The sequence below is a fragment of the Brucella sp. NBRC 12953 genome (assembly GCF_040369775.1).
GTDB classification, from domain to species: Bacteria; Pseudomonadota; Alphaproteobacteria; order Rhizobiales; family Rhizobiaceae; genus Brucella; species Brucella pseudogrignonensis.
In genome coordinates this window covers 57,672-115,342 of record NZ_BAABSV010000011.1, presented here as the reverse complement: position 1 = coordinate 115,342, position 57,671 = coordinate 57,672, and the positions used below count along the sequence as shown (strand labels likewise).

Sequence of the window (57,671 nt, the reverse complement as noted above, 5' to 3'; positions counted from 1 at the left end):
TCCGGTTCCGGGAAGTCGACAGTGCTTCGAATTTTGATGACGCTCGAGCCATTTCAGGAAGGCAGTTTAGAGCTTTCTGGGGAGCCCTATCATGAACCCAGCGGTAAAGGACATTTTAAGGCAAGTGAAACGCATTTGCGCAAGATCAGATCCCATGTTGGGATGGTCTTCCAAAGCTTCAATCTTTTCCCGCATATGTCTGTTCTCAGAAACATCATAGAAGCCCCTATACATGTACTGGGCATGAAACGTGGAGAAGCTGAGGCCCGTGCCCTTGAGCTCTTATCGCTTGTTGGCCTCACCGATAAAAAGGACCATTATCCGTCTCAGCTCTCTGGCGGTCAGCAGCAACGTGTGGCAATTGCCCGTTCACTTGCAATGCGACCACGCGTTCTTCTCTTCGATGAACCGACCTCCGCGCTTGATCCTCAGCTTGTGGGCGAAGTGTTATCCGTTATTCGCAGCCTCGCAAAAGAACATGATCTGACTATGCTTCTAGTCACCCACGAGATGCGATTTGCACGCGAAGTATCAGATCGAGTGTGTTTCTTCGATAAAGGGCGAATTTGCGAGGAAGGCACGCCCGAAAAGATTTTCCAGTCGCCAAGTGAAGCACGAACCAAAGAGTTTTTGCAATCAGTACTCTGATCTCAGGCGATTGAACTCACGTCATAAACCGGCGGCAACTGTGCGAATGTCTCGCGAATTGTCTCAAGCGCCATCTGCAAGGCGGACTGTGAAAGCCTTCCGCCAAGGCAGATACGGATACCACCATTGCCCCGTTCTGCACCGGCAACAAATGGATCGGACGGTGTCACTGCGACACCTTTGCTGGCCAAGGCCCGGACTAAACCATCCTCAGACCAGTTACGTGGAATCTGCAACCAGGCACAAAGCGACAGCGGATTGCTTCCAATGACATGCGTTCCGAGAATGTCGCTTACCAGAGACTGTCTCAGGCGTAGTTCATTCCGCTGGATTTCTAGTAGTTGTGTTGCGGTGCCATCTTCAATCCAACGACTGGCCATTTCTGCAACCAGATTAACGCCGCTCCAGCTCGTCACACGCAGGATTGACGTTACTCGGATAGAGTAATTTGCTGGAACAACCAGATAACCTGTACGCAATCCCGTCATCACTGTCTTGGTGAAACTGGTGACGAAAAAGCCAAGCTCTGGCAATAATTCCGGCATTGATGGCAATCGCTCTTCAAGGATAGGTTTATAGACTTCATCCTCGATGACAAAAACACCGTATCGGCGAGCGATATCAGCCACTGTGATACGTCTTTCTGCGCTCATCAGATGACTGGTCGGATTCCCAAGTGTTGGAATGATTACCAGCGCTTTCACATCGCCCGCTTTACATGCGTTTTCTAGGGCTTCAGGTAATATACCCTCTCGATCAGTTGGCAGACCGCGCAGCGTAAAACCCAGCACATTGGCCATACCGATAATACCGTGATCAGTTAGGTTTTCTGTCAGAACTACTTCGCCGGGCTGCACCACAGCAGCGACGGCGAGGAAAAGCCCATGTGCTGCGCCATTCGTGATAATCACTCGACCGGGATCAACGTCGACCGATAAGCCACGCAGCCATTCACAAGCCACATTGCGATGGTGATCGAGACCAGCAATTGGACGACAGGGCCGCATGAAGCTCGCATTATCTGTCTGGCTCATCTCTTCAAACAGTTTTCGAGAAGCGCGCTCATGAGCGCCCATATAGACAGCGCGTATGATAGAAAGATCAGCTGTACCGCTTGGATCGCGATCAAGCATGAAGCGATCAGCCCGTTCTGTCACACGATTACAAACATAGGTGCCGCGTCCAACTTCGCCGCGCAAGTAACCACGTCGCTCAGCCTCTTTATAGCTGATACTTACTGTCTGAACGGACAACCCGAGCCTATGTGCCAAATCGCGATGCGTTGGCATCTGCGTCTCGGATTTAAGCACACCTTTTTCAATATCTTCCACGATCTTGTCTGTTAGGAGGCGATGCTTGGTCGAACCTTTGCGCAATTCCAGAACAGGTTGCCATACATCGAAGGTCACAGGATCATTACAAGACATTGATTGTCCTATTTATAGGAACTCCACCCATGACAATTTATCCTTCAATCAATGCAATTTGAAGGGGATAATTCATCAGGACAGAGATTAATCGATACTCTTTTCAGACAATACAAATGAAGTCGGCTGGACTTCAGCTTCAATCAAACTCTTTCTTAATTTTATCATGTGCGGTCACAGCATTGCGGAATCGTTCGATACTGAAGTCTCCTACGGGGGTATTTGAACCGCCTTGTAAAATCATCTCCGACAAAACGACACCAACTCCCGGTGCTATCTGAAAGCCGTGGCCGCAACAACCGAAGGCATGAAATAGGCCTGGTGTTGTAGCACTTGGGCCAATTATAGGGATCATGTCTGGTAAGTAGCCCTCCATGCCAGACCACACCCGAATGATCTGCGCATTTCTCAGAATAGGCGCTACTTCGGCAAGGCTCTGCATCCCAGCTAAAGTTTTATGTGGTGGCACCACTGTACGCTGATTTTTGAGATCACTCGCCGTGCGCGGATACCCCGCAGCAATGACATTGCCACGCGATATTTGTCGGAAAATCACATTGCCAGCCACAGCTTGCACAGATGGCCGAATGAAGTATGGAAGCGGCTCTGTTACGAATTGCGGTGGCCCCGCAGAAAAGAGCGGCGTTTCCTCGCCAAATTGCAGTGCAACGGCCCCTCCCCACGCTCCAGCAGCATTCACCAACTGCTCTGAACGAAACATGCCATGTTCACGCGTTTCTATTACAAAGCCGCCAGGTGCAGGCTTTGCATCAAGTACCTCGCAGTTCTCAATCAACTCGGCACCATAAGCTTTTGCAGCACGCATAACTGCTGGCGTTGCTAGACGTGGATTGGCCGTTGCATCGCGAGCTGAATAAGTACCCGCAACGATATTCTTGCTCAGATAGGGAAAACGCTTGCGTATCTCCGCCCCGTCAACATCCTCGATATTGAGCCCAAAATTGCGAGAATTTATCGCATAAGCTTCAAGTTTACTGACCTCCTCGTCATTATATGCGAGGTAGATGTGGCCTGAGCGGTCATACTCACATGTATCACCAATCAGGTGATCAAGCTGCTCCCACAGCTCCTGTGAACGCATCGATAATGGGTATTGCCGAACATCGCGGCCCTGAAGGCGGAGATTGCCGAAGTTTGCGCCGCTGGACTGAGCGCCCACAAATCCTTTTTCCAGTACCGTAACGCGATGGCCAGCACGCGCTAAAAAGAAAGCTGTAAATGCACCGTTTAAGCCGCCGCCAATGATAAGCGTTTGCGTTTCTTTGGGTGACGTCATGTTGAGCTAACCAGAGTGGCAGCAGCAACATTCAATGGTTTGACGGGCGCTTGCGCACGTAACCGACCAACTTCTTCGATCTTAAGACCAGTCGCCTGAGACGTAATTTCAGCAAGAGCCAAACCACAGAATCGTCCTTGGCAGCGACCCATCCCGCAACGGGTGATAGCCTTCACGCGGTTTACCTCGACAGGACCAACTTGTTGGGTGATGCTTTTGCGGATTTCACCAGCTGAAACACCTTCGCAACGGCAGACAACAGTATCGTCACCAATTACCGATACCTTATCACTCGGCCAGCGGAAAATTTTGGCAAGGTTACGCTGAAATGAACGATATCGGGCCACGGCACACGCTGCTTGAAGCTTCTTTTGGCGCAAAGCCATTCGTTGTTCATGCCGCAATTCTATGTTTGCCTGTGCCGCGATATCCTCGAGCATTGCAAAGGCAGCAAGCCTTCCACTTTGAATGGCGCAGTCGGCGCCCCCAATTGAAGCGCCATCACCTGCCAGATAGACACCTTTGCCTCCGCGACCATCGTTATCTGTCACAGGTAACCACTGACGAAAATCCGGATCAAACTCAAATTGGCAGCCTGCTAATTCTGCAAGCTGTGTTTCGGCACGCAGTCCATAACCAAGGGCAACTGCATCGCAGGAAAGACTAAAGCGTTTGCCTTTCCGATCACGAAAACTTAGGCCTTCAACATTTGTGGTACCTTTAATCTCATCGAGAGAGACGCCGCTGTAAACCGGAATACACGCACGTTTCAGCTCAGCCATATAGCGCGCGCCCTGAAATGCGGTCTTGAAGCTGTGCCGAAGCCCGTTCAGCCCCTTAAGCTTGCTACAGAGCGGTGTCGTATCCAGCACGACAATATTCTTTGCACCCAGACGATGATATTGCAGTGCCGCGAGAAGTAGCAAAGGCGAACTTCCTGCAAAAATTACTTGTCGACCAATAAAACTGCCCTGATCTTTCAACGCAACCTGAGAGCCTCCGAGAGAATAAACGCCGGGTAAGGTCCAACCTTTTGTCGGAATGATCTTGTCTGTTGCACCGGTGGCAATGATGACGTGCGAATAGGCCAGTTCATCCACTTGACCAGCACTCTCCACAAAAGCTGTGCCTTCATATAGAGACCACACTGTGGTCAGCGGTCGATAGTCTATATGTCCTATCAGCCTATTGGCCTGAATATGGAAATTCAGGTATTTTTCCTCTTCATTGCGAAAGAGTTTCTGCGGATCAAATTGCATTTGGGCATTGAGCCTGCGTAACCCCTGCCCGCCGGGAAACGGTGCCTCGCTCAATAAAGTTGGTTCGATTGGTTGACCGATAAGCGCAGCGTTCTCAATCAGTGTTTGTGCAGCACTAATACCCGCCGGTCCCGATCCGATAATAAGAGGACGTATCATTGCTGTCCCCACGCTTCAAAAGCACTCAGCAACTCCATACCTTGGCGCAGCACGGTTGAGCACGAACGCAAACGCTTGCCTTCAACTGTCCAAACCCAGCAATCCTGACAAGCGGCCATTAAACAGAACCCTGCACGCGGCATTCCGTCGAACTCAGAATATCGCAAAACCTTACCACTTTGCAGAAGTGCCGCGAGAACTGACTGCCCCTCAAATCCCTGAAATTCAACTCCGTCAAAAGTAAACGTCAGTGGGCTCCCTAGTGACGCGACTGCGGCAACAAGCTGCCCTTTTCCAAGAGTGGCATTCATCGGATTTCCCACTTACTATTGCAATGCAATATTCATTATTTTTATGCAAACATTCCGTACCGTGGTAATTCTGTCAACAGTGTTTTTGGGGACTGCGACAGAGTGGGATAGTGTTTAGACTTTTGATAAAAGTCGTAGCCTTGTCTCAGGCTTTGGAAATTGTCCTTGAAGCTGCAATTACATAAGGGCTGAAACGCGACACGATATCTTCACGCGAGTATCGAGCCAAAGATGCTGCAATGTTGATCGCCGCAATAGGTCGTCCATCCGGTCCGGTGATCGCCGAGGCAATTGATCCATCGCCGTGATAGACCTGTTCGAAGGCCGTCGCATAACCATCCTCGCGGAACCGACGAATATCATTCATGATCGATTTTGGATCAGTGATCGTATTGGCATTATAACTACGAAAGTGTGTCTGATCGAGAATCGCCTGCGCTTCGCTTTCCGGCAAACGCGAAAGAATAGCCAAACCGGGTGCTGTGCAATAAGCAGGCATACGCGTCCCGATAATGACGTCTGTATTCAGCACATGGCGGCTCAGAAAACGCGAAACGAACACAATTTCGGTGCCATCGGGCACGGTTAAATTAATCGTCTCTTCGGTTTCTTTACTCAGATGCTGCAGATAAGGCATCGCACGATCTATCAGCTTGTTCGCTCGAACGTAATGAAAACCCAAATCCAGCGTCTTCGCAGTCAACTCGAACTGACGCGTGATTGGGTCTTTAGCGAGAAAACCAAGCTTCATCAGCGTATGCGTAAAGCGCTGCGCAGCGCTCATATCTAGATCGGTCAAGCTGACAATCTGAGAAAGACTCAGTGTGGACTGGTCAGAATTAAAAGCCCTCAATACACGGAATGCTTTTTCAACCGAACGCACCATGAGCGCATCGCCGCGACCTGAAGCTTCACCGCCAGTATCTGCCAAATCTTCCGACGATCTCAACTGTTTTTCTTTTGTCAAATTCAATGGTTCTTTCATTATCGCGCCTTGAATTAAGGAGAGCTTTGCCCTCTGAACCGTTGCCCGCGTAGGCGGCCCATCTCCAAATTTTTACCTGTTTATACATCATCAGATCAGCCTTGAAACGGTCGAGCAATTCTCCCGTCTGGTCACGGGTTTTCCATAAATTAGTAAAACGGCCTTGACAAACTGCAATTGCGATATTCTAAATACAATAACAATTATTGCATTACAATAGTAAATGGGAACACATTGATGTCTGAGTTCATCCTCACCTCTCTCAAAAATTCGGTTCTAACGATCACTTTGAACCGACCGGAAGTGATGAATGCCTGGAACACTGCGATGCGCGATCAGCTGATCAAGGCATTTCAGGCCGCGGAAGATAACGCTGAAGTTAAGGCCGTCATTCTGACCGGCGCTGGCAATCGCGCATTCGGAGCGGGTCAGGACCTAAATGAAACCAAGACATTCGATGCAGATCGTGCAGAAATCTGGATGGGGGAATGGGAACGCCTCTACACACGGATCAGAACCCTATCCAAGCCTATCATTGCTGCACTTAACGGTGTCGCAGCGGGATCGGCTTTTCAGGTGGCTCTTCTCTGCGATATTCGTATCGCACATGCTGATGTCCGTATCGGCCAGCCGGAAATCAATTCCGGTATTCCAACCACGACCGGCTCTTGGATTATGCGGGAAATGATCGGCTTTTCCCGCACTGTCGATCTGGTTTTAACGGGACGTCTGCTTGATTCCCACGAGGCGCACCGCATCGGCCTCATCAACACCATAGTTCCACAGGATCAGGTTCACGCTGCAGCTCAATCACTTGGTGAAGAATTGGCTGCCAAGCCACCAGTGGCCATGCGCCTCAATCGCCAGCGTTTCTATGAAATGACCGAAGCGGGCCTACAGGATGCACTTTCCTCTGGTGTTCGCATTCAGCGCGAAGCCTATGCGACAGGGGAACCTGCTCGCATGATGGAAGCCTTCTTTGCTGCACGTAAGGCGCGAAAAGCTTCATAACTTAACGCCGTCAAACATTGCGGGATGGGTACGCCTGTCCCGCATCATAAGATCGGCAAACCGATCATAATCAAAACTGCTCAGGCAGGGGAACCCACTCAAAACATCAGAACGGTTTTGAAACAATAATAAAGGGAGCACCATGACTACGAAATCGTCTTTCACGCTAACCCGCCGCACGCTGCTTGCAGGTGCGAGTGCGGTACTCGCAACACCCGCTATTCTGCGCCCCGCACTGGCTCAGACAACACTCACCCTGGCTGATCCAGGCGGCCCTTTCAATAGTGCGTTTCGCAAAGCGTTTTACGATCCATTTGAAAAAGAAACTGGCATCAAGATCGTCAATGTCGCCCGTGAAGCGGAGCCGACAGCGCAGTTCAAGTCGATTGTTGAAACAAAAAGCTACATATGGGATTTGAGTACCCTAACGCTTTCAGCACGTAAGATTCTTTCGGAATCCGGACTTCTGGAACCAACCGGCATAACCAAAGATCAAGTACCTGATATTATGCCGGAGGCAGTTTTTGATGACTTCCTCGGCATCACAATCTATTGCCATATTTTTGCAACCCGCACTGACCTGCTAAAAGACAATATTCCGCAAAATTGGGAGGACTACTGGAATGTCGAGAAATTCCCTGGTCGTCGTTCCTTGCGCAAAAATCCAATCGACACATTGGAACAGGCTCTTCTTGCCGACGGTGTGCCGCTCGCTGAGCTTTATCCGCTGGACGTAGACCGCGCTTTTGCGAGCCTTGATAAGATTAAGGACCACATCTCGGTCTGGTGGACTGGCGGCGCGCAATCAACACAACTGCTCCAGAGCGGTGAAGTTTCGATGATCAGCGGCTGGAATGCTCGATTGCAATCAGCCATCGATGGCAATGTGCCCGCAGAGATTCACTGGGACCAGGGACTTTACTCCATTGAAGGTTGGGCCATTCCTAAAGGTAACCCGCGCGCGGATCAGGCACGCGAATTCATTAAGTTCTGCTCGCGCGCCGAACAGCAGGCCTTGTTCACCGAAGAACTCGCCTATGGCCCTACGAACAAGAAAGCCTACGACTTTATTCCAGCTGAGCGCGCTAAAATTCTGCCAACTGCGCCACAGAACATTAGCAAGATGCGTCTTGCCGATGAGGATTGGTGGAGCGCAAATCGTGCAGAGATGACCGAGCGGTTCAACAGCTGGCTGCTGTTTTAAAGCCCGTCAGCTTATGCGGCCAGATAGGCACATCGATTTGCTTTTGCACCATACGTAAAAGTAGCGAGCCAGTGCCTGTCTGATCCCTTCCCTTACTTCCATATACTAAATTGCGCTGTTTGCAGCGCATCAGGGCTTCAACATGAATGCAGTGACATCACAACAAACTCCAAAGATGCTGATAAAAGGGTTGGGCAAAGAGTATGGCAGCGTTACCGCGCTTGAACCTAGCAATCTGACTGTTAACACTGGTGAGTTCGTCACCCTTCTCGGCCCCTCCGGTTCTGGAAAAACAACGCTTTTACAGATGATCTCTGGTTTGGTAGACCCCACGCATGGTGAGCTTTGGGTCGACGGAAAAAACTACACACATACCGCTGTAAACAAGCGTGACATGGGATTGGTTTTCCAACATTACGCGCTGTTTCCTCATATGACAGTCAGCGAAAACATCGCCTTTCCATTGAAAATGCGCGGCACCTCAAGCACGGAAGTAAGCGCGCGCGTTACCGAAACACTGGCGAAGGTGCAGCTCGAAAAATTCGCATCACGCTTTCCGCGCGAGCTTTCAGGTGGGCAGCAACAACGTGTTGCGCTTGCCCGATGCTTTGTTTATCGCCCGCAAATCATTTTGATGGATGAGCCGCTCGGCGCGTTGGACAAAAACCTGCGCGAGCATATGCAGTTTGAAATCAAACGCCTGCATCGTGAATTCGGTACCACAGTCATTTACGTGACGCATGATCAGGAAGAGGCGCTTGTTCTCTCTGATCGCATCTGCCTTATGAACCACGCCAAAATCGAACAGCTTGGAACACCACGCGAGATCTATAGCGAACCAACAAGTGTGTTTGCTGCAAAGTTCATCGGTATGTCCAATATCCTTGACGGCAAAATCGTTGAGCAGTCTGGTGATTCCGCGCTTGTCGAAACGCAACACGGACGGTTCCCGGTTCTGAACAGGAACAACTTGCCGGTCGGTCGCGTGGCGCATATTGTTTTGCGTCCCGAACAGATGCAACAGGGAAGCAGTGAAAGTGCCGATGTCAGCAATATCAATGGCACCGTTTCCGAAGTGGTTTATGTTGGTTCGGATACGCGTTTCCTCGTGACACTGAGGGATGGGGCGACTCTGATCGTTCTCCACGATGGTACAAGTACCATGCCTGCCGCCGGTGATCCGATTACCTATCATTGGTCAAACCAACAGGCGGTGTTGGTGGCATGAATATAGCAACAAATACTTCACGCACTCTGTTCCTGAGATCAGGCCCATTCAGGTTTGGTCCTTTGTGGCTCGCGCTACCTGCGATTGCCTTTCTTTGCATTTTTTTTCTTGTGCCGGTGTTTCGGCTCTTGGCATTGAGCGTACAAGATGCAGACGGCAGTCTGACGACCCTGCATTATGCCAAACTGGTCGATAGAGAAGTTTACTGGCGCATTCTGAGTATTACATTCCGTATAGCGGCGCTGACTGCTTTATTCTCTCTCCTGTTGGGATATCCTCTCGCTTATTGGTTGTCTGGCCTCAAAGAAAGCCGCCGCAATCAGATGCTCCTTCTGGTCCTTGTCCCATTCTGGACCAGCTACCTCGTCAAGACATTTTCTTGGATGCTACTTCTTGGCAATGATGGCATTCTAAACCGTCTACTCAATGGTGCAGGTCTCATAAGCGGACCGCTACCGCTGATGTATAATGAGTTTGGCGTCATTGTCGGCATGGTTCATGCCATGATGCCGCTCGCCGTTCTCACAATGATGCCTGTTATGGCGGGCATTGATCGCAGGCTTGGCCAAGCAGCAGGAACTCTTGGAGCAGGTAATTCACATCGCTTTTGGATGGTCTATTTCCCCTTGTCCATTCCGGGTATGGCCGCAGGTGGTTTGCTCACCTTCATTACATCACTCGGCTTCTTTATCGTTCCGGCATTCCTGGGTGGTCGTCAACAGACAATGTTGGCACAGTTGATCATCGTACAAGTGCAGGAGTTGGTAAATTGGGCTTTTGCAGGTGTGCTTGCCACCATGTTGCTTGTTACAGCCATGCTTGCATGCTGGATTTATAACCATCTCTTTGGTTTGTCTTCGCTTTCATCAGGTGCAGGAACCCGTGATGCATCGTCGGATGGAATTTTGCGTCGCTGGGGACTTTTTTTTCTCGAAAAGCTTGCAAGTGTAACGGCGATCTTCAGCGATCATCTACCATCACGTCTGCGCGTTCTGCCGGCTTATGTGACCGCTGTTTTGCTGTTCTTGATTGCTCCGACACTGCTGGTTATCCCGATTGCCTTTACTAGTTCTAACTTTCTAGAGTTCCCACCACCCGGCTATAGTCTTCGATGGTTCGAGACCTACTTCAATTCTCCAATCTGGACTTCCGCCACTATACGATCATTTGGCGTCGCCTTCGTTACGGCTATCCTTGCAACGCTCATTGGTGGATTTGCGGCACTTGCTGTTGCGCGCTCGCGGTCACGCTGGAGTGGATTGATCTTCGCCTTCATGCTTGCACCGATGATTGTTCCGCGGATCGTTATCGCTGTCGGCCTCTTCTATCTTTTCGCCCAAATCGGGCTAGTGGCAACTAATACAGGATTGGTAATCGGCCACACTGTCCTCTCTATTCCTTTCACCTTTGTCGCAATTGCAGCGGTTTTAAAGAGTTATGACTGGCGACTTGACCAAGCAGCTCAGTCGCTGGGTGCCGGTCGCTTCCAGACCTTACGTCTCATCACAGTTCCACTGATCAGTGGTGGCATTGTTTCAGCGTTTCTGTTTGCTTTTGTCACGTCCTTTGACGAACTCACAATCGCGATCTTCGTAAGTGGTGGACTGAAATCGACGCTGCCAAAACAGATGTGGGACGACATGATCCTCCAGCTCAACCCAACATTGGCTGCAGTATCAGTTGTGGTTCTGACTATCGTCACGGTGATACTGCTGCTCGCTGATAAGCTGAAGCGGAGTTGAGCTTTCTAAATTTCGAAACATTCTCCCAAATTCTTTCTCGGCTGTTGGCCTTCTTTATGAGGCCGACAGCCTGGGACGAGATAATCCAGATTTACAGGTTTAGAGACCATGCTGACCTCCCATACTTATATCGACCTTCTGCTTGAGAAAGCGGCAAAAACACCTGAACAACTTTTTGCGCGACACCCGACCGGCGACATCAGCTTTGCAAAGCTCGAAAACGCCTCAGCAATCTTCGCTCAAAAACTGCGTGACAGCGGCATCAAGCCAAAGGACCGTGTGGCAGTGATGATGCGCAACAGCCCCGCTGCTTTAGCTATCATCTATGCGATAACCCGCTCGGGCGCATCCTGGGTACCGGTCAACACGGCACTTAAAGGGGCTGGGCTCGAGTACATTATTAGCCATAGTCAGCCTGCACTGATTGTTGCCGACAGCGAATATTACCCAATTATCACCGATTGCGGTGTTTCGAATTTACCGAACGTCGTAGAAATTGATAATCAAGCAATGCCAGATTTAGATGCTGCAGTAGAGTTTGTGGCAAAACTGCCTACTGCCGACGATGTCGCTGCAATCATGTACACGTCGGGCACAACTGGCCCTGCAAAGGGCGTGTTGGTGACACACAGAATGTTGCGGTTGGCAGCAGAAGCTGTAGCAGTTTGTTCAGACGCTAAGGATCACGACAATTTTTACATGTGGGAGCCATTCTTCCACATTGGTGGTGCTCAGGTTTTACTTCTGCCATTGGTGCGCAATGTCACCCTCACCATCTCCGATCGTTTTAGTGCAAGCCGCTTTTGGGATGAACTGCGACAGGCGGGATCGACGCATATCCACCATCTCGGCGGCATAGTTCAAATCCTTTTGAAACAACCAGTATCGGAGAAAGATCGCGATCATAACGTGCGGATTGCATGGGGTGGTGGTTGTGCCATCGAAGTGTGGCGCGCATTCGAAGAACGCTTCGGTGTGCAAATCCGTGAGTGCTACGGCATGACCGAAGCCTCGAGCCTTACCACATTCAATGACAGGGGTGTTGTTGGTTCAGTCGGGCGCACAGTTCCATGGTTTACAGTCAAACTCATTGACGAGCATGGTGCGATCGTCAGACAGGGGAAAGGCGAAATTGTCGTCAACGCTTCCATCGATGGCGCTATTTTTCCCGGCTATTACCGCAACCCCGAAGCAACTGCCAAGGCATTGCGCGCCGAAGGCTTTTTTACCGGTGATCTTGGATCATGGGATGAAGATGGCAACCTTTTCTTCCACGGGCGCATGACCGATAGCGTGCGTTGCAAAGGCGAAAATGTTTCCGCTTGGGAAGTCGAGCATGTGGTCGCTGATCATCCAGATGTAGAAGACTGCGCGATGATCGGCGTTGCAGCCGAGATCGGTGAGCAGGATATCAAGCTTTTTGTCCAGCTTAAGAGCGGAAGCATCCCTGATGCTCATGGGTTAAACGACTGGCTGAGAAGCCGTCTCGCACATTATCAGCTGCCCCGTTACATCGCATTCGTCAGTTCGTTCGAACGAACACCCAGCCAACGCATCATGAAACACAAGTTGCCAAACGACGGCGTCAAGGTCTGGGATAGACTCAATCAATAAAAGGGAGGAACAACACCATGGCTTCACCAGTCGAGAAACCGAAGACCGACATTCTGATTTCCGGCACGGGTGCTTTTTCGGGTCGCATTGCGTTAGACCTTGCCGCTACATCTCAGGAACCCCTGCATGTAGTGATCGCCGGCCGCAACCGTGATCGTCTCATGTGGCTTAAGACAGCGTGCAATGCACGCGCCTCCATGTTCAGCAAACCTATCACTTTCGATACTTATGAGATCGATCTGGTGAAGGAAGGGGCAACAGAGCAGCTGATCGCAGATACGCGACCGACCATAGCTGTGCAAGGTGCCTCTATTCAGACTTCCAGCGTTATTTCCGATACTGGCAACCAATGGACAGCGCTTGTCGCTGAAGGTGGACTTTCAGCGACAGCAGTATTTCAGGCGCTCATTTCAAGCCGCATGGCACGCTCTATCAGTAAGTTTTCACCTGAAACTGCGTTGATTAATTGTGGCTTTCCCGACGTCGTGAACGGCATCATCTCAGCACTTGGTTTCAACGTTTTGAGCGGCACAGGCAATGTCGCCATTCTCTCAAATGTTTTTGCGGGCGCAAAAGGAATCACAGACCAGGCCCGCATTCAAGTGATAGCACATTATCAGAATCTCGCAGCATGGCGCAGGCCGTCGTCGGAGCGAGTGGGAACTCGCCCTTGTCGCGTCTTCATCGATGGCAACGAAGTAGCAGACGTCTTCAAAGAATTTGAAGGTGTCAAGCTTACAACTGAACCGGCAATTGAAATATCAGGCGCAAGCGGTGTCACACTCATTGCCGCCTATGCAGCAAACAAACCATGGACTGGCCATGTGCCTGGTCCGAATGGCTTGCCGGGCGGCTACCCCGTAAAACTCCAAGACAGAGTTTTACACTTGAACCTGCCACACAGTGTTACCGAACAAGAAGCCATTGCTTGGAATGCCTCTTTCGAAGAAGAAAAAGGGCTTATCATTAGAAATGGTCGTGTTGAATATACCGGCGACTTAAAGACCGCTCTTACTCGTCATGGTTTCAGCTATGCAGACGGCTTCGAAGTCGCTGATCTGGAGGAAGTTTGTACAGATATGTTGGAATTGCGCGACACACTCAGCCAGCAAAAGTACTAAGCTGCCCCGATAAATTAGGCATTTGGCGCTGTTGTGATCAGCTCCAAATGCTCTTTATCTGACTATGAGCCCGCGTAGAATCGTCTCGGTTATTGTCTTGGCAGCTTTCGCATAATCACCTTCTTCCAGCTGACTGACATCGAGTGCATCACAGGCGAGAGCTTCAAACTCGACATAAAATTGCGTCGCAGACCAAAGCAAAATGAAAAGATGACGCGCATCAACAGGCACAATTTTACCCGCAGCAGCCCATGCATCGATCACGCCCGCTTTTTCTGAGGTGACCCTACGCATGTGTTCTCGGGCATCTGTAGAGAGATGTTCTGCACCCTGCAGAATCTCATTGGCAAAAAGTCGCGTTTCCGCTGCATTTTCCCACGCATGATTAAGCTTCGCACGAACATAAGCTTCGATCGCCTCAGCCGGTTCACGTTCGGCTGATATGTGTCTGAAAGCATCATCCCAGCTGTGGATCAGCCGGTCTATAGCAGCATTATAAATCTCTTCTTTGGACGAGAAATAATAATAGACATTTCCCTTTGGCAGTCCCGAAGCCTTTGCAATCTCAACGATACGTGCACCATCAAGGCCCTTGCGAGAAAAAATCTCAACAGCGGCAGTGAGAATTTTAAGAACGTTTCGCGCTCTGATCGGCTCATCCGAAGCCACTTGGTTTTCTGGCTCCATCTCAATCGATCTGCTTTGGTCTACCATTGGTTATCCCATTATTTCCAAATATCTTTTCCCGGTTCATTCGCCCCGGTCATTAACGTTCGTTCAATCAAAGGCTCGACACAAGTCTGACTAAACAACTCTACGGGACCTTTGGAATCGAAGCACCAATAAAAAAGAAGTTGACAAAATGGTCAACTTCTTTTCATAAAAAGCTGACAAAACGGTCAGGTTCTTGAAATTTCCTGACCACGCAACCTTGGGGAGGGTGCGAATGACTGTGCGGTTAAAAGCTGCAATGGAGGAATTTCTGGCGGAATGGCCTGCCGATCTGAGCGAACCCTGGCGTTCGTTCCTCGGTAATGTCACCCTTGATTTCGATGGCATTTCGCCTGAGCTCGAACTGGAAATCTGGGAGCCGATTTTTCCCGTTCGTCGTGGAAAGCATTTTCCGGGAATGCCTCAAGGCACACATTGCCTTCGCGCATTTGATGGCATTTTGCCTGACAGCGTTCGTTGCGTCGTTCTGGGACAGGATCCTTATCCTGAACCGGGCTTTGCCACCGGACGGGCGTTTGAGGCGGGTAACCTCGCGGGCTGGAACGAGCTAGACAAGATGTTTTCCAAAAGTATCCGCGCACACACCCAGCAGATAATCGCAGCTCGCACAGGCGACTTGTCCTATGCACGAAGCTTCGCCGATTGGCCAAAGACTTTGGAGGCAATAGAAAATGGTGCGGTGGAGCTGGAACAGCCTTCCGAGATTGCAGATCGGTGGGTTAACGAAGGCGCACTGCTTCTTAACGCGTCGCTAACGCTTACGCGTTTCAAGGTGGATATCGACCCACATCAATCTCAGGGACATCTCGTGCTTTGGCGTCCGCTGATCGTTAAAACGCTCCGTTTACTTGCTGCGCGCGGAAAACCATTGGTGTTTCTATGTTTTGGTGATGCCGCGGCACAGGCACTCAAACTGGCAGGCATTGACGAAACCATTGGCGGCAATGTGCGCTGTGTTCTGCGTGAGCACCCGGCGCGGGCCGATGAAGTTCTGGCGCTCCCCAACCCATTCATTCTTTGCAACAATTTTCTAGAGGAAATGGGTTCCAAACCCATTGCTTGGTAATATGGCCGCAACCAAGACATTCGATTACATAATCATTGGTGCCGGTTCGGCAGGCTGCGTGCTTGCAAACCGTCTTTCGGCCGATCCTGCCAATAAAGTATTATTGCTCGAAGCAGGCGGCCGCGACCTGAACCCCTTGTTTCGCCTTCCAATGCTGATGGGAAAACTCTTTCACTCAGGCATCTATAATTGGCATTACCATACCGAACCCGAACCTCATCTTAATGGGCGCTCGCTCTATTGGCCGCGTGGCAAAGTGCTTGGTGGGACCTCCACCATCAATGGCATGATCTATGTGCGCGGTAATCGCCATGATTATGATCGCTGGGCGCAAATGGGCGCTAACGGCTGGTCTTATGACGAAGTGTTACCAGCATTTCTTCGTTCCGAAACCCATGTGCAACGCAAGGATGCCTTTCATAGTACCGAAGGCGAACTTACCGTCTGCCGCGCGCGGGGCTGGAACGGACTGCTGAATGTTTTCAACGAAGCAGGCGAGCAAGCAGGCTACCCACTCAATGATGACTTCAACGGTGCAGAACAGGAGGGTTTTGGTCGCTATGATTTCACCATCACCAAAGGCAAGCGCTGTTCAACTGCCTATGCTTTCCTGCGCCCTGCAAAGTCGCGGCCCAATCTCACCATCGTTACGCGGGCGCATACAAGGCGCATTCTTATTGAGAATGGCCGCGCGATCGGCGTCGAATACGCGCGCAAAGGCAATGTCATCAGGACTCATGCAAACCGGGAGGTGATCCTCTCGGCCGGCGTCGTCAACTCACCGCAAATCCTTATGCTTTCCGGCATTGGCGCTGCAGACGAACTAACGCAACACAATATTCATGTTGTTCAGGATCTGCCGGGCGTTGGCAAAAACCTTCAGGATCATGTCGATTGCGTCATGGCCTATGAATGCCGCGAACCGGTCACGCTTTATTCTGATCTGCGAGCCGACAAGCTCACATGGTCCGTCATTCAGGGTATGTTGTTTGGGGAAGGTATCACCACAACCTTCCCTTACGAAGCAGGCGCATTCGTCAAATCGCGCACCGATCTGGCGGCACCTGATATCCAGCTTCACTTTATGCCCGCACTGGAAAAGACTGCAAATCTGCACTTTCCCAACCCGTTCAAGAAGGAGCGTGTTGAAGCCAATCACGGCTTCTCATTGCGTGTCGGTCCGGTAAATCCGGAAAGCCGCGGCGAAATCCGTTTGCGTTCTGCCGATCCGGCAGATCGTCCACGCATTAACGCAAACTACCTTCAGACCGAGTTCGACATTCGCACGATGATCAACGCGATACGTATGACACGCGACATTATCCAGCAGAAAGCATTCGACAAATATCGCGGCAAGGAACTCGCACCAGGGCCAGCCGTCGAAAGCGATGCCGAACTCATCAAATGGCTACGTGCCAATGCAATGACAACGTTCCATCCCGTTGGCACCTGCAAGATGGGTAACGACCCGATGTCTGTGGTCGATGCTCGATTAAAAGTCCACGGCATTGAAGGGCTGCGCGTCGCAGACGCATCAATCATGCCGATTATATCCAGCGGCAACACCAATGCTCCGGCGATCATGATCGGCGAGCGCGCTGCCGAATTCATTCTCAAGGAGGCCTCCCTGTGATTGTCGAACATCGCACATATACATTCAAGCCAGGCACTGTCGATGGCTGGCTCAAAAAGTATGAAACCGAAGGCTTGCCGATCCAGAAGCGGCACCTCAACACGTTTCTCGGCCTTTACGTCAGCGAGATCGGTCATCTGCACCGCACTGTTTTAATGTGGCGCTATGACAGCCTCGCCGATCGTGAAGCGCGACGTGCGGCCATGTATGCGGACCCGGAATGGCAAAGCTTCATTGCAGGTGTCTGGGCGCTCGATGCAATTCAGACGCAGGATGTGATGATTATGAACCCGGCATCGTTTTCGCCCGGCGCATAAATCATTCGGCTGCGATTGGGCAGCTGCAAAACCAAGGGCGGCATAAAAGCCGCCCCAATAAAAAACTGATACCGAACTTCCAGAGCAAGGAAATGGGAACATGACAAACAGAAATTCAACAGAACTCAATCTTCTGCGTCGATCAATCGACCGCAGAAATTTCCTCAAGACCACTGCGGGCCTGGCAGCGTTCAGCATGACCAGCGGCCTTTTAACGGCAGCTGCACACGCCGCTGGTGGCCTCGTCGCACTCGTGCACACGCAAGCCGCAGGTGACGCAAGCGCCGTAGATTCGATGATCGCTAAGCTCAAGCAACTTGCGGACGAACATGGCTTTCAGTCGCGCGCCGTCTATGCGCAGGATCCCGCAACCTATGAAACCATTTTCCGCACACTTGGTGATGCTGGCGCTTCAGTGATCGTTTCGACATTCAATGAAGTTGCGGAACCTTTCAAAGCGCTCGCACCGTCTTATCCGAACACCAAATGGGTTCAGCTTTTCGCCGATCCGTTTGAACCTGCAATCCCAAATGTCGTAACCGTCTCTTACGACTATTATCTTGGCTGCTATCTGTCGGGTATTTTTGCAGCACGTATGAGCAAATCCGGCAAACTTGGCTTTATTGGCGGTGTATCTATTCCGCCGATCAATGCTGACTATAATGCGTTCAAGGCAGGTGCACTGTCGGTCCGGCCCGATGCATCGGTTGCGGTTGCCTTTGCAGGCTCGTTTCAGGACCCGGCGAAGGGGCAGGAAATCGCAACGCAAATGTATTCAAGCGGCATTGATTTCATCCAAACCGACGCTGCCGCAACCGATTTCGGTATCATTGCCGCCGCGAAGGAAGGAGAAGGCCGCCTCGTGAGCGTGCTTGATCCGGCGCAGTTCCCGCAAGGCCCGAAGAACGTTGTTTCCATCGTCGGGCTGGACTTCGGCAACTCGCTTTACAACGAGGTGACCAAAGCTGTTGGCGATAATTTTGCTGGTGGCACACATGAACACACCGGGCTGGGAACAGGCGTGATCGACTTTATACCTTCACCACTGTTTGCAGAACAGGGACCCGCGGATCTCGTCGCCAAGGTAAAGGAAATCGAACCGGAAATCGCCGCAGCGCGTGCAGCGATCCTCGATGGATCTCTCAAAGTCCCGTTCAACACAACGCTCTGATCTGTGACGAGAACATGCTGCTATGAACAAGGCCAGCCCTCCAATATTTGAATGCAATGATGTAACCGTTCGATATGGTTCCATCATTGCGCTCTCCGATGTCGGCGTCGTCTTCGAGCGTGGAAAAATCCACGCCGTTGTCGGCCAGAACGGCGCCGGAAAGACGACCTTCGCCAGAGTGCTGGCTGGCCTTGTCCGCCCCAGTTCCGGAGAACTTAAGATCGGCGGCCGCCCACTCCTGGGAGGCAATGTTAAAGATGCACGACGCTCCGGTGTCGAACTGGTTCATCAAAGCTTTGCACTACCACCCTCTTTCACTGTGGCAGAAGCCATGCAGTTCGGTGCAGAAGGTGGAATCCTGTTTTCCAAAGCCCAACTGGAAAAACGCTGGCAACCACATCTCGACGCGCTCGATGTAAAGGTTAAAGCCCGACAACGGATCCGCGATCTTCCGGTCGAGACGCAGCAAGGCGTTGAAATCGCTCGCGCCCTTGTTTCCGACGCAAAACTTCTCATCCTCGATGAACCCACAGCAGTTCTTTCACCTGAAGGCGCAGACAAATTATTCGAGCGTGTACGCCGTCTGAAAGAACGCGGTGTGACCGTTATCCTTATTTTGCACAAAATCAGAGAAGTTCTGGCAATTGCAGATACGGTCACGGTGTTACGCGGCGGTAAGCTCGTCGATGGACCGCTACCATGCGACGGCATTGATGCCGATAAGCTGGCCGAACTGATTATCGGATCAGCTGCTGCAAAAAAGCTTAATGCTGACGACAAGGCTGCCCTCACAGGCACAAACATAACGCCCCATATGCATCAACCAGCTGTGGATCAGGGCAGCGCGCCGATACTGCGCATGACCAAGGTTTCAACGCGACCAGATTCAGAAGGCCCCGCGCTCGATCAGGTCAGTCTCGACATTCGTTCTGGCGAAATTATCGGCGTGGCAGGCGTGGAAGGCAATGGACAACGCACACTTGTTCGCGCAATTGCCGCGATGGCCGACGTGGTTGACGGCAATATCATCATCGACAACCAGGATTTGACCGCCGCGCCGCTTGCTGCAAGACGCAGTGCGGGTCTGCGTATTATTCCTTTTGAACGCAATGTCGAAGGCTTAAGCCTGACCAGTTCACTCTGGGAAAACTGGGCAGCACGTAGCCTCCTTCAGAAGTCACTGTTGTCAACGATCAGCCCGTCAGCTATCCGCAAACAATGCGACACGGCGCTCAAAGAATGGGACGTACGTTATTCCGAAGTAGGTCAGCGGGCAGGTTCGCTCTCTGGCGGCAATGCGCAAAAAGTAATCCTTTCTCGTGAAATGGATCAGGATGCGCGGCTCATACTTGCTGCGCAGCCAACACGCGGCCTTGATATCGGCGCTACCTCCTTCGTTTGGGATTCAATGCGCAAAGCACGGATTCGCGGTTGCGGTCTTTTGTTCATCTCATCTGACTTAGATGAAATATTCGATATCTCCGACCGCGTCATCGTCATGCTTTCGGGACGCATTGTTGCCGAATTCCGTCCGCCCTATGACCTTGCTGCGGTGGGAGCCGCTATGACAGGAGTCCATCAATGATTGACCGGCTCGTCTCCGTTTTCCGCGCGCTGATCTTCATTCTGATCGGCCTCATATTGTGTGGTATCATCTTTCAAACTGCGGGCTACTCGACAAGCTTGATGTTCCAGTCAATTGCTGAGGGCGCCTTCCTTCGGCCCGGGGCGTTGCAGCAGGCTTTGCGATGGGGTTTACCACTCTTCATTACTGCGGTTGGCGTTGCGGTGTCATTCCGCGCCGGCTATTTCAACATTGGCGCGCAGGGACAGTTTTACATGGGTGCCATCGCGGCCGCATTCATGGCCGAATGGCTTAACGGTGCCCCAGCACCTATCCTCATTGCCATGTGTTTTCTTGCGGGTATGACGGGTGGTGCACTCTGGGCGCTGTGGCCGGGGCTGCTACGTCTGAAATCAGGAACGGATGAAGTCATTACCACGCTGATGGGAAACTTCATCGCCGGACTTTTCCTGCTCTATGTCACAGCCGGACCTCTCAAAGATCCATCTGGCACTGGTCAGCAATCGTCAAGCCGCCCATTGGCAAGCGCCTATCGTATCAGCGACTCTTTGGGGCTATCACCAACAATCATCACAATCGCTGTAATCGTTGGTCTGGCCATGTGGTTACTTGTCAACCGTACAGCCTTTGGCGTGCTTTCGGGCCTGGCTGGTCGCAATCCTACCATGGTACAATGGCAAGGAGCACGAACATGGCGCATCGGCCTTGCAAGCTTTCTGCTAAGCGGCGCGCTTGCTGGCCTCGCCGGAACGATTGAGTTCATGGGCCCCAACGGCCGCCTGACAGGCGGCTTCCTGCCCGGACATGGATTTACCGCCATTTTGATTGCGCTTGTTGCGAATTTCTCAGTCGTAGGAACAGCTTTTGTCTCGCTGTTCTTTGGCGGACTGGCATCCGCAGCGCTTTATCTACCAATCATGGCTGGCTTGCCCTCATCGGCAATCGACATCATCAACGCATCCATTGCTCTCTTCATCACCGCAAAATCCAGTGTCGTCGACCGGATCGCAAAACTCGGAGGACGGATATGGAAGACTTCGTAATCGCTATCCTGCGTTCAGGCACGCCGCTCATTTACGTCACGCTAGCAGGTGTTATTGCACAGCGTACCGGCATCTGGCATCTCGGCCTTGAAGGACTGATGATTGTGGGCGCCTGTGCAACTATTCTTGGTATTGTGCTCACACAATCAATCTGGCTTGCGCTTTTAAGTGCTGTAATCGTCTGCGTGATCGGTTCAATCCTGTTTTGGTTTGTTGTCGAGAAGCTCAAAGCCAACCAGATCATTGCCGGACTAGGACTCACCGGCTTGGGGCTCGGCGGCACTGCACTCGCGGTTCAATCGATTTTCGGGACACAGGCAGCAATCAGTGCCCCCTTTGGGCTTCCGCGTATCGGTGTGGCCTTCGGTGCTTTTGGCTCCCTTTCAATCCTTGTTCTTCTCATGCCTTTTGTTGTGTTGGCGATGTGGGTCACTTTGCGGCGTACTCGCTTTGGATTGCGATTGGCTGCCGCTGGTGAACATCCCTTCGCCGCACGAAGCGTCGGTGTAAACCCAGCTATTATGCGTCTGGTAGCCCTGATGATTGGCGGCGTATTGTGTGCGTTAGCTGGTGCGGAACTTGCAGCCGGAAGTCTTCAGATCTTTGCCCAGAACATGACTGCCGGACGTGGCTTCATGGGCTTCGCAGCAGTCATTTTTGGTGCGGGACATCCAATCGGTGCAAGTCTGGCTGCGGCCTTCTTCGCAATTGCCGGCGCACTTGGCATCAGGGCGCAGCTTACCTTTGGTAATCGTGTTCCACACGACCTGCTGCTTGCACTACCCTATATCGCCACAGTTGTCGGTGTCTGGCTAAGCACGCAATTGCGCGGTGGCACAAAAGCAGCCAGCGGTTTCAGTGAACTGCGGGATCAGTAAAAGTACCAGGATAAGCCCATGACTTTTAAACAGAAGCAGACGCTAATCAGGAACGCGACCATTCTTACAATGTGCGCGCACCAAGGAAGCCGCCCGTTCGAGGGCGACATTCTGATAGAAGGCAGCAAAATTTCAGCTATCGGTCAGAACTTGCCTTCTGCTCCGGATGCTTCCGTCATCGAAGGCAAAAACCGTCTGGTGATGCCAGGGCTGATTAATGCCCATACGCATTCCAGCGAGACCTTTTTCCGAGGGCGATATGAAGGCATGCCACTCGAAATCTGGTTGCTATACGCATATCCGATGCTGATGGGCCCCGTAATTGGCGAAAGATTGCTTTATCTGCGCAGCCTGCTTCTAGCTATCGAGTCATTACGCAACGGCGTCACTACAATTTGCGACGACTTTTTCGACCCTCCAACTCACGATCTCTCACGGCTTACGACTGTTTTCAAAGCATATGAAGATGCGGGTATTCGCGCTAATGTTTCGAGCGCCGCTATGAATATCCATACGCTTGACGCCCTGCCCTATGCGCGTGAGGTTATGCCGCCTGCTCTGCAAGAACAGCTCGATTTCGGGCCGCCCATGTCCGCCGATGCCTATATTGATTATTGCCAATCCGCATTTTCAACGCTGCACGGCAAGGCGGGACGTCTCAATTTTATGCTGGCACCATCTGCACCACAGCGCTGCACAGCAGATTTGCTGCAGGCTTGTCATGAGCTCGCGATCAAGATGCGCGTGCCTTTGCATACTCATGTGCTTGAAACCAAAACTCAAGCCGTCACCGGCCATGAACTCTATGGCAAGAGCCTAATCGCCTATATGGATGACCTTGGCGTTCTTTCGCGCAATACAACCGTCGCACATTCCGTATGGGTAAGCCCTCACGACATCGAACTGATGGGCGCTGCAAAATGCTCTGTCGCTCATAACGCAATATCCAACCAGAAGCTTGGTGCCGGCATTGCTCCTATTCGCCAGTTGATGGACGCGGGTGTCACCATTGCCCTGGGAACAGATGGTGTTTCTTCCAATGATACCGCACGTATTTTTGACGTCATGCGAGTTGCAGGACTGATACACAGTGTATCCGGCCCGGATTACAAGCAGTGGATCTATGCTGATGAGATTCTCAAAATGGCCACGATTAATGGTGCACGCAGCGCTCTTCTTGAAGACATCACAGGATCGCTTGAAGTCGGTAAAGCTGCCGACTTACTGATACTCGACCTGACAACGTTAAGCTTTATGCCACTCAATGATGTAGCCAAACACCTTGTTTATGCCGAAAACGGTTCATCAATCGAGACCGTCATGGTGGCGGGCGACATTGTCGTTAATCGGGGGCGCATGTGTTCCATTGATGAAGCCGCAATCCTTGCGGAAATCCGTGAACTCGTACCAGCTCATCTGGCAGAACATGCAAGGCTTGAACAGCGCAACGCAGCGTTTCATTCAACCATGGCTGAAATTCATCGCCGCGCCACATCAAAGAACATTGGCATGAACCGTTATGTCAGCACGCCTGACGCGAGATAGATTTAAAAAGCCAGTTGAACTTTCATGGACTGGTTCCTGTCACCCGCAATTTCGAATGCCGCAAGAACATCTTCCAACGGATAGACTGAACTCAAAAGCGGCTTCACATCGACAGCCTTCCGATTAATCATATCAACCGCGAGGCCGAACTCTTCGTGAAAGCGGAAAGAACCACGCATATCAATTTCTTTAGAGACGACGATATTTTGTGGGATGGATACATCGCCGCCAAGCCCGACTTGTACCAAAATGCCAAGAGGTTTTAGCACTTCAAGTCCTGCCCGCATGGCACGTTCATTGCCCGATGCCTCAAACATAATGTCGAAATAGCCTTTATTCGCCGCATAGTTTGCTAACTGCTCTGGATCTTCCGCTACATTGATGGTGCGATCGGCCCCAATTTCGCGTGCCTTTTTCAGAACTGGCTCCATGACATCTGTTACAATCACTTCGCGAGCGCCGTGAGCACGAGCGGCAATGATGATTAATGCACCAATTGGCCCACATCCCGTCACAAGAACACGCTTGTTCAGCAGTGAACCGGCGCGTGTCACAGCATGAAGTGTAACGGCTAATGGTTCGGCGAATGCCGCCTCATGGATAGAGATGCCGTTATCAACCTTGTGACACTGCCAGCTCTCAGCAACCAGCTTCTGGCGAAACGCCCCCTGAATGTGGGGCATCGGCATAGCACTACCATAAAAGCGCATATTCAGGCAGTGGTTCTGCATACCTTTCAGGCAATATTGGCAAGCATTGCAGGGCCTGCTTGGCGATACAGCCACCTGATCGCCAACCGCCAAACCAACCACACCACTGCCCAGCGCGGTAATTACTCCCGCTACTTCATGCCCCAATATCATCGGTTCGCGCAGTCGAATGGCACCGATACCGCCATGATTGTAATAATGGAGATCGGAGCCACAAATACCACCCGCTTGAATGGCAACCTCAACCTGGCCCGACCCAACGGCCTCGACTTCACGCTCTTCAAGCCGAAGGTCTTTGGCGGCGTGAATGACAACAGTTTTCATGCGCTCCTCCCTGTAGAAGCTTGCATATGTTATCGATAACATTTATGCAAGGCTAATCACATGAAACACCATTCGTGCGTCATATTACCCGGGAGGAACTCATGACATTTCCGCTGTTCGATTTGTCGGGCAAACTGGCTTTGATAACCGGTTCGAGCCAGGGCATTGGATTGGCCCTTGCAAAAGGATTGGCCGAACACGGCGCGGAGTTGATTATAAACGGCCGAGATCAGACCAAAGTTGATGCAGCGGTAAAAGACCTTCGCAATGCAGGTCATAAAGCACATGTATCCAAATTCGATGTCACCGACATCGAGGCTGTAAAAGCGGGTGTGAACGCAATCGAGCGCGAGATAGGTGCTATAGAAATTCTCATCAACAATGCCGGAATGCAGTTTCGTGCGCCACTCGAGGATTTCCCGGAAGATAAGTGGCAGCAACTGCTTCAAACCAATATTTCCAGTGTCTTCTATGTTGGACAGGCTGTGGCGCGTCATATGATCGGACGCAAACACGGCAAGATAATAAACATTGCGTCAGTACAAAGCGAATTGGCTCGCCCGTCGATCGCACCTTATACCGCAACAAAGGGGGCCGTTCGCAATCTGACACGCGGCATGGCGACAGATTGGGCAAAGCACGGTCTACAGATCAATGCCATTGCGCCAGGCTACTTCAAGACACCACTCAATCAAGCGCTCGTAGACAATCCCGAGTTTACCGGCTGGTTGGAAAAGCGCACACCGGCAGGTCGTTGGGGCAATGTTGAAGAGTTGGTTGGGGCGGCAGTTTATCTGAGCAGCAACGCCTCGTCTTTTGTCAATGGTCAAGTGCTTCATGTCGATGGCGGTATGACCGCTAGCGTTTGAGCAAAGAATTCACGTCAATCATGGGAGAAGATTGATGAATAAGACATCAGATGTCGCAGTTATTGGTGCGGGTATTATGGGTACGGCCATCGCCACGCGACTGCTGGAAACCAATAATCGGGTGAGAGTTTTTGACCTTGATACAGAAAAAATAACGAAACTTGTCGAAAGAGGAGCAGCAGCCTCGAAATCTCCGGGTGAAGCCACCAAAGACAGCGACTTCGTTATCCTGAGCCTCAACCATGCTGATATTGTACGTAATGTTGTTTTCGGCCAGAACGGAGTAGCTACCTCTGCGACGGCTGGAAAAACACTCATCGACATGTCTTCTATCGATCCAGCTGAGACTGCGAAAATGGCAAACCAACTCGCGTCTGAAACCGGCATGAAATGGGTTGATTGCCCACTTTCAGGTGGCGCACCACGCGCACTCACCGGTGAATTGACTATTATGGCTGGTGGTGAGAAAGCGGATTTCGATAACGCCTTTGCCGTCATGCAACATCTTAGTGCAAACTACACATTGATGGGACCAAGTGGCGCTGGACAGACAACCAAGCTCATCAACCAGCTCTTCTGCGCGGTAGCATTTCAGGCCGTCGCGGAGGCCGTAAAGCTTGCAGAAGCTGGGGGGGTGAACCCCATCATTATTCCAGAAGCACTCGCAGGTGGACGCGCCGACAACCACATTATGCAGGAGTTCATGGGCAAATTCGCCGCGCGCGATTACAGCCCCACAGGCCGCATAGACAACATGCTGAAAGACCTGGACTCTCTTCAGGCATTTGCTATGAAAACCAAAACTCCGTTGCCAATGACCGGTCAGGTCGTGGAAATCCATCGACTGCTGTGTGCAGCAGGATTAGGAGACAAGGATTCAACCGAAATGATGCGCCTGCTTGACGGTAAGCTGTCATAAAAAAGCGGCCAATGGCCGCTTTTCCGTCAGTGTTTTGTTAAACGACCGGTGTCACCAGTTCCTTACCGCTAAAATGCGCACTTAAATTCGCCAGCACCAGATCAGCCATTGCTTTACGGGTCTGATGCGTACCACTGCCGATATGTGGTGTCAGCACAACATTCGACATCTCATAGAGCTCTAGCGGTACGTTGGGCTCATCTTCAAAAACATCCAACCCCGCCCCGCCAAGCTGACCTAGTTGCAAAGCCTTGACCAGTGCCCCTTCATCAACGAGCGAACCGCGTGCAATATTGATCACAACACCATCCGGACCAAGCGCCGCAAGCACTGCAGCGTCGATCGAATGGCGCGTTTCTGCACTGGCCGCAGCCGCGATCACCAGCACATCACAATTTTTAGCAAGCTCAGTCAGACTTGGATAATAGTCATAGCCGACAACCTGTTTTGCGCGACCCGTATAGCTGATCTTACCCTCAAACCCTTCCAATCGTTTGGCAATCGCTTTCCCGATGCGACCGAGACCAAATATGCCATAGCGCCGCCCACTTACGCGCGTACCCAGGCCGATTTCCGACTTCGACCAGCCTCCCTTGCGCACATGCGCGTCAGCCGCCGCTATATGGCGAGCCTGTGCGATGATGAGACCAATCGCAGTGTCAGCTACATCAGTCGTGAGAACATCTGGTGTGTTAGAAACGCGATAGCCACGTTGTCGAGCTTTCGACAGATCAACCTTGTCAAAACCAACACCGTTAACGGCCACAATTTCAAGTGCGGGCAAGCGATCTGCCAGCTCATTTGGAATACCTATATGACCGCCAGTGACGACGCCTCTAATCCGATTACCATTGGCATTCAAAAATTCGCTTTGATCCGCAATCTCAAACCAGCGGTGGACTTCGTATTGTTCATTCAGGCTTTGCTCCATTGCAGGGATCAAAGGGCAAAGCTGTAGTATTTCGACTGACATAATGTGGCTCTTTATTTCATGTTGGGGAGTTACTTGACGTCTGACTTCACGAACTGGCGCAGCTCAGCAGTCTTGGGATTAGCAAACAGCTCTGCTGAAGGTCCTTCTTCCCAAATCTTACCTTGATGCATGAAGATCGTCTGTGTCGCCACGCGCCGGGCAAAGGCCATTTCGTGAGTGACGAGGATCATCGTCATACCACCGCGCGCCAGCTCCTCCATTACGTTCAGCACTTCCTCGGTCAGCTCAGGATCAAGCGCAGAAGTCACTTCATCAAACAACATCACCTTAGGCTGCATAGCCAAAGAACGAGCAATGGCGACACGCTGTTGCTGACCACCCGACAACTGATCTGGATAGGCATCAAACTTTTCAGACAGACCAACAAGCTTCAGGACCTCTTCCGCCTTCTTGCGGGCTTCAGCCTTCGAAACATCCTTCACAATCTTTGGCGCGAGCGTGATATTTTCACCCACCGTAAGATGCGGAAAAAGATTGTAGCTTTGGAAGACAATGCCGACATCCTTGCGTAGTTTGCGCAACTGTGCCGCATCACTTGTTACCTTGTGACCAGCAATTTCGATCTTGCCTGAATTGATCTTCTCAAGCCCGTTTATACAGCGCAGCAGTGTGCTTTTCCCCGAGCCGGAACGCCCGATGAGAGCAAAGACCTCACCGCGCTCGACTGTCAGTGAAACACCCTTGAGGACTTCCACATTACCGAAGCTTTTATGAACATTGTTGATGACGACTTCAGACATTTAGCCTCCTTTCCAGCCAACGCGACAGCAATGAAAGCGGGTAGCAAACGGCAAAATAGAGCGCTGCAACCACGATAAAGACGCGGAACGGCTGGAATGTTGCGTTATTAATAAGCGTGCCTGCACGGGCAAGTTCGACAAAGCCGATAATCGACGCGATCGAAGTGTTCTTGACCACCTGAACGGCGAAACCAACTGTCGACGGCAGCGATATACGCACGGCTTGCGGTAGGATCACATAGCGATATTGCTGCAGCCTCGTCATGGCGAGAGACTCAGATGCTTCCCACTGCTGCTTAGGTACCGACTGAATACAACCACGCCAGATTTCTGCCAAATAGCCCGATGCATATATTGACATCGATGCCCCTGCAGCCAGCAGCGGGTGCAGATCAAATCCTGCAAGGCTCAACCCATAATAGGATAGAAACAGGATCATCAACACAGGAATACCCTGAATGATCTGGATATAGGTGCCAGCGAACACACGCAGCCATTTGAACGTTGAGACACGCGCGAGCGCAATCAGAAAGCCAGCAAGACCACCACCTATCAGGGCTATGGCTGTCAGCAGAACGGTCCATTGTAAGCCCGTCAATAGAAAGAGAAATTCGTCTGGTCCGAAACTTCTGAAATTCATGCCGAAGCCTCCGGAATGGCAACCACCGAGCGGCGAGCGACACGACGGCCAAAGAGCCAGAGACCTACCAATGCAAGTACTGCGCGCAAGCACAAAGCCAGCAGAAGATAGATCAGCGTAACGACAATATAGACCTCGAATGAGCGGTAGGTCTGCGACTCAACAAACGCTGCAGATGCCGCAAGCTCTTGGGTCGAAATAACCGAGCAAACACTGGATGCGAGCATCATAAGAACGAACTGACTGCAAAGAGCCGGATAGACCTTTGCCAAGGCCGGTAAAATAATGACATGGCGATAAATCTGCAGCCGTGTAAAGCCGAGCGCTTCGCCAGCTTCGATCTGTGATCTGTGTACCGCCTCGATACCGGAGCGAATGATTTCGGTCGAATAGGCTGTCAAATTAATGGTCATACCAATGAGCGCTGCAACTTCCGCACCCACGCGAAAGCCCACCGCCGGTAAACCGAAATAGATGATAAACAACTGCACCAGAAATGGTGTATTACGGATAATTTCGACATAGGCATCAATCAAGAAGCGGATTATCCCGCTGTTCATCGAGCGCAAAGAGGCAAAGAGAACACCACCCGCGCAGCCAAGAATGATCGACATGATCGACAGTTTAATAGTCAGCCAAATGCCAGCAAGAAGGGCATCCTGATATTGGGCGATGACTCCAAACTGAAATGTATAGGACATGGTCCGGCCTCCCGCTGAATGTCAGCGCTTGTGCGGATATCTCTATGCAAGAGCGTGAAAAATCCCGTCAGAACGGCTAGAGCATTTTTCCAGATGCACTCTAACCGCCGACGGAGCCATCAATTAGAAAGATGGCAGATCTGGCATAGGGCGACCTGTCCACTTGACGGCAATCTTGTCCAAATCTCCGGAAATCTTCATAAGATAGATTGCTGTATTGAGCCATTGACGTAGCTCAAAATCTTCAAGCTTGGTCGCCATGGAGTTGCCCTGCTGGAAGAATGTAAAGCCAACCTTCAAACCCGCTTCTGGGCGCTGCTTAATAATAGCCTCACCCACAGTGGAAGGTAGTGCTACAGCATCCACCTGCCCCGCGATCAATGCCTGCGCGCTTGTGGAATCATCCTCGTAAACCACGATTTCAAGGCCCTGAATTGCCGCTTTGCGAAGCGCTGTTTCCTGCGTGGAACCACGGTTCACAGATACACGCTTCCCAGCAAGATCTTCGAGCTTTGCAAAGTTCTGATCAGGACCGGAAATGATATCCATATTGAATGCATTATATGGCTGAGTGAACATCACTGTCTTTGCTCGTTCACCAGTAGGAGATAGCGTTGCTACAAGAAAGTCGACCTTGCCTGTTTGCAGTGCGGGGATACGTGCTGGTGGGGTCAGCGGAACAACTTCAACAGGCAAATTGAGATAGGTACCAAGCAGATTGGCCACGTCCACATCATAGCCGGTTGGATTGCCCTTTTCATCAACCATGCCCATCGGAGGAGCACCGGTCAACACACCGATCTTGACGGTGCCTCGTGCCGTAATGTCACTGATCGTCACGGCGTGAGCATCTACCACACCTGCCATGCCCACCATGGTCAAACCCATGGCAATGTTACGAATTGCTTTCAGAATATGCATGATCGCTCCTCCAGTTTCTCGCTTTCAATCAATCCTCCTTGAGTGAAAGCAAGACATCATCGCTATATGGTGAAATTCGCTTTTTTGACTTATCGTTTGATGTTTTCGATAACACTGAGAACTCGAGAAAGGGCAGCTAGTAAAACGCTACTTGATTCTCAATTTCTCTCCAGAAAAGCACCGTCTAACCGGCAAAAATCATCCTCTAGACGGCATTTTCTAATACATCTCCCCCAGTATTTAAATCTGCTGAGAATGAACAAGTCCTCATTCTTACTGCTTGCAATAGTGCATGTTATCGATATCATTGCAACATAAAATGGGTAACGGGAAATTTCCATGCATACACGTTCAGCAATTTTCGAAGGTACAATTCACCCAGGCCGAGAAGAGGAATTCTTTCGCATTGTGAAAGAGCAACTACTTCCCGTTTGGAAACGAATGCCAAACGCACAGGCAGTGCGTGTTATGCGTATGATGAATGTCGACCCCGGTTCACCGCCTATCGCCATGGTTCAGGAAATAGACTATCCGTCCATGAAAGCGGTTGAGGAAGCTTTGGCATCTCCGGTACGACTAGAAGGGCGCGTTATTACAGACCGAATGATGGAAATGTTCGACGGACGTTTCTACCACGTTGTCTATGAGAGCATTCCCACGGGCGACCTGAGGCAAACCGCCTGATGAAACAACAGACCGGACAGGACTTTGAATGATCGCCTCGGCCCCTAGAAAAGCAACTATGCGAGATGTTTCACGTCTTGCAGGCGTATCGCAAATGACTGTCTCGCGCGTTCTTGCAGATCCGGAACTGGTATCTGAAGCTACCCGCAAGCGAGTGATGGAAGCTATCGAGCAGCTAAGCTATGTACCAGACCGAGTTGCTGGCAGTCTCTCATCACGGCGTACGAATTTCATCACCGCCATTCTACCGACGCTGACCAACTCCAATTTTGCGGATACCGCCCAGGGACTTGCAGAGTCGTTGCGTCCAAAAGGTTATCAGCTGCTTATCGGCTTTACGATGTATAAGCTTGAGGAAGAAGAGCGTATTATTCGAGCGATGCTTGAACGACGTCCTGATGCAATTGTAGTAGCAGGTACGGTCCATACAAAAGCTGCCACAGAAATGCTGCTGCGTGCCGATATTCCGATCGTCGAAATATGGGGGAAACCCGACAAGCCAATCGATCATTCTGTAGGCTTTTCTAACTATGAAGTTGGGCGCGCCGCCGCACGCCATCTTTTATCACTTGGCCATCGTCGCATAGGGGCACTTGGCTCTCGTACAGACGCGGACGCTATAGATCTTCGCGGCGAAAGTCGATTGATGGGGTTTGCCTCCGTGTTGCGTGAGGCGGGAGTGAGCGATGAACTAATAGTGCGTGAAGGAACAGCACCTGTTTCGCATGATCACGGCGCGCGGACCATATCAACTCTGCTAGAGCGCGCACCAGATGTGGAAGCTGTATTCGCAGTTTCGGATATTTCGGCTTTTGGTGCACTTATGGAATGCCATCGTCGCGGTATTAAGGTGCCCGATCAACTATCATTGATGGGGTTCGGCGACTTCGATATTGCGCGTCAGTGCGTTCCGGCAATGACAACGATACGTGTCGATGCTGTTGGGATTGGTGTGAAAACGGGTGAATTGTTACTTAATCTTTTTGAAAAAAGCGATACCGAAGAAATATCGGCAGCCGCATCGTCACTAATTGATGTTGGGTTCAAACTGATCGAGCGCCAGACAGTGGCGAGACGAAAGGTGTAAAATCAAAATTGATCGCAAACTTAAAATGCGACCAAGCTTCAACGTGCTGAAAGCTCGGTCGCGTTTTGAATTCAATAAATAAAATTAGCCGCTATGGAAGCCGCCATCAACCGGCAGTGTAACGCCAGTGATGAAGTTTGCCGCAGGCGAAGCAAGAAAGAGTGCCGCACCAACCAGATCGTCGGTCTCACCCCAACGCTTTAAGGCTGAACGTTGTGCAATTGGCTGTTCTGTTGCCGGATTTTCCCAAAGAGCGCGGGTCATATCCGTGCGATGATAGCCCGGCCCGATTGCGTTGACGCGCACGCCATCTGGACCAAATTTATGTGCCAGAACGCGCGTAAGGCCAAGAATGCCTGTCTTACTCGCGGTATAAGATGGCACACCAGCGTCGGCTAGGTAGCTCAGCATCGAAGCAATCGCGATAACCGAGCCTTTGCTTTCTTTCAGCTTTGGATATGCCGCCATAGATAGGCGGAAAACACTGTTCAGATTGACGTCCATGACGTCATTGAAAACGTCATTCTCCCATTCGATCTGGTCACGCGCGATGCCCTGTGCATTGACCAGCACGTCGATGCGCGGCTGCTTTGCCATGAATGCAATTGCGTCGTCATTGCTACGCACATCGAGTTCATAGAACTCAATGCCCTTATTGGCTTCGTCCTTCTCCGCCTTTTCAATCTTCGCGACCGAGCTGCCGCTTGCGGCAACCGAAGCGCCCAGCGCCGCAAAGCCGCGTGCGATTTCAAGGCCAATACCGCTCGTCGCACCCGAAACCAGCACGCGCTTGCCAGCGAACAGATCCTTGGCAAAAGACGAAATAACTTCCTGCATGATAACCTCCCTAAGAGCATTTCCAGCAAAAGTGCGTAGCGGTTTTGCGAAGGATAATGCGTAAAAACAGTGAGATAGAGCGGTACTACAACCGCTCTAAATACTAAATGAGCTGCTTTAGTGCGGCGACTACCATATCGGGCGTTACCTTGATCGGCTCATTATGAATGATTTCGCCTGCACGACAGGCGCGCTTGGCAACGATTTCAAGCTTCTCGTCCGTCGCGTCTTCAATACCAATATCGGCGAGACGGGTTGGCAGACGCACGGAAAGACAGAATTCACGGACTTTCTGAAATTCTTCTTCTGCGCCGTGCAGCTTGAGGCCAGCGAGAACACCAATGGCAACTTTCTCCCCATGCAGATGATGATGAACATCATCGAGTTCGCAAAGCCCGTGATGGATAGCATGGGCTGCTGCAACACCGCCGGATTCGAAACCGACGCCGGAAAGCAGGATATTAGCTTCGATCACGCGCTCCATCGCAGATCCAGCTTGTTTGGAATCGCATTCCTTGAGTGACGTTGCGCCGAATTCAAAGATCGTATCGCGGCAGAAGCGTGCAACTTCATAGGCGAGGCTAACACCCTGCATTTTCATGCAGTTGAAAGCGCCCGACTGGCGGCAAGAATCTGCTTCATAGAAAGTTGCAAGTGCATCACCGATACCAGCAGCGAGGAAACGTGCAGGTGACTGTGCAATCAGCGCCGTATCAACCAGAACCAGATTAGGGTTGCTTGGCAGGAAGGTGTCGTAAGCCACCGATCCATCGTCATTATAAACGACGGCAAGCGCACTGCATGGTGCATCGGATGCTGCAATTGTTGGGAAGATGATCGACGGAAGGCCAAGATCGCGTGCAGCAGCTTTTGCAGTATCAAGCGCCTTACCGCCACCAACACCGATAACGACTTTTGCACCCGCTTCGCGAGCTTCTGCCACAAGTGCTGCAATTTGGCTTTCCGAGCATTCGCCGCCATGGCGCACGATACGCGCCTCTGGACCAGAAGCAAATGCTGCATCGACCTTTGGTTTCAGAATGTCGAAAATGCCATTATCGAGAAGAACAACAGCCTTGTCACCAAAGCTAGCGGCCTCTTCGCCAAGACGCGCAATAACGCCAGCACCCTGAATATAGCGACCGGGAAAACGTGCACCGCGCACGGTTGAAGCTGCATTTACCAGCATACATAGCCTCCATCGGCCAAAACAATCGAGCCGGTCATGAGGCTTGATGCTTCGCTTGCAAGGAAAAGAATGACGGATGCAACTTCATCCGTGCGACCAAGACGGTTCATTGGAGTGCCCCCTACCCAATGACGGTACATTTCAGGATCGTCATAAACGTATTTGTTCATTTCGGTGTCGATGTAGGTCGGTGCGACCGAGTTGACGCGAACACCACGCGCACCCCATTCAGCAGCCAGCGAGCGCGTAAGATGATGCACTGCGGCCTTGGATGCATTGTAATTGGCCTGTTCCTGCGGGCGGTTCACAATGAAACCGGACATGGAACCAACATTCACAATGTTGCCCGAACCATTTTCGAGCATCGTCTTACCGAACGCGCGGCAGCACCAGAACACACCATTGAGATTGACGTCGATAACCTTGTTCCAGACATTATCGGCCATGGTTTCGGCTGGATGATTGCTGATCGCGATACCGGCATTATTGACGAGAATATCGACGCGGCCATGACGCGCAATAACCGCATCATGTACACGCTGAACGCCTTCAACATCCGTCACGTCCAGCAGCTCACCCTCAACGTTGTAGCCCTTGGCGGATAACTCAGCCAGAGCCTTGTCCAGCAGTTCCTGGCTCATGTCGGTGAGCACAACCTTCGCGCCAGCTTCTGCCAGCGCCTCAGAGGCAGAAAGGCCGATGCCGCGCGCAGCACCCGTGACGACTGCAATCTTGCCGTCAATTCTGAACTTTTCGAGAAACATGGAAATGCTATCCTTGTCTGACTTGCTATTGGACAACCGCGCTTAAAAGCGGCTGTAAACTGGAAAGAAGGTTTTCAGGATCGGCGATTAGAACACCATTCGGAAACATGAGATCGGTGCGGTGCGGCTCTGGCCATCCGATAACGGTCATGCCTGCCGAAAGGCCTGCACGTGCGCCCGGCACGCTGTCTTCGATGACGACGCAGCGTAACGGCTCGACGCCTAGCAGATAAGCCCCACGCAAATAGGGTTCTGCCGAAGGTTTGCCCTCGCGCACATCATTGCGTGATACACTTATGAAATCAGGGCGCTGCAACCCGACTGCACGCAGATTTGCATCCATGAGCATACGGTCCGAATTGGAAACGATGGCGTAAGGAATGCCGGCCTTATCGAGATAGGCCAGAACTTCCGTCGCACCGGGACGCAATTTCAACCGGATCGCCCCACTGACATAAGCTGCATATTTCGCTTTGACGAATGTATCGAGATCAGCCGTAAAACCGGTCTCGTCCCGCAACATGGCGTGGCAATCGGCGATCGTTGTGCCCGTTATGCGCTTTTCGAAATTATCCGGAACCACACCCGAAAAGGCCGCAATAGCTTCTAAAAGCGTTTCATAATGAAATGGCTCGCTATCAACGAGCGTGCCATCCATATCGAAAAGAACTGCACACGCACTCATTGCGGCAACCTATCGAGATCGTCATAGAGCGACTGGCTATGCGTATAGAGCTTCTCGAAGAAGGCCTGCATCGGCGCATAGATTTCTGACCATTGCGGGTCGGGCTTTATCTCAGTCGAATATTGCACAAGTGCATCGGCGGCATCTTCAACGCTTGAATAGCGTCCGGTTGCTGCCGCCGTCATGATCGCGCAACCAACTAGACCGCATTCCGCTTCCTTTGGCACAAGGATCGGAATGCCATAGACGCTGGCTTTGATTTTCAGCCACAACTCCGTCTTCGCACCACCGCCGGAGGCAATCACGCGCTCAAGCTTGGAACCGGAAATGCTGTCGAGAATATTGATATGCCGTTTGACGGCGAAGGCTACGCCTTCCAGCACCGAACGATGCAAATGCTCAATGCCATGTGCAGCGCCGATACCAAAATACTGTGCCCGCACATTACGATGTTCGCCAAGGCGTTCGCCGGAAAGATATGGCATGAAGAATAGACGCTCGGAACCGGCAGGCGCTTCTGCAGCTTTCGCGACGATTTCCTCATAGGAAACCTGCTTGTCATGAAAAGCGCGGCGCGCCCAGCGCATAGCATCGCCGCCGGATTCCAGCAGCATGAAAGCCCCCCAGTTACCTTCCACCGTGCCAACATTGCAGACGGATGGATCAAGCAAAGGCTTTTGGGTAATCGCGGTGATGATGGCAGAAGTGCCCATTACTTCGGAGCCGACACCCGGTCGGCAAACGCCAGAGCCGAGCAAAGCAACCGGATAATCTGCGCCGCCGACCAAAACTGGCGTACCCTCGCGAAGACCTGTCTCGCGTGCGGCTTCTGCCGTGATAGTACCAAGGATTTCCGTGGGATTGCGCAATGGTGCCAGTTGCTTGCGCTCAAGCCCAAGCAGATCAACCATATGCTGCGACCAGTCGCCGATACGCGGGTCCATCAGGAAGCTTGCGCCACCATCATTACGATCCATCGCGATTTCGCCGGTCAGCTTGAGATTGATATAATCCTTCGGCATCAAAACGGCGGCGGTACGCGCGAAGGCCTGTGCATCGTGATCGCGCAGCCATTGCAGCTTGAAACCTGGCCATGAAGGTGCCGCTGGATTGGCGCTGTGCGCAAGATAGTCGGCCGGGCGATGCTTTGCTTCAAAGGCGGTTACATAATCAACGGTGCGTTTATCGTTCCACAAAGGCGCGGTATCGCGCACCAATTCGCCCTTGTCACCAACCAGAACCGTTCCATGCATTTGCCCGCAAGCAGCAACGGCTATGATCCGATCACGAGCGTCTGGAACCTTGTCCAACACATCGCGGATAGACGCAGCTACACCCTGCCACCAATCCGCCGGACGCTGTTCCGACCAGCCAAATTGTGGCACGATCTGTTCGTGCTCACGAGCGGCAACGACTACGATATTGCCCCGGCCATCCATGAGGGCAGCGCGCACGCTGCCCGTTCCGACGTCGATTGCAAGTGAGAGTTCATTTGGCATGGAACACGTCATCGGGTTTGGAGGAGGATATAATCGGCTTAGTTCTTACGCAGCCAGGTTGATGCATATTGCAGAAGCATCGCGCCGATGATGATGCAGCCCATGAAGACCTGCTGATGATAGCCCGGGACGCGAGCAAGGTTCATCATATTGGCGATAATGCCAAGAATGATAACGCCGATGAAGGTGTTAAACGCACCGCCGCGACCACCCATCAGGCTCGCACCACCGATAACAACCGCCGCGATTGCATCAAGCTCTGCGCCAACACTGATATTGGCCGAACCGATACCAGTACGGCTGGTCGAGATGATACCGGCAGCAGCAGCAAGCACGCCCGAAATCACGTAAACCGCCAGGGTATAATAGGAGACTGAGATTCCCGACAGGCGGACAGCTTCAGAATTCGAACCAATAGCCTTAACCAGACGACCAAAACGCGTGAAGGTCAAAACCGCACCGGCAATCAGAAAGACAACGATCATGAGAATGACCGGATATGGGACACTGCCAAGCGTACCCGAACCAAATGCGGTTACGGCAGAACCGGCGTCGCCCATCATGATCGGCTGACCCGATGAGAAAATAAACGCAAGACCGCGCGCGATGGTCATGACAGCAAGCGTCGTCACAAAAGGCGGTAGCTTGAGATAAGCAACCAGAATGCCGGAAACCAGACCGCACGCAGCACCGGCCAGCAGTACACCGCCAATGGCCATGCCGGTTCCATATTGCTGAATGAGGATAGCGGATAAAACACTGCCAAGTGCGGCCACAGAACCAACCGACAGATCAATGCCGCGTGTCAGAATGACAAACAGCATTCCTACTGCCATAAGGCTCGGACCTGCCACCTGACGTAGCACGTTCATGATATTGCGTTCTGTCAGGAAGACATTTGACAAGGAAGCAGCCACGATCAGAACTGCAATCAGAATGGCCACAGTGCCATAACGATTGAGCAGAGCTCCGGCATTGAAAGTTTTCTTCGGCGTTTCAACAACTTCGGTCACGGTTTTACCCAATCAATTAGCTAATGCAGAAGGCTCGGGGCTGGCCGTATTGACCATGGCAAGCTTCAGCAAATTTTCTTCGGAATATTCCTCTGGCTGCAACGAGCCTGTCACCGCGCCTTCACGCATGACCAGAATGCGGTCGCACAGACCGAAAAGCTCAAGATGCTCAGAGGAGATCACCACAACCGCCCGGCCCTCAGCCGCAAGCGATTTGATCAGCGAGTAGATTTCTGTCTTTGCGCCAACATCGACGCCACGGGTCGGCTCGTCGAAAATCAGTACGTCGCCGTCAGCATGAAACCACTTGGCAAGAACGACCTTTTGTTGGTTGCCGCCGGAAAGGCTGGACGCCGGGTCTTCGATGCTGCCAGCTTTGAGACGCAACCGCTTTGACAGCGTTTCGACCGTAGAACGTTCGGCGCGCGCCTTCACGAAACCAAACAGGTTCACCAAGGGCGAAAGCTTTGCCATGGTGGAATTAACGCGGATCGGGAAATCAAGGATCAAGCCCTGATCCTTGCGGCTTTCCGGCACAAGACCAACACCAGCCTTGACGCCATCGCGTGGATTGCGAATGGTCTTTTCTTTGCCATGGATAAAAATACGTCCTGATTTCGCGCGCTCCGCACCAAAAACCAGTCGCATCAATTCTGTGCGCCCTGCCCCGACAAGTCCACCAAGACCGATGATCTCACCAGCCTTGACTGTCAGTGACACGCCCTTGATACGCGATCCATCGGAAAGTTCTTCAAGGCGAAGAACTTCATTTCCAACTTTGCGCTCAAGATCCTCACCGAAAAGCGCCTTTAGCGGACGCCCGACCATAAGACGGATTACATCGTCAACGGTCACAGATGCACATTCTGTCGTCGTGACAGAAGCACCGTCCTTCATGATCGTAATGCGATCAGCAATGCTGAACACTTCATCAAGGCGATGCGAGATATAGATAATTCCAACGCCGCGCTCGCGCAGTGTACGAATAATATCAAGAAGACGATTTGCATCGCGCGCGGACAAAACGGCAGTCGGCTCGTCAAACACCATCACTTGCGCATTACGCGACAAGGCTTTCGCAATCTCGACAACCTGCCGATGTGCGATGGGGAGATCGCCAACAAGTGCACTTGGCGCAATGGAAAAGCCGAGGCTCGTGGTGAGTTCTTTGGCGCGTTTGTTGAGTTCCGGCCACGAGATAACCGATGGCAACATCCACATGAAGATGTTTTCAGCAACGGTCAGGTCCGTTGCGAGCGCCATTTCCTGATGAATAACAGCGATGCCTTTGGACATCGCGTCCATTGGCCCGCGAAAATGCTGTTCTTCACCGCCAATTTTGACTGTGCCTCGAGTCGGGACAAACTCACCGCCGAGAACACGCATCAGCGTTGATTTACCGGCGCCATTTTCACCCAGCAAGGCATGAACCTCACCAGCGCGGAGCGAAAAATCGACACCACGAAGTGCATGAACGCCGCCAAACGACTTCGCTATGCCCGTCAGCTCTACAAGATTTTCCATTTCAATCATTCCAGACCGTCAAGATCCAGGACGCTCCACCCGCATTTCACTTCAGCCCGGAAGAAATGGTCTCACTACGACCGCTTTCACGAACACAACTGACACATAACATCAGCCTCGCCGGCCTCCTCAGGCATTCCCATAATGCAGCCGATGCTTAAGTACCAGACCGGCTGCATTATGAAGGCGGGCATTCTTAGAATACAGCGTCTGGCTTGTAATACTTGTCCACATTATCCTTGGTGATGGCGACTGGTGTTGTATAGGTGATCTTTGAGGTATCGGCTGGCAGCGCGCCATCAATTGCCTTCTTCGCTAGATCAACTGCGGTTGCAGCTACAAGTGCCGGATCATTAAGGCCGGTCGCGCCGTAATTGCCTTCTTTGATCATCGCCATGGCTTCTTTCTGGCCATCGGCTGCGGCAACGAGAACAACGCCGTCGAGCTGATTGGACTGCTCCAATGCCTTGCGCGCACCAAGTACCATTGAATCGTTTTCACCCAAGACAACATTAATGTCCGGATTTGCGGTCAGAAGGTCTTCCATAGCCTTCAGGCCACCTTCGTTGTTCCACATGCCCCAGCCCTGACCGACAACTTCAAAACGGACGCGGCCTTCGTTGCGCAACTGGCCTTCAACCAGACCAGCGAGCACACCAAGACGACGCTCCTGACCAACTTCATTGCCCTTATCGCCGGAAATCAGAGCGATCTTGAGATCTTTTCCCTTGGTCTGGTTAGCGAGCCACTGGCCAACGAGCTGGCCGTTATTGGCATTCGAAGACTGAACCAGTGTAACGAAATTAGCCGATGGATCGAGCGTGGAATCAACCACAAAAACCTTTACGCCAGCGGCAGTTGCAGCGTTAACAGCTGGAACAAGGCCCTTGCTGTCGCGTGGATTGATGATGAGCGCATTGATGCCCTGCGCAACCATATCTTCAACGTCCGAAACCTGCTTGTTGAGATCATTCTGACCGTCGGCGGTCAATACTTCACAACCCAGCTCTTCCGCGCGTTTCTTCGCCGAAACTTCCTGCGCTGCAAAATAAGGCGCATCGAGCGTCTTCATCGAGATACCAATCTTGCAATCAGCAGCCTGCGCAGCGGCAAGCGCAATGAAAGACGTGGCAACAGCCAGCGATAATTTCAGCGTGACGGATTTCAAAGAATGCATACGGGCTTCTCCTCCTGGATATGGATCGGCTCCTACCGATCTTATGTCGTATTTGGGTAGCATAATTACACAAAAATTCTACGTCAACAAAATTAACGTCAGTTTTGTAACGTTTCTACCAGGTATATAACCGTAATTACCCACTTGATTGTGTTCATATCATATTTTATGTAATTTCACTACGTAATGGAGGAATAAATGTTACGCGAACCTGTAGCGAGCGTCGTCGATCCGAAATCTGGCGGCATGAGCGGCAATACTGGCCGCTACGAAAAACGCCTGAATGACCTTGTTGGTCTCTATGGTGACGAACAAGCTTTTGAAGTCTTGCGCGAAACGCATGGAAATACGGTTGTTTACGATGTCGAGGACTTCAAGCCCGGCAGCCATAGCGGTGACCTGATCTATGGTGTTACCCGCATGAATCCGGGCCGCGTTGGGAGCGAGTTCTTTCTTACCCGCGGTCATATTCACGCTAAGGCTGATCGTCCGGAAATCTATTACGGACAGAGCGGTCACGGCTTGATGCAACTCGAATCGCCTGCTGGCGAAACCCGCATCGTTGAAATCACTGCCCAAACCATTTGCTACGTTCCACCATTTTGGATTCATCGCTCGATCAATATTGGCGACACAGACCTTGTCATGGTCTTCGCCTATCCGTCCGACAGCGGACAGGACTATGGAATCATCGAGAAGTCGAATGGCATGCGCCATCGCGTGATCGCCAAGGCAGACGGCGGCTGGGAGCTGATCGAAAACCCGAATTACAAGCCACGCGATGCAGCGACCGTCGATGCGCTGATGCGCGAATACGCCTAAAAATTCAACCTGAAGGATATTGCCATGAGCAATCCTATTGACCTAATCGCCAGCCTTGGCGTCGTCCCTGTGATCGCGATTGAGCGCGTCGAAGATGCCGTTCCTCTGGCCGATGCACTGCTCGAAGGCGGCTTGCCGGTTGCTGAAATCACGTTCCGTACCGACGCTGCGGCGGACGTTCTCGCGGCAATCCGCGATGCACGTCCTGAGCTTTGCATTGGCGCGGGAACGATTCTCGACACTGCCAATCTCGACAAAGCAATCGAAAGCGGCGCACGTTTTGGTTTGGCGCCCGGCTACGACCCGCGTATCGTTGACGCGGCATCCAAAGCCAATCTGCCTTTCTGCCCTGGCATCATGACGCCAACCGACCTGACACTTGCGACTGCACAAGGCGTGCGTCTAGCGAAATTCTTCCCGGCAGGTATTGCAGGCGGACCGAAGGCACTTTCCGGCATTGCCGCACCATTCGCACATCTTGGTGTGCGCTTCATTCCGACCGGCGGTGTCACCGAAGGCACAATCGGCGACTGGCTTGCGATCAAGCAGGTCGTAGCCGTCGGCGGCACATGGATTGCCAAGACCGAAGACATTCGCGAAGGCCGCTTTGACGAAATCAAGAAGAATGCCGCCAGCGCTGTGAAAGTGGCGCGCGAAGCTCTGGAGAAGCGTGCATGAGCAAGTATCAGCCAGCGACCCAGCCGACACTCTATTTCATCGGCGTCACCACCGGCAAAAGCTCGATCATGAAAGTTTTCCCGGCCTGGGCTGAATATCTTGGCCTGAAAGACGCTGTGATCAAGGGCATCGATTTTAAGCTGCATGACGAGCCGGAAGCCTATCGTGAAGCGGTTGAATTCATCCGCAACGACCCGCTATCCATGGGTGCGCTTGTCACCACCCACAAGATCGACCTTTTCCATGCTTGCCGTGACATGTTCGATGTGATCGATCCGCACGCGCTACTGATGGATGAAACAAGCTGCATTTCCAAAAAAGACGGCAAGCTTATTTGTCATGCGAAAGATCCGATTTCTTCCGGTCTTTCCATCGATGGCTTCCTTGGTTCAGACTATTTCGAACGCACGGGAGCCGATCTTTTCTCGATGGGTGCAGGCGGCTCAACCATTGCAATAACATGGCACCTGATGCGCCAGTCGCGTGGTAAAAACGTACCGGGTCGCATCATTGTGTCCAACCGCAGTCAGCATCGCCTTGATGAAATCAAGCGTATTCATGCTGAAGTCGCCAGCGGCGTTACGGTTGAATATATTCTGGCCCCGCGCCCGGAAGACAATGACGCTGTGCTTAACAGCCTCAAGCCCGGTTCATTTATCATCAATGCGACAGGCCTTGGCAAAGATGCGCCCGGCTCGCCTTTATCCGATGCTGCCATCTTCCCGGAAAAGTCGGTCATCTGGGATCTCAACTATCGCGGCAATCTCGTTTTCCTTGATCAAGCGCGCGCACAGGAGGAGGCGAAGTCGCTGCAAGTTGTGGACGGTTGGACCTACTTCATCCACGGTTGGACACAGGTGATCGCAGAAGTCTTTCATATCGACATTCCAACAAGCGGTCCTGCTTTTGATCGCATTTCGGAAATCGCTATTGAGGCAGCAGGACGGTAATGATGGCACAGCGTATTCTCGTTACGCCGCGCTCGCTCACAGCCGAGCCGCATCCGCATATTGAAAGCCTGCGCAATTCAGGCTTCGAAATCGTCTATTCCACGGCGGGAAAAACGCCCGACGAGGACGAACTCGTGCAGCTGGTAAGCGATGTTTCGGGTTGGCTGGCGGGTGTAGAACCCGTCTCGCCACGTGTCATTGAAGCAGCACGTTCGCTCAAAGCTATCAGCCGCAATGGAGTTGGAACCGATAATTTGCCGGTCGAACTTCTAACCGAACGCGGCATCAAGGTGCTGATTGCAGAGGGTGCGAACTCGCTGGGCGTTGCAGAACTGGCCATAGGCCTGATCTTCAGCGCACTACGCTCCATTCCACAAGCTGATACGGGCATTAAAGCCGGTGGCTGGCCTCGTCAGCGCGGCATTGAAATTCGCGGTCGCACCGTTGGCGTTATCGGCTGCGGCGCGATTGGTCGCGAAGTTGCGCGTATGCTGGTGGCAGTTGGTGCAAAGGTTATGGGCTATGACCCGCTCAAACCTGACCTTGGCCTGCCTGCGGACAAATTCAGCTTTGCCGAAGTGGACGATATCATTGCTCAGGCAGATATTGTGACGCTGCATTGCCCGGCCCCGCGCGATGGCTCGACACTGATCTCGCGTGAACGACTTGCGACCGCAAAACCGGGGCTTATCCTCGTCAACACTGCCCGCGCAAAGCTGGTCGATGATCAAGCGATTATCGACGCTCTCAACAGCGGGCAACTGTCAAACTACGCAACAGACGTGTTCGAGCAGGAGCCGCCTTTGTCACTGGACCTTGCCTCGCACCCAGCCGTTATTGCAACAAGCCATATTGGCGGTTTCACTGCGGAAAGCGTTGACAGAGCCACCAAAATTGCTGCTGACAATCTGGTCGCTGCGCTTAAGAATTAAAGGACTTCGATATGCCGGGATGTTTGCAGGAAATTGCTCAGACGCTTCCATTGGAGGACTATCTGCGTAAACCGCCGCAACCCGGCATTCGTCTTTCCTGGCTGGGACAAGCGGGCTTTGTACTCGAAGCGCACGAAAAGCGCATCGTTATCGATCCCTATCTGTCCGATAGCCTGGCCGGAAAATACAAAGGTACCCCGCGTCCGCATACACGCATGATGTCGCCGCCGGTTTCACCCGATGGCATTCATTATGTTGATCTGGTCGCATGTACCCATGCGCACACGGACCATATGGACCCCGGCACTTTGCCGACACTTCTCAAGCAAAACCCCAATGCACTGTTGCTTAGCCCCTGTGCGATGAAAGAACAGGCCCTTATCCGCTCAGACGTATCAGAGTACCGTATGGCTTTGATTGATGCTGGAGAAGCATACGAACTCGGATCGATCAAAATCACAGCAACACGCGCCGCCCATGAGACGCTTGAAACCGACACAAACGGCTACCACAAATTTCTAGGCTATGTGTTTGATTGCGGTGCTTTACGCATCTGGCACTCTGGCGACTGCATTCCCTTTGAAGGCTTGGAAGCCGAAGTTTCGGCTCTCAATCCCGACGTTGCATTGTTACCGGTAAATGGCCGCAGACCCGAACTCTCGAACAATGGCGTTCCTGGCAATTTCACACTTACAGAAGCGATTGCGCTAGCAAGAACACTTCAGTGCACAGACATGATCGCCCATCATTACGGTATGTTTGACTTCAACGCCGAAGCACCGGAAAACATTGACGCTGCGGTTAACGCAACGAGTGACATTGCTATTCACAGAGCACGCACGGGAGTAACGTTCGTAAGCCGCGCCCTAACCTATTGAATATTTGTCAAAAACCGATTCCGATTTGCGAATTGATACTGTAACATATTGAGAATGCGGCCCGAACCACGCGGCCGCGAGAGGGATTTTTGAATGGATATTGAAGGGCGCAGCGAGACGCGTGGCCTCAACAGCCGCAACATCATTGAAGTCATTCGCACCATGCGACCTGAACTGCGCAAATCGGACCGCAAGGTTGCTGATGTCGTGCTAGAAGATCCCCACCGTATCATGAACGCGACGGTCAGCGAGACCGCAACGCTTGCAGACGTCAGCCAACCGACAGTCCTGCGTTTTGCAACGGCAGTGGGCTGTTCTGGTTTTCAGGATTTAAAAATCAAGCTCGCGCAAAGCCTTGCACTCGGCACCCCTGCGACACACTCGGTTCTGGTCGAAACGGATGAGCCGGAAGTGGTTGCTGAAAAAATCTTCGACTATACGATGACCAGTCTCGACTGGGCGCGGTCGCGCCTAGATAAAGATGCGCTGCATAAAGCAATCGACATTCTCTCGAACTGCAACGCAATCGTATTTTTTGGCTTCGGCGCTTCGGGTATAGTTGCGCGCGATGCACAGCAGAAGTTCCCGTTGTTTGGCGTGCCTTGCGGTGCGGAACTCGACTCGCACCAGCAATTAATGGTCGCGTCGATGATGAAACCGGGCGCGGTCGCCTTTGTTATTTCCAACACCGGCACGACGCGTTCAATCATCGAGATCGCTCGTATTGCACGCGAAAACGGTGCAGCGGTAATCTGCCTTACTGGCTCGGACTCGCCGCTTACCAATTATTGCGATGTTTCTCTCATCGTCGAAACACTCGAAAATACCAATATGTACACGCCGACCATTTCGCGCATTGCCGCTTTGGTGGTAATCGATATTCTTTCGACCAGTGTCGCCATGCGTCGCCCAACAGGCGAACAAGACCGCATTCACCGCATGAAGCGTTTGCTTAGCGACATGCGCAAGATGCAGCCAATCTAAATTCAGGATAAAAAAATGCCGGAATTGTAGGAGCAATTCCGGCCAGTTGTTCTCCAGGTAGAGAATTCTTGAACGACCCCGTTAAAGGGTTTTGAGCATCCCGCCATCGACAAAATAAGTCGAACCAACGCTGTAGCTTGCACGTGGGGAGCATAGGAAAACGAAGAAATGCGCGAGCTCTTCCGGCGTACCGAAACGCTTGGAGGCAGCGTGTTCATTGGCTACGTCTTGCAGATAGCCCTCCCAGTCTCCGCCCTTATCAGCAGTCAACTGCTTAGCAGTCTTCACCCAGTCAGGCGTCAGGATGAGGCCCGGATTAACGCAATTGACGCGGATATTATCGCCAATGACTTCGGTAGAAAGCGTTTTCGAGAACATCATCAAGGCGGACTTGGTGACATTGTAAATCGGCTCATACCAAAGCGGCTGTACAGCGCAGATCGAAGCATTGTGCAGTACAACACCGCCGCCCTTGGCCTTCATCTGCGGCACCAATCCACGCGCTAGGCGGACTGCAGCCATGACATGCAGGTCCCAATAGAATTGCCATTTTTCATCCGGCGCATCCATGATGGTCTCATTGGAGCCAGTACCTGCATTGTTGATGAGAATATCCGCGCCACCTGCGGAAGCCGCAGCGGCGATAACGGCGTCAGTGCCTTCCACAGTCGCCATATCAGCCGCCACACCGATGGCATTAACGCCGAATTTTTCAGCAATGCGCAGTGCTTCTGCTTCCACGCGTTCTTTACCACGCGCTACCAGCACAAGATTAGTGCCTTCCGCGGCCAAGCCTTCAGCAATAGCCAAACCGATACCCACCGACGCGCCGGTGATCACGGCGGTCTTTCCCTTTAATTGCAGATCCATAATAACTCCTGCGATACAGCCGTATGGCTGCCTATTTTGCGATGAGGATGTTGTCGCGATCCATGGTGACGGCGACGGTTAGAATGAGCACAGCGCCAAAAACGATCTGCTGGGCGAAGATGTCGATGCCGACAAATGTCATACCAATGCGCACGACCGACACGATCAGCGCACCGACCAGCGTGCGCCCAACACCGCCAAGACCGCCAGTAATTGGCGTACCACCTACGAGGACTGCGGCGATGGCTGGAAGCAGCAACTGACTGGCACCTGTTGGCGAACCGCTGGTCATGCGCGCTGCCAGCATGACGCCTGCAACCGCTGCAAAAAGCGCAGACAAGACAAAGGCATAAACTTTCTGTCGGTCCACATGGATACCGGCAGCAATAGCAGCGGGTTCACCTGCGCCAATGGCGTAGCAATAGCGACCGAAGCGGGTATATCGCTGGATATAAATGCCGATGAGACACATCAGCAGGCCAAGCAGAATGATGTTTGGAACACCAAGCGTCGTACCGGCAATCCAGTTGAGCATTGGACGATCAGCTGCGCTGATACCAATGCTGCGCGCTTTGGAAAGATAAAGCGCCATACCTGAGACCACGCCGCCAGTGGCAAGCGTTGCAATGAAGGAGGGAATTTTCAAGCGCACATGCACAAGGCCACTGAACAATCCGGCACCAACGCCGCAAAGAAGCGCAACCGGAAAGGCCAGCAGTCCGACTTCAGGCAAGAGCATTGCCGTCACTACGCTTGCAAGTGACGCCACGGCTGGCAGGCTCAGATCAATGCCACCAATCACGATGACAAAGGATAAGCCGGCCGCAAGCGTGAATAGCGCCATGGTATCTGCAAGTAAAATCAAACCAGTATTGACGCTGGCAAAGCCCGGCGAATAGGCCGAAATGAGCACCACCATAACGACCAGAAAGCCGAGCGGTGCATATTGTCGAAGCTGTGCAGCAGTAAACAATGTAGATGCACCTGAAACGTTGGGGAGAGCGGTTTTCTCGTTCATAATCACACCATGTGCTCGACCAGTTGCACCTGCGACGGCTTTGCGCCTGTCGAAGCGGGAATGCGTGCGGTGACTTCTCCATCACGCATGACAAGAATGTTGTGCGACAGACCGATAGTCTCTTCGAGAGTGTCGGCGATAAGGATGATCGCATAACCCTCGCGGCTTAGCTGACGCATCAGGCGGAAAATTTCTTCCTTTGCACCCACGTCCACGCCGCGTGTCGGGTGATCAAGAATAAGAATGCGCGAGCCTGCCGTCAGCCACTTGGCCAAGACGACCTTCTGCTGGTTGCCGCCGCTTAATGCCTGACACAGAGCGTGCGGTCCCGGTGCACGGATCGTGAGTTTCTTAATCCAGTCTTCAGCCAGAGTCGTCTCGCGATGATGCTGAATACCAATCGGGCCTTCCACAACATCAAGACGCGATAACGTGATGTTGGAGGCAATCGGCATCATCATCACGAGGCCTTCAAGCCTGCGCTCGCTTGGAATATAGCCAATACCACGCGCTACAGCCTCGGTAGGATTGGCGAGCTTAACCGCCTTGCCATTAAGCAACATTTCGCCCGACGTTGGTGTCTCAAAGCCAAAGAAACTACGGATAAGTTCTTCACGGCCAGAGCCAATGACACCGGCAATTCCAAGTATCTCACCTTCGCGAAGCGACAGATCGACATTGTGATATTTACCCGTGCAGGACAGATTGCGCGCTTCGAGCGCAATCTTGTCACTCGGCTCAGCCTGTTCTGACTCCAGATAATATTCCGTGTGCATCTCACGGCCCACCATGATCCGGTGAAGATCCGCACCATCGACACCCGCCGCATCCATAGTGGCAACGCCCTGCCCGTCTTTCATCACGTAGATGCGGTCGCTGATTTCCAATACTTCATCAAGGCGGTGCGAAACGAACACAAAGCTTGCACGAGATTTGAGCGCCCGAACACGGTCAAACAAAATGTCGATTTCTGATTGCTCCAGAACCGATGTCGGCTCATCGAGCAAAATGATCAGATCGCCTTCAACCCGATCAGCCAATGACAACGCCTTGGCAAGCTCTACCATCTGCCGCTCAGCAAATGAGAGATCACCCGCAAACTTAGACGGATCGGCGTGAATACCGACCTGCTTCAAATGCTTGGCGGCTGCGTCATTCATCTTGCGCCAGTTCACCAGACCAAAGCGGATGAAGCGTTGTTCTTGTCCTAGAAATATATTTTGCGCGATGGAGAGGTTCAGCAGCAGCGACTGCTCCTGAAACACCATAGCGACGCCTTGGTCGTTCGCCTGTTGCGGCGAGTTGACGGCGAAAGGCTTTCCGTTGCGGGTGATTGTGCCAGTGCTAGGACGCTGGGTGCCTGCGAGAATGCGCATAAGGGTCGATTTACCCGCGCCGTTTTCGCCCACGAGTCCAACCACTTCGCCGGGGCGAATTTCTAGATCCACACCCTTGAGAGCATGAACACTGCCAAATGATTTTGTCAGTCCACTAATCGTCAACATGGCTTATTTCACAATCTTGAAGCGGGTGCGGCGCGTGGCATAAGCAACGGCTCCGATGATCATCAGACCAAGAAATGCCTGTTGCAGATAAGGCGGGATGCCGAGCAGAACCATGCCGTTAGCCAGAACGGAAACTATGAGAACACCGATGAGCGATTGCAGCACACCACCCTGTCCGCCAAGAAGCGAGGTTCCGCCGACAACAACAGCCGTGATTGTGGTGAACAGGCGACCCGTGCCAATATCGGCATTGCCCTGCCCAAGCTGCGCGGCAGCAAGCACGGCACCGAGGCCATAAAATGCGCCAGCCATCGCGAAAACAAACAACTTGGTGCGCAGGACCGATACACCGGAAAGAACCGCAATGTCCTCGCCGCCACCAAGCGCATAGATATGGCGACCAAGGCGCGTATGGTTTTGTACCACCCAAGCGACGAACAGAGCAGCAAGCGCAATCCAGACGGTAAAGGGAAGTCCCGCAAAACGCTCAAGTGCAAAGCTACGCACTGCAGCTTCACGAATAGCAATCGTCCCGCCGCCAACCATCAAAGTGGCAATGCCAAGCCCGATAAACCACATGCCAAGCGTCACCATGAAAGACGGTATGCGCAAGATGACATGCAACAGGCCGGAAAACGCGCCCATTGCGGCACCTACTGCAATCGCCGCAATCACGCCCAACACACTGCCCAACCATGAACTGTCCGCGGCCACCATAGATGCAAGCACCACGCCTGCCAGCGCCATGACGCCTTCTACGGAAAGATCGATGCTGCCAAGCAGGATCACAAACGTCGCGCCAAGTGTCAGCACCACTGGAATGGACGAAGCCGATGCAATACGCACGAAGTTATTGACCGAGAAGAAGTTAGGGCTGATCAGCCCCAACCCAATGCATAGAACGACCAACACGATAAGAGGTGCGAGCCGGCGCATCAGCTCCGGCAATCGGCTTTGAGGGCCGTTTTTAGATATGGCAACGCCTTTAGCGTCAGCCGGACTGAAATCCTGGCTCGCAACTCTCATATGCTTTTCCTGTCAGGCAATGTTCCGCCGAATACGGCGTGTCGCATCAGACTGCGAGGGGCTTAACCCTCGCGGATTTGTCCGCTTGCACGCCCCCAAAGGTCCTTGAAATCAAGGTTCGGTGTGTTCTTGATGTTGTTTTCGTAAAAGTCATCAACATTGTCTTTGGTCACGACCAAGGCCGTACCGTAGAACTCGCGATGATCTTTTGGCTCTTTCGATGGATCAAAGACGCCAGCGCGCGCGCTGTAAGGAATTGCAAGCCCCATCGCCCCCTGCCAGAACGGATCAGACGACACGGTCGCGGCAAACTCGCCATTCTTCACAGCTTCAACAGCTGTTCCGATGCCATCAACGCCGGTGATTGGAATCTGCCCGGCGAGACCTTCCGCACGCAATGCTTCCAGCGCGCCGATACCCATATCATCATTCGCGCACCAGATGCCTTTGATGTCATCGCCAAAACGGGTCAGCCATGCACTGACAACGTCGAAAGCTTTGCTTGACTGCCAATCAGCAACCTGAAAATCCAGAAGCTGCACATCAGGATGTGCTGCAAGCGCCTTCTCAAGGCCCTGACGACGATCAATAGCAACCGTGTTCGACAGTGTGCCGCCGAGACCCAGAATTCCGCCCTTGCCACCAATGGACTTAATGAGGATTTCGGCAGTCTCCGCGCCATAGCGCTGACCATCGAAGCTCACATGCGCAACGTAATATGGATCATGATCCCAAGGATGCAGATCGGCAGGCTTGTTCCACTGCGTCAGCACATGTGCTTTAGCTGCAGCGCAAGCTTCCACAATAGGGCGTGCATCGGCAGCGTCGTTTGGATCGACATTGATAACCGCATTACCGCCTGTGCGTGCCAAAATTGCACGAATATCGGCAATGCCCTTCTCGCTATCGCCTTCAGTAACGAGCGTCACATAGTCCAGACCAAGCGATTTTGCGAAAGCTTCGCCGCCTTTATTCCATGCGGCGTGATATGGATTTGAAAGCGAACGGATCGCATTCACCAGCGTTGGCTTCTGCTCGGCAAGTGCGCGCAGCGAAGACATTCCACTGAAAGCTGAAAGTGCACCAAGACCTGCAGCACCCTTCATGAAGGCGCGCCTGCTGAATGGCGTCGTACGAATTAGGCTCATGCGTTTTTCCTCCCAAAACCCGCATTGACTAGCTAGTCACTAGTAGTGCATAGCTATGCAAAGAGATTGCGTGTCGTCAATAGAAAATTTTTGGTGATTGCTATCTGACAACGCGAAAGTCAGTTCAAATCCTTGAAAGCATTTGAACATAATGGCAAAACGAAACCTGATGATTGTTCAAAAACGGGACATGAAGCCGCAAAGGATATGGAATGAAACGTGATAAGCCCTACGCATCATCCACTGATGTGGCGAGACTGGCAGGCGTTTCTCAATCCGCTGTTTCACGAACCTTTAAGCCGGGCGCTAGCGTTTCACCCGAAACACGCAAAAAAGTCTTGGCTGCAGCGGAAGAACTGGGGTATCGCCCAAGCTTCATCCCGAGCATCATGCTAAGCCATCGCTCTCGACTAGTAGCGGTGGTAATAGGCGGCCTATACAACCCCTTCTATACATCCGTTCTTGAAACCTTCTCCAAAATGCTCCAGGCAGAAGGCTGGCGCATCTTGCTGGTGCACGTCGAAAGTGGCCACACCTTCGATGATATTGTGCCAATGCTGGCAGGCTATCGTGTTGATGCCATCGTCAGCGCACTCGCGGTTCTTAGTCCAGAAGCGCTGGAACAATTATCGCAACTGCGCGTACCAGTAATCTCTTTTAACACCCGCTTTTCCGGCGAATGGGTGCATTCGATTAGCTGCGATAGTGTTGGTGCATCGCGTGTTATGGCCGAGCATTTCATTGAACGTGGCGCACGCAAGTTTGCCTATATTACCGGCCCAGTCGATAGTCAGGCAAACATTGATCGACAGTTCGGTTTTTGTAAGCGTCTTGAGGAAACTGGCTTCGAGCCCCCTCTCATTTTAGAGGGCAACTATCGTTATGAAGCGGGATATGCTGCGATCAAGCAGCTTAAAGACATGATGAGTTCGACAAAAGAGCTACCAGATGCGATTTACTGTGCAAACGACCTATTGGCGCTTGGCGCTATAGATGCGTTACGGAAGGAAATCGGTGTTCGTATCCCTGATGACATCATCGTTGGAGGTTATGACAATATAGCAGAAGCTGGCTGGGCATCTTACAACCTTACCACACTGGTTCACGACGGCGAAAAAATGGTTGAGCGAGCGATAGGAATCCTCGCTGAAAGCGAGCCCGGGCAGATTGGCGAGCGCGACCACCAATCTGTTATCGCGTCTCCACTAATTATTCGAAACAGTACAGGCGGGTCTCAGCCAGCAGGCGAGGCAAAACTATAAAATTCCGCCTTTATCAGCTCGCTGCAAAAAAAGAGGGTAAAACGATAAGAATAGACTGAAGAACACGCACGAAACTGCTAGTGGCTTAATGGTGGATATAAGGAGAAATCATGCGCTTGATTATCATGGCAGCTATGATGCTGGTGGTTACGGGAATTGCAAATGCAGCTGATAAGCCTATTGACACTTATTACGCACGTTTAAGCGAGCGCGACCACTATAGTTCATCTGGCCAGCGCCTTACAAAAGTTGCAGGCATCATCCGACAGGACCGAGCCAATGTGCACCAGTTTGGCAAAGTCGACGCAGAAGACGAAAAAGATAAATTCTTCAGCAGCAAAGAGAACCGCGCCAAACTGGAGAATATGCTTGCGAACGTTCGAATCTCACCGATTGATCAGGCGACCATTATCAATGCAACGCCCGTGATTTTCGTTGAGGTCTATCCAACCTATGTCGTTGTAACAATGAAGTAATAACACCCTGCAGCATAGGCATCTTCAACGCGCTCTCAGCATTATTTTAGTTGTGGTCACGTTATCAATACGTTCTCTTGAATAGAGCAGTGGAACTGGGCTTGCTTCCTGCCAATTTGCTAGAAGATCCTTATAGTGCTCCGATGAAGGCAAACCCGATTGTCCGGGATTGTTGACAAACAAACTGTTATCCCAATCCCCCACATCAATGACCATCCGGACAGATGGACCTGCGACAACCGAGAAGTCGTGCAATCGGTACGTGGCATAATTAAGCGTCGAACTGCTACCACCCAAAGCTAACGGCTCAATCGACCAGTCGTCCTCTGTCAACGACTGTAAGGGATGGCGCAGCTCAAGCTTATGGATGTCACCCCATGCCCATTGCGTAGCATCCGCCCCCATCAAAGAGGCGCATTCAGCCCAGGCATCGGTGAGACTTTGTTGAATTGCCGCAATATGCCTGGAGGATGTTTCCGCATTTTCCAGCCATGACACAATGCTCGGTGAATCGAATGGCATGAGCAGTGGTACAACTTCCGGGGTCGCACCCTCGGCCTTTGCAACAAGCGGTCCAAGATACTTGTTCAGCCAGACTTCAAAAAGCGCTGCCGTTGCAGATTTTGCCGAAAGGTCCGCACCCCAATCGCGAAGAAGCAGCACAGCCGGATCATCACTATGCTGGAGCAGTCCCTTGAGGCTTTTTAGTGTCCGCGCGGCAATGGGCGAAAAAGTGGAGGCTTGCAAGCGTGCACAGTCTTCAAGCGATATGGGCGCTTTGCGCGACAGCGCTTGATGTAAGGTGTCGTGACGACTGCTATCCAGCCATTCATAACCAATGGCCGGATTGTTGGCTGTCCACGCATCGGGCACATTCATGGCGTTGGCGGTCGCGATAAAGCCGCGTTCTGGATTAACTTCAACAGGGCCAGACTGCGGAGCCAGATAGCCATTCCACTCATAACGCCCATCACCGGGGACAGGTAAAAGTCCGTCCCAGTTCTCGCGAACAGGCGTGGCCCCTGAAGGCTTCCATGCAATGGTGTTTGTGGTATCTGCATAGATGTGATTAACCGACGGGCATCCCCAGCCATCCAGCGCTCTGGCATAATCAGCATAGTTTTTAGCCCGCATAACGGACAGGCTGGCCATATAAGGTGCCATGCCCGCATCCATCCAGACTGTACGCAGGCCAAAAGCGCGGTTGTTCGCTTTATCCTCATAGAGCACAGGACCATGCCGCGTGAATTTCAGTTCGACGGTTTGATCCAGATGCCCTTTAACGGGGATGGCTTCAGTAATCGTCGTGAACCGCTCCCAATTGCCTTGGTAGGCATATTGGTCGTGGTTGTTTTCATCAGTCTGATAAACGTAGATATCTTCCTGATCGGCTCCAAAGATGGTGAGGCCAAAGGCAGCGGTGCCGTTGTGACCCATGGAAATCCCGGGAACCATTGGCTCCCCTGCGCCAATCACATCAAGGCCCGGCATGGACAGGTGAACCACATAACGGATTGATGGCAGGCCGTGAGTCCGATGGGGATCGAGTGCCAATATCGGTCGCCCGGTCGTGGTCTTTTCAGCTGCGATTGCCCAATTATTAGAACCCTCTTCAAAAGAGGCGCGCGCGATGTCGCCGGACGCCGAAACAACCGTCCAGAGACCTGCTTCATCAAGTGTTGCAGCCAATCGTTCTTTGGAGAAGGTGGCAGGACTGACAGCGAGCTGGAAGTCACGCAAAACCCTGTCAGTCATGATGTGGGGATCAAAGCCGTCGACCGGCTTTGGTACCACGCCCTGCGACAATTCCTTGCGCAACTGATCGAGCTTACCACCCAGCTCCACACCCGCTTTTGCCATGACTTTTGAGCGCAAAAGCTCGGATGATGCATTTCGTGTCAGCGAATGGGTGCGTACGCGCACTACGTCTTCAGCACACCAACGGTCAGGCTTGTGACCGAGCAGAGAGAACTCCGGCGGAAGTGTCCTCTCGCCTGCTTCACAGGCATCGATATATGCATTGATTCCTTGAGCAAAAGCCGCGCATATCTGTTCAGAATCTGGATCATAGGCCTTCCATTCCGGCGCCATGTCTCCGCGATAAAGCAGCAGGCGTGCAGCCCTGTCCTGCTCAAGATAGCCGGGGCCAAAATCACGCGCCAGCAGACCAAGCCCGCGCTTGCGTGCTATATCGATCTGCCAGAGCCGATCGCGCGCGGCATTAAAACCTTGTGCGAAAAAAAGATCATGCAGGTTTTCCGCCCTGATATGGGCGACGCCCCATTGATCCACACTAATCGTGACTTCACTCAGCAAACCCGCGATGCGGGTTGCCGTTGATCTTGTAGCATCGGCCATGGCCGCACCTCTGGCTGTTATTCCAGTGAGAGAAACAGGCCCGCATGAAGGCGAGCACGTTCGACCAGACTGTCTTCGAAAATATGCTCGCCCAGCGTATGCAGGCCTTCACCACGCACACCGATGGAATCGAGCGTCGGGACACCAAGCGCTCCGGTAAAATTACCGTCCGAGCCGCCGCCCGAACTCTGGACCGACATGGTGAAGCCGATCTCCTTTGCGATATCATTGGCAAAGTTGAAGAGTTTCGTATCCTGCGGCTGACCCGGCTCCCACACAGGACGCGTGACACCACGGGTGACGATCAATTCAACCCCGTCTTTATCTCCGCCAAGCGCCATGATCCGCGCAACGCCGTCTTCCAGGTCTTTTTGCGTTTTGGCCATGCTAAGCGCTTCGGCATTACAGCTTGATGAGACGCAATTGACCCATTGGCCTGCATGAATAACACCTACCGAGAAAGTGCAATCGTCTGTCGTTAGTGCTTCGATCTCGATAATTTTTTCGGCCATACGACGGATTGCCGAACGGCCTTCTTTGAGCAGCCAACCGGCATGGCTTGGCTTGCCGACAGTCTCAAGATTGTATCGAGCGATTGCATAACGACCGACAACCGCGCCACCATCACGCAATGCTGGTTCTGGCACCAGAACATATTTGTTCTTGAGCGCTTCCTGCTCAATCAAATCGCGGGTCGAAGGTGTGCCGACTTCTTCATCCGGTGTCAAAAGAAACGTAACGGGAAGCTTTGTTGTAAGCCCGCTCCGTGCGATCTCACGCATGGCTTCAAGGGCCACGAAGTTGCCACCCTTCATATCCTGAATACCGGGGCCGTAAAGTTTACCGTCCTCGCGGCGATAGGGATTGATGTTGATCACACCGAGCGGATGAACCGTATCAAGATGACCTGACACCAGAATACCCGGCTTGCCCTGATCCTTATGCGGGAAACGAGCGCGCAGGGAGCCGCCGAACCCCATGCGACCCGGAATGAATTCAATTGTGGCACCTGCTGCCGCAAAATCATAAGCGGCAACCTCAACCATGCGATTAACAGCACTTGCATCGAAGGTCGGGCTTTCCGTTTCGATCCAAGGGCGCAGGCGCGCAATCATGTCATCGAGGTTAAATGGCAATTCATGCATACTCATGCTGCTAAGTCCTTGTTTACTGGCAGGCGGGTTTCCACGATCCGGGCATAGATCGACGCTCCGATTGGCAGTGTTTCAGGCTCAAGTACGAAAGCTGGATTATGCAGCGCAGCTTTACCGCCATGCATCACATTGATGTAAGCGCCCGGTACACGCGCGAGCATGTCGGCAAAATCTTCACTGCCCATAAATGCCGGGCAATCATCGCTCACATTGTCGTCACCCAGCACATCGCGCGCTGCCGCCATATAAGCATCGGAGAGTTCATGGTCGTTGCGCAGGACGTCAAAGACGTTGCGAAGATCGACATCAACCGTGATACCGTAACCCGCAGCCACACCTGCACAGATTTCACGGATA

At 52.2% G+C, this 57,671-nt stretch carries 55 protein-coding genes (2 of these 55 cut by a window edge); 27 read left to right on the top strand and 28 right to left on the bottom strand.

Annotated features, from left to right (window positions below; all coding sequences use genetic code 11):
* Nucleotides 1-648: the 3' portion of an ectoine/hydroxyectoine ABC transporter ATP-binding protein EhuA gene (ehuA, locus tag ABWV94_RS21245; RefSeq protein ID WP_064322025.1), read on the top strand. The gene continues 117 nt to the left of window position 1, outside the view; only the last 648 of its 765 coding nucleotides appear in the window; the start codon falls outside the window, past its left edge; its stop codon occupies nt 646-648.
* Nucleotides 649-650: 2 nt separating this feature from the next.
* Here ehuA and ehuR read toward each other — a convergent pair whose 3' ends face one another.
* From ehuR to ABWV94_RS21220, 5 genes are all read right to left on the bottom strand, one after another.
* Nucleotides 651-2,075 carry a MocR-like ectoine utilization transcription factor EhuR gene (gene ehuR, locus ABWV94_RS21240; RefSeq protein WP_112806370.1) on the bottom strand — a complete coding sequence of 475 codons (1,425 nt, stop codon included), beginning with the start codon at nt 2,073-2,075 and terminating at the stop codon, nt 651-653.
* A 139-nt stretch (nt 2,076-2,214) separates the two neighbouring features.
* The gene (locus ABWV94_RS21235) at nt 2,215-3,372 is read right to left on the bottom strand and encodes an NAD(P)/FAD-dependent oxidoreductase (protein WP_353415268.1); all 1,158 of its coding nucleotides are present in this window, start codon (nt 3,370-3,372) and stop codon (nt 2,215-2,217) included.
* Nucleotides 3,369-4,790, bottom strand: coding sequence for an FAD/NAD(P)-dependent oxidoreductase (locus ABWV94_RS21230; protein WP_353415267.1), 1,422 nt, complete (start codon nt 4,788-4,790; stop codon nt 3,369-3,371). The genes ABWV94_RS21235 and ABWV94_RS21230 overlap by 4 nt, the downstream gene beginning before the upstream one ends.
* Entirely contained in the window at nt 4,787-5,101 is a 315-nt protein-coding gene (locus ABWV94_RS21225; protein ID WP_007879998.1) for a (2Fe-2S)-binding protein, read from the bottom strand. The genes ABWV94_RS21230 and ABWV94_RS21225 overlap by 4 nt, the downstream gene beginning before the upstream one ends.
* A 145-nt stretch (nt 5,102-5,246) precedes the next feature.
* Complete coding sequence (locus tag ABWV94_RS21220) at nt 5,247-6,050, bottom strand: IclR family transcriptional regulator (RefSeq protein ID WP_353415266.1); 804 nt, start codon at nt 6,048-6,050, stop codon at nt 5,247-5,249.
* Nucleotides 6,051-6,323: 273 nt separating this feature from the next.
* Here ABWV94_RS21220 and ABWV94_RS21215 point away from each other — a divergent pair, with 273 nt between their 5' ends.
* The 6 genes from ABWV94_RS21215 (at nt 6,324) to ABWV94_RS21190 (ending at nt 14,006) form a co-directional block, all read left to right on the top strand.
* Nucleotides 6,324-7,097, top strand: coding sequence for an enoyl-CoA hydratase/isomerase family protein (locus ABWV94_RS21215; protein WP_353415265.1), 774 nt, complete (start codon nt 6,324-6,326; stop codon nt 7,095-7,097).
* 142 nt (nt 7,098-7,239) lie between these two features.
* A complete protein-coding gene (locus ABWV94_RS21210; protein WP_113497517.1) occupies nt 7,240-8,301 on the top strand; it encodes an ABC transporter substrate-binding protein in 1,062 nt (353 codons plus the stop codon).
* A 142-nt stretch (nt 8,302-8,443) separates the two neighbouring features.
* Nucleotides 8,444-9,529, top strand: coding sequence for an ABC transporter ATP-binding protein (locus tag ABWV94_RS21205; RefSeq protein ID WP_353415264.1), 1,086 nt, complete (start codon nt 8,444-8,446; stop codon nt 9,527-9,529).
* A 134-nt stretch (nt 9,530-9,663) separates the two neighbouring features.
* The gene (locus ABWV94_RS21200; RefSeq protein WP_353415263.1) at nt 9,664-11,271 is read left to right on the top strand and encodes an ABC transporter permease subunit; all 1,608 of its coding nucleotides are present in this window, start codon (nt 9,664-9,666) and stop codon (nt 11,269-11,271) included.
* A 108-nt stretch (nt 11,272-11,379) separates the two neighbouring features.
* Nucleotides 11,380-12,885, top strand: a complete 1,506-nt coding sequence (locus ABWV94_RS21195; protein WP_353415262.1) for a class I adenylate-forming enzyme family protein — start codon at nt 11,380-11,382, stop codon at nt 12,883-12,885.
* Between the two features lie 17 nt (nt 12,886-12,902).
* Nucleotides 12,903-14,006, top strand: coding sequence for a hypothetical protein (locus ABWV94_RS21190; protein ID WP_353415261.1), 1,104 nt, complete (start codon nt 12,903-12,905; stop codon nt 14,004-14,006).
* A 54-nt stretch (nt 14,007-14,060) separates the two neighbouring features.
* On the opposite strand, the gene ABWV94_RS21185 is transcribed toward ABWV94_RS21190, so the two are convergent.
* A complete protein-coding gene (locus ABWV94_RS21185) occupies nt 14,061-14,720 on the bottom strand; it encodes a TetR/AcrR family transcriptional regulator (protein WP_353415260.1) in 660 nt (219 codons plus the stop codon).
* 232 nt (nt 14,721-14,952) lie between these two features.
* Here ABWV94_RS21185 and ABWV94_RS21180 point away from each other — a divergent pair, with 232 nt between their 5' ends.
* The 8 genes from ABWV94_RS21180 to ABWV94_RS21145 all read left to right on the top strand — a co-directional run bounded on the left by ABWV94_RS21180 (nt 14,953) and on the right by ABWV94_RS21145 (nt 23,976).
* A complete protein-coding gene (locus ABWV94_RS21180; protein ID WP_079213600.1) occupies nt 14,953-15,804 on the top strand; it encodes a uracil-DNA glycosylase family protein in 852 nt (283 codons plus the stop codon).
* A 1-nt stretch (nt 15,805) separates the two neighbouring features.
* The gene (locus tag ABWV94_RS21175; RefSeq protein ID WP_079213599.1) at nt 15,806-17,437 is read left to right on the top strand and encodes a GMC family oxidoreductase; all 1,632 of its coding nucleotides are present in this window, start codon (nt 15,806-15,808) and stop codon (nt 17,435-17,437) included.
* Entirely contained in the window at nt 17,434-17,754 is a 321-nt protein-coding gene (locus tag ABWV94_RS21170; protein ID WP_007880025.1) for an NIPSNAP family protein, read from the top strand. Before ABWV94_RS21175 ends, ABWV94_RS21170 begins: the two co-directional genes overlap by 4 nt.
* A 145-nt stretch (nt 17,755-17,899) precedes the next feature.
* Nucleotides 17,900-18,925: a BMP family ABC transporter substrate-binding protein gene (locus ABWV94_RS21165; protein WP_502905205.1), complete on the top strand. Its 1,026-nt coding sequence runs from the start codon at nt 17,900-17,902 to the stop codon at nt 18,923-18,925.
* Nucleotides 18,926-18,947: 22 nt separating this feature from the next.
* Nucleotides 18,948-20,510, top strand: coding sequence for an ABC transporter ATP-binding protein (locus tag ABWV94_RS21160; protein WP_353415258.1), 1,563 nt, complete (start codon nt 18,948-18,950; stop codon nt 20,508-20,510).
* The gene (locus tag ABWV94_RS21155; RefSeq protein ID WP_353415257.1) at nt 20,507-21,553 is read left to right on the top strand and encodes an ABC transporter permease; all 1,047 of its coding nucleotides are present in this window, start codon (nt 20,507-20,509) and stop codon (nt 21,551-21,553) included. The genes ABWV94_RS21160 and ABWV94_RS21155 overlap by 4 nt, the downstream gene beginning before the upstream one ends.
* The gene (locus ABWV94_RS21150) at nt 21,538-22,431 is read left to right on the top strand and encodes an ABC transporter permease (protein WP_353415256.1); all 894 of its coding nucleotides are present in this window, start codon (nt 21,538-21,540) and stop codon (nt 22,429-22,431) included. Before ABWV94_RS21155 ends, ABWV94_RS21150 begins: the two co-directional genes overlap by 16 nt.
* Before the next feature lie 18 nt (nt 22,432-22,449).
* Nucleotides 22,450-23,976 (top strand): amidohydrolase family protein, encoded by a 1,527-nt coding sequence (locus ABWV94_RS21145; protein ID WP_353415255.1) that lies wholly within the window; start codon nt 22,450-22,452, stop codon nt 23,974-23,976.
* Between the two features lie 2 nt (nt 23,977-23,978).
* On the opposite strand, the gene ABWV94_RS21140 is transcribed toward ABWV94_RS21145, so the two are convergent.
* The gene (locus tag ABWV94_RS21140; RefSeq protein ID WP_353415254.1) at nt 23,979-25,010 is read right to left on the bottom strand and encodes an L-idonate 5-dehydrogenase; all 1,032 of its coding nucleotides are present in this window, start codon (nt 25,008-25,010) and stop codon (nt 23,979-23,981) included.
* 101 nt (nt 25,011-25,111) lie between these two features.
* Between ABWV94_RS21140 and ABWV94_RS21135 the strand changes: the two genes are divergently transcribed.
* Nucleotides 25,112-25,879: an SDR family oxidoreductase gene (locus tag ABWV94_RS21135; protein WP_353415253.1), complete on the top strand. Its 768-nt coding sequence runs from the start codon at nt 25,112-25,114 to the stop codon at nt 25,877-25,879.
* A 34-nt stretch (nt 25,880-25,913) separates the two neighbouring features.
* Nucleotides 25,914-26,798, top strand: coding sequence for an NAD(P)-dependent oxidoreductase (locus tag ABWV94_RS21130; protein WP_353415252.1), 885 nt, complete (start codon nt 25,914-25,916; stop codon nt 26,796-26,798).
* Nucleotides 26,799-26,835: 37 nt separating this feature from the next.
* Here the strand turns inward: ABWV94_RS21130 and ABWV94_RS21125 are convergent, their stop codons facing one another.
* The 5 genes from ABWV94_RS21125 to ABWV94_RS21105 all read right to left on the bottom strand — a co-directional run bounded on the left by ABWV94_RS21125 (nt 26,836) and on the right by ABWV94_RS21105 (nt 30,761).
* Entirely contained in the window at nt 26,836-27,771 is a 936-nt protein-coding gene (locus ABWV94_RS21125) for a 2-hydroxyacid dehydrogenase (RefSeq protein ID WP_353415251.1), read from the bottom strand.
* 29 nt (nt 27,772-27,800) lie between these two features.
* The gene (locus tag ABWV94_RS21120; RefSeq protein ID WP_353415250.1) at nt 27,801-28,532 is read right to left on the bottom strand and encodes an amino acid ABC transporter ATP-binding protein; all 732 of its coding nucleotides are present in this window, start codon (nt 28,530-28,532) and stop codon (nt 27,801-27,803) included.
* Nucleotides 28,525-29,172 carry an amino acid ABC transporter permease gene (locus tag ABWV94_RS21115; protein WP_064322047.1) on the bottom strand — a complete coding sequence of 216 codons (648 nt, stop codon included), beginning with the start codon at nt 29,170-29,172 and terminating at the stop codon, nt 28,525-28,527. The genes ABWV94_RS21120 and ABWV94_RS21115 overlap by 8 nt, the downstream gene beginning before the upstream one ends.
* Nucleotides 29,169-29,873, bottom strand: coding sequence for an amino acid ABC transporter permease (locus ABWV94_RS21110; RefSeq protein ID WP_064322048.1), 705 nt, complete (start codon nt 29,871-29,873; stop codon nt 29,169-29,171). The genes ABWV94_RS21115 and ABWV94_RS21110 overlap by 4 nt, the downstream gene beginning before the upstream one ends.
* 123 nt (nt 29,874-29,996) lie before the next feature.
* Nucleotides 29,997-30,761: a transporter substrate-binding domain-containing protein gene (locus tag ABWV94_RS21105; RefSeq protein WP_374891548.1), complete on the bottom strand. Its 765-nt coding sequence runs from the start codon at nt 30,759-30,761 to the stop codon at nt 29,997-29,999.
* A 372-nt stretch (nt 30,762-31,133) separates the two neighbouring features.
* Between ABWV94_RS21105 and ABWV94_RS21100 the strand changes: the two genes are divergently transcribed.
* Nucleotides 31,134-31,478, top strand: coding sequence for an EthD domain-containing protein (locus ABWV94_RS21100; protein ID WP_064322049.1), 345 nt, complete (start codon nt 31,134-31,136; stop codon nt 31,476-31,478).
* Nucleotides 31,479-31,536: 58 nt separating this feature from the next.
* Nucleotides 31,537-32,565: a LacI family DNA-binding transcriptional regulator gene (locus ABWV94_RS21095; protein ID WP_007880048.1), complete on the top strand. Its 1,029-nt coding sequence runs from the start codon at nt 31,537-31,539 to the stop codon at nt 32,563-32,565.
* A gap of 84 nt (nt 32,566-32,649) precedes the next feature.
* Here ABWV94_RS21095 and ABWV94_RS21090 read toward each other — a convergent pair whose 3' ends face one another.
* The 8 genes from ABWV94_RS21090 to ABWV94_RS21055 all read right to left on the bottom strand — a co-directional run bounded on the left by ABWV94_RS21090 (nt 32,650) and on the right by ABWV94_RS21055 (nt 41,253).
* Nucleotides 32,650-33,402, bottom strand: coding sequence for an SDR family NAD(P)-dependent oxidoreductase (locus tag ABWV94_RS21090; RefSeq protein ID WP_353415249.1), 753 nt, complete (start codon nt 33,400-33,402; stop codon nt 32,650-32,652).
* Nucleotides 33,403-33,505: 103 nt separating this feature from the next.
* On the bottom strand, nt 33,506-34,591 hold the full coding sequence (locus tag ABWV94_RS21085) for a glycerol dehydrogenase (protein WP_353415248.1): 1,086 nt from the start codon (nt 34,589-34,591) through the stop codon (nt 33,506-33,508).
* On the bottom strand, nt 34,582-35,355 hold the full coding sequence (locus tag ABWV94_RS21080) for an SDR family NAD(P)-dependent oxidoreductase (protein WP_353415247.1): 774 nt from the start codon (nt 35,353-35,355) through the stop codon (nt 34,582-34,584). Before ABWV94_RS21080 ends, ABWV94_RS21085 begins: the two co-directional genes overlap by 10 nt.
* A gap of 25 nt (nt 35,356-35,380) precedes the next feature.
* Nucleotides 35,381-36,040, bottom strand: a complete 660-nt coding sequence (locus tag ABWV94_RS21075) for an HAD family hydrolase (RefSeq protein WP_113497485.1) — start codon at nt 36,038-36,040, stop codon at nt 35,381-35,383.
* Nucleotides 36,037-37,539 carry a xylulokinase gene (locus tag ABWV94_RS21070; RefSeq protein ID WP_113497483.1) on the bottom strand — a complete coding sequence of 501 codons (1,503 nt, stop codon included), beginning with the start codon at nt 37,537-37,539 and terminating at the stop codon, nt 36,037-36,039. The genes ABWV94_RS21075 and ABWV94_RS21070 overlap by 4 nt, the downstream gene beginning before the upstream one ends.
* A 38-nt stretch (nt 37,540-37,577) precedes the next feature.
* Complete coding sequence (locus ABWV94_RS21065; RefSeq protein ID WP_235820938.1) at nt 37,578-38,552, bottom strand: ABC transporter permease; 975 nt, start codon at nt 38,550-38,552, stop codon at nt 37,578-37,580.
* A gap of 12 nt (nt 38,553-38,564) precedes the next feature.
* Entirely contained in the window at nt 38,565-40,076 is a 1,512-nt protein-coding gene (locus ABWV94_RS21060; RefSeq protein WP_353415246.1) for a sugar ABC transporter ATP-binding protein, read from the bottom strand.
* 196 nt (nt 40,077-40,272) lie between these two features.
* A complete protein-coding gene (locus ABWV94_RS21055) occupies nt 40,273-41,253 on the bottom strand; it encodes a sugar ABC transporter substrate-binding protein (RefSeq protein WP_113497479.1) in 981 nt (326 codons plus the stop codon).
* Nucleotides 41,254-41,451: 198 nt separating this feature from the next.
* Here ABWV94_RS21055 and ABWV94_RS21050 point away from each other — a divergent pair, with 198 nt between their 5' ends.
* From ABWV94_RS21050 to ABWV94_RS21025, 6 genes are all read left to right on the top strand, one after another.
* On the top strand, nt 41,452-42,075 hold the full coding sequence (locus tag ABWV94_RS21050) for a glucose-6-phosphate isomerase (RefSeq protein WP_113497477.1): 624 nt from the start codon (nt 41,452-41,454) through the stop codon (nt 42,073-42,075).
* A gap of 24 nt (nt 42,076-42,099) precedes the next feature.
* The gene (gene eda, locus ABWV94_RS21045) at nt 42,100-42,753 is read left to right on the top strand and encodes a bifunctional 4-hydroxy-2-oxoglutarate aldolase/2-dehydro-3-deoxy-phosphogluconate aldolase (protein ID WP_194780651.1); all 654 of its coding nucleotides are present in this window, start codon (nt 42,100-42,102) and stop codon (nt 42,751-42,753) included.
* Nucleotides 42,750-43,703: a shikimate dehydrogenase family protein gene (locus ABWV94_RS21040; protein ID WP_113497473.1), complete on the top strand. Its 954-nt coding sequence runs from the start codon at nt 42,750-42,752 to the stop codon at nt 43,701-43,703. Before eda ends, ABWV94_RS21040 begins: the two co-directional genes overlap by 4 nt.
* Nucleotides 43,703-44,635, top strand: a complete 933-nt coding sequence (locus ABWV94_RS21035; RefSeq protein WP_353415245.1) for a phosphoglycerate dehydrogenase — start codon at nt 43,703-43,705, stop codon at nt 44,633-44,635. Before ABWV94_RS21040 ends, ABWV94_RS21035 begins: the two co-directional genes overlap by 1 nt.
* Nucleotides 44,636-44,646: 11 nt before the next feature.
* A complete protein-coding gene (locus ABWV94_RS21030; RefSeq protein WP_113497469.1) occupies nt 44,647-45,513 on the top strand; it encodes an MBL fold metallo-hydrolase in 867 nt (288 codons plus the stop codon).
* A 93-nt stretch (nt 45,514-45,606) separates the two neighbouring features.
* Complete coding sequence (locus tag ABWV94_RS21025; protein ID WP_105519889.1) at nt 45,607-46,497, top strand: SIS domain-containing protein; 891 nt, start codon at nt 45,607-45,609, stop codon at nt 46,495-46,497.
* 81 nt (nt 46,498-46,578) lie between these two features.
* Here ABWV94_RS21025 and ABWV94_RS21020 read toward each other — a convergent pair whose 3' ends face one another.
* The 5 genes from ABWV94_RS21020 to ABWV94_RS21000 all read right to left on the bottom strand — a co-directional run bounded on the left by ABWV94_RS21020 (nt 46,579) and on the right by ABWV94_RS21000 (nt 52,064).
* Nucleotides 46,579-47,367, bottom strand: coding sequence for an SDR family NAD(P)-dependent oxidoreductase (locus ABWV94_RS21020; protein ID WP_113497467.1), 789 nt, complete (start codon nt 47,365-47,367; stop codon nt 46,579-46,581).
* Between the two features lie 31 nt (nt 47,368-47,398).
* Nucleotides 47,399-48,385 (bottom strand): ABC transporter permease, encoded by a 987-nt coding sequence (locus ABWV94_RS21015; RefSeq protein ID WP_353415244.1) that lies wholly within the window; start codon nt 48,383-48,385, stop codon nt 47,399-47,401.
* Nucleotides 48,386-48,387: 2 nt separating this feature from the next.
* On the bottom strand, nt 48,388-49,890 hold the full coding sequence (locus ABWV94_RS21010) for a sugar ABC transporter ATP-binding protein (protein WP_113497462.1): 1,503 nt from the start codon (nt 49,888-49,890) through the stop codon (nt 48,388-48,390).
* A gap of 3 nt (nt 49,891-49,893) precedes the next feature.
* Nucleotides 49,894-50,916: an ABC transporter permease gene (locus ABWV94_RS21005; RefSeq protein ID WP_353415243.1), complete on the bottom strand. Its 1,023-nt coding sequence runs from the start codon at nt 50,914-50,916 to the stop codon at nt 49,894-49,896.
* Between the two features lie 62 nt (nt 50,917-50,978).
* A complete protein-coding gene (locus tag ABWV94_RS21000) occupies nt 50,979-52,064 on the bottom strand; it encodes a sugar ABC transporter substrate-binding protein (RefSeq protein ID WP_113159022.1) in 1,086 nt (361 codons plus the stop codon).
* Between the two features lie 212 nt (nt 52,065-52,276).
* On the opposite strand from ABWV94_RS21000, the gene ABWV94_RS20995 reads away from it, so the two are divergent.
* Both ABWV94_RS20995 and ABWV94_RS20990 read left to right on the top strand, forming a co-directional pair.
* Nucleotides 52,277-53,326 (top strand): LacI family DNA-binding transcriptional regulator, encoded by a 1,050-nt coding sequence (locus tag ABWV94_RS20995; protein ID WP_353415242.1) that lies wholly within the window; start codon nt 52,277-52,279, stop codon nt 53,324-53,326.
* A gap of 116 nt (nt 53,327-53,442) precedes the next feature.
* Entirely contained in the window at nt 53,443-53,802 is a 360-nt protein-coding gene (locus ABWV94_RS20990) for a hypothetical protein (protein ID WP_353415241.1), read from the top strand.
* Between the two features lie 24 nt (nt 53,803-53,826).
* On the opposite strand, the gene ABWV94_RS20985 is transcribed toward ABWV94_RS20990, so the two are convergent.
* The 3 genes in view from ABWV94_RS20985 to ABWV94_RS20975 are tightly spaced (at most 17 nt apart) and all read right to left on the bottom strand, a layout consistent with a single transcriptional unit that may run on beyond the window.
* On the bottom strand, nt 53,827-56,160 hold the full coding sequence (locus ABWV94_RS20985; RefSeq protein WP_353415240.1) for a penicillin acylase family protein: 2,334 nt from the start codon (nt 56,158-56,160) through the stop codon (nt 53,827-53,829).
* Between the two features lie 17 nt (nt 56,161-56,177).
* On the bottom strand, nt 56,178-57,311 hold the full coding sequence (locus ABWV94_RS20980) for a M20/M25/M40 family metallo-hydrolase (protein ID WP_113497458.1): 1,134 nt from the start codon (nt 57,309-57,311) through the stop codon (nt 56,178-56,180).
* A protein-coding gene (locus ABWV94_RS20975; protein ID WP_113497456.1) for a M20 aminoacylase family protein crosses the window boundary here: on the bottom strand, nt 57,308-57,671 show its end. It continues 818 nt past the right edge of the window; only the last 364 of its 1,182 coding nucleotides appear in the window; its start codon lies beyond the right edge, outside the window; the stop codon is at nt 57,308-57,310. The genes ABWV94_RS20980 and ABWV94_RS20975 overlap by 4 nt, the downstream gene beginning before the upstream one ends.

Excerpts from the sequence above, each read along its gene's own strand:
- ABWV94_RS21235 (WP_353415268.1), bottom strand. The coding sequence starts at position 3,372 with ATGACGTCACCCAAAGAAACGCAAACGCTTATCATTGGCGGCGGCTTA.
- ABWV94_RS21075 (WP_113497485.1), bottom strand. The coding sequence starts at position 36,040 with ATGAGTGCGTGTGCAGTTCTTTTCGATATGGATGGCACGCTCGTTGAT.
- ABWV94_RS21135 (WP_353415253.1), top strand. The coding sequence starts at position 25,112 with ATGACATTTCCGCTGTTCGATTTGTCGGGCAAACTGGCTTTGATAACC.
- ABWV94_RS20995 (WP_353415242.1), top strand. The coding sequence starts at position 52,277 with ATGAAACGTGATAAGCCCTACGCATCATCCACTGATGTGGCGAGACTG.
- ABWV94_RS21025 (WP_105519889.1), top strand. The coding sequence starts at position 45,607 with ATGGATATTGAAGGGCGCAGCGAGACGCGTGGCCTCAACAGCCGCAAC.
- ABWV94_RS21085 (WP_353415248.1), bottom strand. The coding sequence starts at position 34,591 with ATGCTGGTAAATGCAGCTTCAACCGTGCGCGGTGCACGTTTTCCCGGT.
- ABWV94_RS21110 (WP_064322048.1), bottom strand. The coding sequence starts at position 29,873 with ATGTCCTATACATTTCAGTTTGGAGTCATCGCCCAATATCAGGATGCC.
- ABWV94_RS21080 (WP_353415247.1), bottom strand. The coding sequence starts at position 35,355 with ATGTTTCTCGAAAAGTTCAGAATTGACGGCAAGATTGCAGTCGTCACG.
- ABWV94_RS21175 (WP_079213599.1), top strand. The coding sequence starts at position 15,806 with ATGGCCGCAACCAAGACATTCGATTACATAATCATTGGTGCCGGTTCG.
- ABWV94_RS21130 (WP_353415252.1), top strand. The coding sequence starts at position 25,914 with ATGAATAAGACATCAGATGTCGCAGTTATTGGTGCGGGTATTATGGGT.
- ABWV94_RS21035 (WP_353415245.1), top strand. The coding sequence starts at position 43,703 with ATGATGGCACAGCGTATTCTCGTTACGCCGCGCTCGCTCACAGCCGAG.
- ABWV94_RS21100 (WP_064322049.1), top strand. The coding sequence starts at position 31,134 with ATGCATACACGTTCAGCAATTTTCGAAGGTACAATTCACCCAGGCCGA.
- ABWV94_RS21190 (WP_353415261.1), top strand. The coding sequence starts at position 12,903 with ATGGCTTCACCAGTCGAGAAACCGAAGACCGACATTCTGATTTCCGGC.
- ABWV94_RS21185 (WP_353415260.1), bottom strand. The coding sequence starts at position 14,720 with ATGGTAGACCAAAGCAGATCGATTGAGATGGAGCCAGAAAACCAAGTG.
- ABWV94_RS21095 (WP_007880048.1), top strand. The coding sequence starts at position 31,537 with ATGCGAGATGTTTCACGTCTTGCAGGCGTATCGCAAATGACTGTCTCG.
- ABWV94_RS21150 (WP_353415256.1), top strand. The coding sequence starts at position 21,538 with ATGGAAGACTTCGTAATCGCTATCCTGCGTTCAGGCACGCCGCTCATT.
- ABWV94_RS21205 (WP_353415264.1), top strand. The coding sequence starts at position 8,444 with ATGAATGCAGTGACATCACAACAAACTCCAAAGATGCTGATAAAAGGG.
- ABWV94_RS21145 (WP_353415255.1), top strand. The coding sequence starts at position 22,450 with ATGACTTTTAAACAGAAGCAGACGCTAATCAGGAACGCGACCATTCTT.
- ehuR (WP_112806370.1), bottom strand. The coding sequence starts at position 2,075 with ATGTCTTGTAATGATCCTGTGACCTTCGATGTATGGCAACCTGTTCTG.
- ABWV94_RS21120 (WP_353415250.1), bottom strand. The coding sequence starts at position 28,532 with ATGTCTGAAGTCGTCATCAACAATGTTCATAAAAGCTTCGGTAATGTG.
- ABWV94_RS21225 (WP_007879998.1), bottom strand. The coding sequence starts at position 5,101 with ATGAATGCCACTCTTGGAAAAGGGCAGCTTGTTGCCGCAGTCGCGTCA.
- ABWV94_RS21230 (WP_353415267.1), bottom strand. The coding sequence starts at position 4,790 with ATGATACGTCCTCTTATTATCGGATCGGGACCGGCGGGTATTAGTGCT.
- ABWV94_RS21060 (WP_353415246.1), bottom strand. The coding sequence starts at position 40,076 with ATGGAAAATCTTGTAGAGCTGACGGGCATAGCGAAGTCGTTTGGCGGC.
- ABWV94_RS21215 (WP_353415265.1), top strand. The coding sequence starts at position 6,324 with ATGTCTGAGTTCATCCTCACCTCTCTCAAAAATTCGGTTCTAACGATC.
- ABWV94_RS20985 (WP_353415240.1), bottom strand. The coding sequence starts at position 56,160 with ATGGCCGATGCTACAAGATCAACGGCAACCCGCATCGCGGGTTTGCTG.
- ABWV94_RS21050 (WP_113497477.1), top strand. The coding sequence starts at position 41,452 with ATGTTACGCGAACCTGTAGCGAGCGTCGTCGATCCGAAATCTGGCGGC.
- ABWV94_RS21070 (WP_113497483.1), bottom strand. The coding sequence starts at position 37,539 with ATGCCAAATGAACTCTCACTTGCAATCGACGTCGGAACGGGCAGCGTG.
- ABWV94_RS21160 (WP_353415258.1), top strand. The coding sequence starts at position 18,948 with ATGAACAAGGCCAGCCCTCCAATATTTGAATGCAATGATGTAACCGTT.
- ABWV94_RS21055 (WP_113497479.1), bottom strand. The coding sequence starts at position 41,253 with ATGCATTCTTTGAAATCCGTCACGCTGAAATTATCGCTGGCTGTTGCC.
- ABWV94_RS21030 (WP_113497469.1), top strand. The coding sequence starts at position 44,647 with ATGCCGGGATGTTTGCAGGAAATTGCTCAGACGCTTCCATTGGAGGAC.
- ABWV94_RS21000 (WP_113159022.1), bottom strand. The coding sequence starts at position 52,064 with ATGAGCCTAATTCGTACGACGCCATTCAGCAGGCGCGCCTTCATGAAG.
- ABWV94_RS21005 (WP_353415243.1), bottom strand. The coding sequence starts at position 50,916 with ATGAGAGTTGCGAGCCAGGATTTCAGTCCGGCTGACGCTAAAGGCGTT.
- ABWV94_RS21090 (WP_353415249.1), bottom strand. The coding sequence starts at position 33,402 with ATGCAGGAAGTTATTTCGTCTTTTGCCAAGGATCTGTTCGCTGGCAAG.
- ABWV94_RS21195 (WP_353415262.1), top strand. The coding sequence starts at position 11,380 with ATGCTGACCTCCCATACTTATATCGACCTTCTGCTTGAGAAAGCGGCA.
- ABWV94_RS21040 (WP_113497473.1), top strand. The coding sequence starts at position 42,750 with ATGAGCAAGTATCAGCCAGCGACCCAGCCGACACTCTATTTCATCGGC.
- ABWV94_RS21180 (WP_079213600.1), top strand. The coding sequence starts at position 14,953 with ATGACTGTGCGGTTAAAAGCTGCAATGGAGGAATTTCTGGCGGAATGG.
- ABWV94_RS21115 (WP_064322047.1), bottom strand. The coding sequence starts at position 29,172 with ATGAATTTCAGAAGTTTCGGACCAGACGAATTTCTCTTTCTATTGACG.
- ABWV94_RS20980 (WP_113497458.1), bottom strand. The coding sequence starts at position 57,311 with ATGAGTATGCATGAATTGCCATTTAACCTCGATGACATGATTGCGCGC.
- ABWV94_RS21140 (WP_353415254.1), bottom strand. The coding sequence starts at position 25,010 with ATGAAAACTGTTGTCATTCACGCCGCCAAAGACCTTCGGCTTGAAGAG.
- ABWV94_RS21010 (WP_113497462.1), bottom strand. The coding sequence starts at position 49,890 with ATGTTGACGATTAGTGGACTGACAAAATCATTTGGCAGTGTTCATGCT.
- ABWV94_RS21155 (WP_353415257.1), top strand. The coding sequence starts at position 20,507 with ATGATTGACCGGCTCGTCTCCGTTTTCCGCGCGCTGATCTTCATTCTG.
- ABWV94_RS21125 (WP_353415251.1), bottom strand. The coding sequence starts at position 27,771 with ATGTCAGTCGAAATACTACAGCTTTGCCCTTTGATCCCTGCAATGGAG.
- eda (WP_194780651.1), top strand. The coding sequence starts at position 42,100 with ATGAGCAATCCTATTGACCTAATCGCCAGCCTTGGCGTCGTCCCTGTG.
- ABWV94_RS21015 (WP_353415244.1), bottom strand. The coding sequence starts at position 48,385 with ATGAACGAGAAAACCGCTCTCCCCAACGTTTCAGGTGCATCTACATTG.
- ABWV94_RS21105 (WP_374891548.1), bottom strand. The coding sequence starts at position 30,761 with ATGGGTTTGACCATGGTGGGCATGGCAGGTGTGGTAGATGCTCACGCC.
- ABWV94_RS21020 (WP_113497467.1), bottom strand. The coding sequence starts at position 47,367 with ATGGATCTGCAATTAAAGGGAAAGACCGCCGTGATCACCGGCGCGTCG.
- ABWV94_RS21210 (WP_113497517.1), top strand. The coding sequence starts at position 7,240 with ATGACTACGAAATCGTCTTTCACGCTAACCCGCCGCACGCTGCTTGCA.